At 55.0% G+C, this 57,671-nt stretch carries 45 protein-coding genes, 1 tRNA gene and 7 pseudogenes (2 of these 53 only partly in view); 44 read left to right on the forward strand and 9 right to left on the reverse strand.

Annotated elements, in window-relative coordinates:
* From HA45_RS24415 to HA45_RS24435, 5 genes and pseudogenes are all read left to right on the forward strand, one after another.
* Nucleotides 1–663, forward strand: partial view of an ABC transporter substrate-binding protein gene (locus HA45_RS24415; protein ID WP_100700940.1) — the end only. 954 nt of this gene lie to the left of the window's left edge; only the last 663 of its 1,617 coding nucleotides appear in the window; its start codon lies beyond the left edge, outside the window; its stop codon occupies nt 661–663.
* Nucleotides 664–676: 13 nt separating this feature from the next.
* The gene (locus HA45_RS24420) at nt 677–1,669 is read left to right on the forward strand and encodes an ABC transporter permease (RefSeq protein ID WP_100700939.1); all 993 of its coding nucleotides are present in this window, start codon (nt 677–679) and stop codon (nt 1,667–1,669) included.
* The gene (locus tag HA45_RS24425; protein ID WP_100700938.1) at nt 1,666–2,499 is read left to right on the forward strand and encodes an ABC transporter permease; all 834 of its coding nucleotides are present in this window, start codon (nt 1,666–1,668) and stop codon (nt 2,497–2,499) included. The genes HA45_RS24420 and HA45_RS24425 overlap by 4 nt, the downstream gene beginning before the upstream one ends.
* A pseudogene (locus tag HA45_RS24430) lies at nt 2,496–4,098 on the forward strand (dipeptide ABC transporter ATP-binding protein). The gene HA45_RS24425 and the pseudogene HA45_RS24430 overlap by 4 nt, the downstream one beginning before the upstream one ends.
* Before the next feature lie 12 nt (nt 4,099–4,110).
* Nucleotides 4,111–5,451, forward strand: coding sequence for an LLM class flavin-dependent oxidoreductase (locus HA45_RS24435; protein ID WP_100700936.1), 1,341 nt, complete (start codon nt 4,111–4,113; stop codon nt 5,449–5,451).
* A 120-nt stretch (nt 5,452–5,571) separates the two neighbouring features.
* Here the strand turns inward: HA45_RS24435 and HA45_RS24440 are convergent, their stop codons facing one another.
* Together HA45_RS24440 and HA45_RS24445 are read right to left on the reverse strand one after the other, a co-directional pair.
* Entirely contained in the window at nt 5,572–6,357 is a 786-nt protein-coding gene (locus HA45_RS24440) for a phosphate/phosphite/phosphonate ABC transporter substrate-binding protein (protein ID WP_100700935.1), read from the reverse strand.
* Nucleotides 6,254–7,303 (reverse strand): fatty acid desaturase, encoded by a 1,050-nt coding sequence (locus tag HA45_RS24445; protein ID WP_100700934.1) that lies wholly within the window; start codon nt 7,301–7,303, stop codon nt 6,254–6,256. Before HA45_RS24445 ends, HA45_RS24440 begins: the two co-directional genes overlap by 104 nt.
* Nucleotides 7,304–7,521: 218 nt before the next feature.
* Between HA45_RS24445 and HA45_RS24450 the strand changes: the two genes are divergently transcribed.
* Nucleotides 7,522–8,544: an LLM class flavin-dependent oxidoreductase gene (locus HA45_RS24450; RefSeq protein ID WP_100700933.1), complete on the forward strand. Its 1,023-nt coding sequence runs from the start codon at nt 7,522–7,524 to the stop codon at nt 8,542–8,544.
* A 97-nt stretch (nt 8,545–8,641) separates the two neighbouring features.
* Here HA45_RS24450 and HA45_RS24455 read toward each other — a convergent pair whose 3' ends face one another.
* On the reverse strand, nt 8,642–9,241 hold the full coding sequence (locus HA45_RS24455) for a glutathione S-transferase (RefSeq protein WP_100700932.1): 600 nt from the start codon (nt 9,239–9,241) through the stop codon (nt 8,642–8,644).
* A gap of 151 nt (nt 9,242–9,392) precedes the next feature.
* Here HA45_RS24455 and gcvA point away from each other — a divergent pair, with 151 nt between their 5' ends.
* From gcvA to HA45_RS24470, 3 genes are read left to right on the forward strand one after another with little or no spacing between them, the layout of a single operon-like run.
* On the forward strand, nt 9,393–10,307 hold the full coding sequence (gcvA, locus tag HA45_RS24460) for a transcriptional regulator GcvA (RefSeq protein ID WP_100700931.1): 915 nt from the start codon (nt 9,393–9,395) through the stop codon (nt 10,305–10,307).
* A 55-nt stretch (nt 10,308–10,362) separates the two neighbouring features.
* Nucleotides 10,363–10,551 (forward strand): type II toxin-antitoxin system HicA family toxin, encoded by a 189-nt coding sequence (locus HA45_RS24465; RefSeq protein ID WP_034824653.1) that lies wholly within the window; start codon nt 10,363–10,365, stop codon nt 10,549–10,551.
* A gap of 19 nt (nt 10,552–10,570) precedes the next feature.
* A complete protein-coding gene (locus tag HA45_RS24470) occupies nt 10,571–10,981 on the forward strand; it encodes a type II toxin-antitoxin system HicB family antitoxin (protein WP_100700930.1) in 411 nt (136 codons plus the stop codon).
* A 95-nt stretch (nt 10,982–11,076) separates the two neighbouring features.
* On the opposite strand, the gene HA45_RS24475 is transcribed toward HA45_RS24470, so the two are convergent.
* The 3 genes and pseudogenes from HA45_RS24475 to HA45_RS24485 all read right to left on the reverse strand — a co-directional run bounded on the left by HA45_RS24475 (nt 11,077) and on the right by HA45_RS24485 (nt 14,018).
* Nucleotides 11,077–11,904, reverse strand: a complete 828-nt coding sequence (locus HA45_RS24475) for a glycosyltransferase family 8 protein (protein ID WP_100700929.1) — start codon at nt 11,902–11,904, stop codon at nt 11,077–11,079.
* A 17-nt stretch (nt 11,905–11,921) separates the two neighbouring features.
* Nucleotides 11,922–13,303: pseudogene (locus tag HA45_RS24480) on the reverse strand (D-arabinono-1,4-lactone oxidase).
* Nucleotides 13,304–13,376: 73 nt separating this feature from the next.
* The gene (locus HA45_RS24485; protein WP_100700927.1) at nt 13,377–14,018 is read right to left on the reverse strand and encodes a TetR/AcrR family transcriptional regulator; all 642 of its coding nucleotides are present in this window, start codon (nt 14,016–14,018) and stop codon (nt 13,377–13,379) included.
* A 213-nt stretch (nt 14,019–14,231) separates the two neighbouring features.
* Between HA45_RS24485 and HA45_RS24490 the strand changes: the two genes are divergently transcribed.
* The 8 genes from HA45_RS24490 (at nt 14,232) to HA45_RS24525 (ending at nt 22,280) form a co-directional block, all read left to right on the forward strand.
* Nucleotides 14,232–15,059 carry a MetQ/NlpA family ABC transporter substrate-binding protein gene (locus tag HA45_RS24490; protein WP_100700926.1) on the forward strand — a complete coding sequence of 276 codons (828 nt, stop codon included), beginning with the start codon at nt 14,232–14,234 and terminating at the stop codon, nt 15,057–15,059.
* Between the two features lie 9 nt (nt 15,060–15,068).
* A complete protein-coding gene (locus HA45_RS24495; RefSeq protein ID WP_100700925.1) occupies nt 15,069–16,196 on the forward strand; it encodes a methionine ABC transporter ATP-binding protein in 1,128 nt (375 codons plus the stop codon).
* Nucleotides 16,177–16,833, forward strand: coding sequence for a methionine ABC transporter permease (locus HA45_RS24500; protein ID WP_100700924.1), 657 nt, complete (start codon nt 16,177–16,179; stop codon nt 16,831–16,833). Before HA45_RS24495 ends, HA45_RS24500 begins: the two co-directional genes overlap by 20 nt.
* A gap of 144 nt (nt 16,834–16,977) precedes the next feature.
* Nucleotides 16,978–18,177 (forward strand): M20 family metallopeptidase, encoded by a 1,200-nt coding sequence (locus HA45_RS24505; protein WP_100700923.1) that lies wholly within the window; start codon nt 16,978–16,980, stop codon nt 18,175–18,177.
* An 11-nt stretch (nt 18,178–18,188) separates the two neighbouring features.
* Nucleotides 18,189–19,493, forward strand: coding sequence for an NtaA/DmoA family FMN-dependent monooxygenase (locus HA45_RS24510; protein WP_100700922.1), 1,305 nt, complete (start codon nt 18,189–18,191; stop codon nt 19,491–19,493).
* A 167-nt stretch (nt 19,494–19,660) separates the two neighbouring features.
* Entirely contained in the window at nt 19,661–20,014 is a 354-nt protein-coding gene (locus HA45_RS24515) for a type II toxin-antitoxin system RelE/ParE family toxin (protein WP_100700921.1), read from the forward strand.
* Between the two features lie 4 nt (nt 20,015–20,018).
* Entirely contained in the window at nt 20,019–20,321 is a 303-nt protein-coding gene (proR, locus tag HA45_RS24520) for a transcriptional regulator ProR (RefSeq protein ID WP_100700920.1), read from the forward strand.
* A 627-nt stretch (nt 20,322–20,948) separates the two neighbouring features.
* Nucleotides 20,949–22,280, forward strand: coding sequence for an MFS transporter (locus HA45_RS24525; RefSeq protein WP_100700919.1), 1,332 nt, complete (start codon nt 20,949–20,951; stop codon nt 22,278–22,280).
* A 421-nt stretch (nt 22,281–22,701) separates the two neighbouring features.
* Here HA45_RS24525 and HA45_RS24530 read toward each other — a convergent pair whose 3' ends face one another.
* Nucleotides 22,702–23,679, reverse strand: coding sequence for a hypothetical protein (locus tag HA45_RS24530; RefSeq protein ID WP_128599109.1), 978 nt, complete (start codon nt 23,677–23,679; stop codon nt 22,702–22,704).
* A 519-nt stretch (nt 23,680–24,198) separates the two neighbouring features.
* Between HA45_RS24530 and HA45_RS24535 the strand changes: the two genes are divergently transcribed.
* The 3 genes from HA45_RS24535 to HA45_RS24545 all read left to right on the forward strand — a co-directional run bounded on the left by HA45_RS24535 (nt 24,199) and on the right by HA45_RS24545 (nt 26,408).
* Nucleotides 24,199–25,251 (forward strand): PDDEXK nuclease domain-containing protein, encoded by a 1,053-nt coding sequence (locus HA45_RS24535; RefSeq protein ID WP_100700916.1) that lies wholly within the window; start codon nt 24,199–24,201, stop codon nt 25,249–25,251.
* Between the two features lie 566 nt (nt 25,252–25,817).
* Nucleotides 25,818–26,075 carry an AbrB/MazE/SpoVT family DNA-binding domain-containing protein gene (locus HA45_RS24540; protein WP_100700914.1) on the forward strand — a complete coding sequence of 86 codons (258 nt, stop codon included), beginning with the start codon at nt 25,818–25,820 and terminating at the stop codon, nt 26,073–26,075.
* Entirely contained in the window at nt 26,076–26,408 is a 333-nt protein-coding gene (locus HA45_RS24545; RefSeq protein ID WP_100700913.1) for a type II toxin-antitoxin system PemK/MazF family toxin, read from the forward strand. It begins immediately after the preceding gene.
* 65 nt (nt 26,409–26,473) lie between these two features.
* Here the strand turns inward: HA45_RS24545 and HA45_RS24550 are convergent.
* Nucleotides 26,474–26,549: transfer RNA gene (locus HA45_RS24550), tRNA-Asn, on the reverse strand.
* Between the two features lie 507 nt (nt 26,550–27,056).
* On the opposite strand from HA45_RS24550, the gene HA45_RS24555 reads away from it, so the two are divergent.
* From HA45_RS24555 to HA45_RS24660, 21 genes and pseudogenes are all read left to right on the forward strand, one after another.
* Nucleotides 27,057–27,980, forward strand: a complete 924-nt coding sequence (locus HA45_RS24555) for a sugar ABC transporter substrate-binding protein (RefSeq protein WP_100700912.1) — start codon at nt 27,057–27,059, stop codon at nt 27,978–27,980.
* A gap of 32 nt (nt 27,981–28,012) precedes the next feature.
* A complete protein-coding gene (locus tag HA45_RS24560) occupies nt 28,013–29,497 on the forward strand; it encodes a sugar ABC transporter ATP-binding protein (protein ID WP_100700911.1) in 1,485 nt (494 codons plus the stop codon).
* Nucleotides 29,498–29,511: 14 nt separating this feature from the next.
* Entirely contained in the window at nt 29,512–30,543 is a 1,032-nt protein-coding gene (locus HA45_RS24565; RefSeq protein ID WP_100700910.1) for an ABC transporter permease, read from the forward strand.
* A gap of 613 nt (nt 30,544–31,156) precedes the next feature.
* Nucleotides 31,157–32,073 (forward strand): annotated as a pseudogene (nac, locus tag HA45_RS24575) (nitrogen assimilation transcriptional regulator NAC).
* A gap of 187 nt (nt 32,074–32,260) precedes the next feature.
* Nucleotides 32,261–33,220, forward strand: a complete 960-nt coding sequence (cbl, locus tag HA45_RS24580) for an HTH-type transcriptional regulator Cbl (RefSeq protein ID WP_100700908.1) — start codon at nt 32,261–32,263, stop codon at nt 33,218–33,220.
* Nucleotides 33,221–33,446: 226 nt separating this feature from the next.
* Entirely contained in the window at nt 33,447–34,904 is a 1,458-nt protein-coding gene (locus HA45_RS24585; RefSeq protein ID WP_100701358.1) for an NAD-dependent succinate-semialdehyde dehydrogenase, read from the forward strand.
* Nucleotides 34,905–35,303: 399 nt separating this feature from the next.
* Nucleotides 35,304–36,773, forward strand: a complete 1,470-nt coding sequence (locus HA45_RS24590) for an aldehyde dehydrogenase family protein (protein ID WP_100700907.1) — start codon at nt 35,304–35,306, stop codon at nt 36,771–36,773.
* A 32-nt stretch (nt 36,774–36,805) separates the two neighbouring features.
* Nucleotides 36,806–37,473 (forward strand): annotated as a pseudogene (locus tag HA45_RS24595) (haloacid dehalogenase type II).
* A gap of 14 nt (nt 37,474–37,487) precedes the next feature.
* Nucleotides 37,488–38,765: an NAD(P)/FAD-dependent oxidoreductase gene (locus HA45_RS24600; RefSeq protein ID WP_100700905.1), complete on the forward strand. Its 1,278-nt coding sequence runs from the start codon at nt 37,488–37,490 to the stop codon at nt 38,763–38,765.
* Between the two features lie 177 nt (nt 38,766–38,942).
* A pseudogene (locus HA45_RS24605) lies at nt 38,943–40,546 on the forward strand (ABC transporter substrate-binding protein).
* A 23-nt stretch (nt 40,547–40,569) separates the two neighbouring features.
* Nucleotides 40,570–41,523, forward strand: a complete 954-nt coding sequence (locus tag HA45_RS24610) for an ABC transporter permease (RefSeq protein ID WP_100700903.1) — start codon at nt 40,570–40,572, stop codon at nt 41,521–41,523.
* A complete protein-coding gene (locus HA45_RS24615; RefSeq protein ID WP_100700902.1) occupies nt 41,523–42,374 on the forward strand; it encodes an ABC transporter permease in 852 nt (283 codons plus the stop codon). Before HA45_RS24610 ends, HA45_RS24615 begins: the two co-directional genes overlap by 1 nt.
* Complete coding sequence (locus tag HA45_RS24620; protein WP_100700901.1) at nt 42,371–44,035, forward strand: ABC transporter ATP-binding protein; 1,665 nt, start codon at nt 42,371–42,373, stop codon at nt 44,033–44,035. Before HA45_RS24615 ends, HA45_RS24620 begins: the two co-directional genes overlap by 4 nt.
* Before the next feature lie 113 nt (nt 44,036–44,148).
* The gene (locus HA45_RS24625; RefSeq protein WP_100700900.1) at nt 44,149–44,994 is read left to right on the forward strand and encodes a GNAT family N-acetyltransferase; all 846 of its coding nucleotides are present in this window, start codon (nt 44,149–44,151) and stop codon (nt 44,992–44,994) included.
* On the forward strand, nt 44,994–45,920 hold the full coding sequence (locus HA45_RS24630; RefSeq protein ID WP_100700899.1) for a 2-hydroxyacid dehydrogenase: 927 nt from the start codon (nt 44,994–44,996) through the stop codon (nt 45,918–45,920). Before HA45_RS24625 ends, HA45_RS24630 begins: the two co-directional genes overlap by 1 nt.
* Before the next feature lie 198 nt (nt 45,921–46,118).
* Nucleotides 46,119–47,435 carry a 4-aminobutyrate--2-oxoglutarate transaminase gene (gene gabT, locus HA45_RS24635; RefSeq protein ID WP_100700898.1) on the forward strand — a complete coding sequence of 439 codons (1,317 nt, stop codon included), beginning with the start codon at nt 46,119–46,121 and terminating at the stop codon, nt 47,433–47,435.
* A 142-nt stretch (nt 47,436–47,577) separates the two neighbouring features.
* Nucleotides 47,578–48,090, forward strand: a complete 513-nt coding sequence (locus HA45_RS24640) for an Lrp/AsnC family transcriptional regulator (RefSeq protein WP_034824599.1) — start codon at nt 47,578–47,580, stop codon at nt 48,088–48,090.
* Between the two features lie 239 nt (nt 48,091–48,329).
* Nucleotides 48,330–48,775: pseudogene (locus HA45_RS24645) on the forward strand (GNAT family N-acetyltransferase).
* An 18-nt stretch (nt 48,776–48,793) separates the two neighbouring features.
* The gene (locus HA45_RS24650) at nt 48,794–50,842 is read left to right on the forward strand and encodes a hydantoinase/oxoprolinase family protein (RefSeq protein WP_100700896.1); all 2,049 of its coding nucleotides are present in this window, start codon (nt 48,794–48,796) and stop codon (nt 50,840–50,842) included.
* A 1-nt stretch (nt 50,843) separates the two neighbouring features.
* On the forward strand, nt 50,844–52,895 hold the full coding sequence (locus HA45_RS24655) for a hydantoinase B/oxoprolinase family protein (protein WP_100700895.1): 2,052 nt from the start codon (nt 50,844–50,846) through the stop codon (nt 52,893–52,895).
* An 83-nt stretch (nt 52,896–52,978) separates the two neighbouring features.
* Nucleotides 52,979–53,821, forward strand: a complete 843-nt coding sequence (locus HA45_RS24660) for an oxidoreductase (protein WP_100700894.1) — start codon at nt 52,979–52,981, stop codon at nt 53,819–53,821.
* A 112-nt stretch (nt 53,822–53,933) separates the two neighbouring features.
* Here the strand turns inward: HA45_RS24660 and HA45_RS24665 are convergent, their stop codons facing one another.
* Nucleotides 53,934–56,099 carry a putative bifunctional diguanylate cyclase/phosphodiesterase gene (locus HA45_RS24665; RefSeq protein ID WP_100700893.1) on the reverse strand — a complete coding sequence of 722 codons (2,166 nt, stop codon included), beginning with the start codon at nt 56,097–56,099 and terminating at the stop codon, nt 53,934–53,936.
* Between the two features lie 311 nt (nt 56,100–56,410).
* Here HA45_RS24665 and phnF point away from each other — a divergent pair, with 311 nt between their 5' ends.
* The 3 genes and pseudogenes from phnF to phnH all read left to right on the forward strand — a co-directional run.
* A complete protein-coding gene (gene phnF, locus HA45_RS24670) occupies nt 56,411–57,127 on the forward strand; it encodes a phosphonate metabolism transcriptional regulator PhnF (RefSeq protein ID WP_100700892.1) in 717 nt (238 codons plus the stop codon).
* Complete coding sequence (gene phnG, locus HA45_RS24675; protein ID WP_100700891.1) at nt 57,124–57,570, forward strand: phosphonate C-P lyase system protein PhnG; 447 nt, start codon at nt 57,124–57,126, stop codon at nt 57,568–57,570. The genes phnF and phnG overlap by 4 nt, the downstream gene beginning before the upstream one ends.
* Nucleotides 57,571–57,641: 71 nt before the next feature.
* A pseudogene (gene phnH, locus HA45_RS24680) lies at nt 57,642–57,671 on the forward strand (phosphonate C-P lyase system protein PhnH); it runs 473 nt beyond the window's last position.

Here is a 57,671-nt window from a genome sequence, read left to right on the forward strand (position 1 = left end):
GAACGCACCCGAGCATGGGGCATTACCTCGCCGGTGGACCCGCTGTACAACAACGATCTTGAAGGCCAGTACGGCAATAACCCCACAGCGGCAAATAAGCTGCTGGATGAAGCCGGATGGCAAACGCGTGACAGCGACGGTTTCCGCAGTAAAGACGGCCAGCGCCTGCGCATTGAAGTGATTCAGGCCCAGGCCACGGTGCGCGACCAGCGCGATGTGCTGTTGCAGGCCATTCAGGCTCAGGCGCGCCAGCGGCTCGGCGTGGAGATCGCATTGCGCTACGTCGATTCCGGCACTTATGCCGAGGTGCGCAACAGCGGTCACTTTGGTTCGATAGCGAACTCGAACACCGAAACGGATGGCATCGATATCGAAAACCACTACCGTCCGGTCAACGCCGGCGGGCCGATCAACTACAGCCGCGTCAACAGCCCTGAAATCAATGGCTGGCTCGATCAGGCAGCGGCCACCCTGGATATCAATCATCGTCGTAAGTTCTACAGCCAGCTACAGCAGTACGCACTGCCGCAACAGGCGCTGGCTATCCCGTTGTATGAACCCGAAGACCAGATTGCTACCGCGCGCTATGTGCACGGAGCCGGCTTCCGCAGCTACAAGCAGATGCCGGAGAACGCATACGACATCTGGCTCAGCGACCATTAATCAGGAGGCGAAGATGAGTCTGGAAAGCATCGTTACCCGCACACCGCAACCGCGTCGGCCTTCGATCTGGCGCAGCGAGCTGTCGCGTCGTATTGTCGGCCGCCTGCTCGGTGGCGTGCTGGTGCTGTGGGCTGCCGTGACGCTGGCGTTTCTCGGCGTGCATCTGGCACCCGGCGATATCGTCAGTTTGCTGATTGGCGAACAGCTGCGCACGCCGGCGATTGAAGCCGCGATCCGTGCCGAGTGGGGACTGAATGAACCGCTGTGGTGGCAATATCTGCACTACCTGTGGCGCGTGCTGCACGGCGATTTTGGCCGATCCTACATTCTCAATACCGACGTCAGTTATCTGCTGTCGACCCAGCTGTGGCCCACCATCAAGCTGACGCTGGCAGCGTTGGGGGTGAGCATTCTGTTTGCGGTGGTGATCGCCGTGGCGACCGCGCACCGACGCATTGGCCGTCGTATCGCCAACGGGCTGGAACTGCTGCTGGCGTCAACGCCTTCGTTCTGGATGGGCATCGTGCTGCTGTTTATTTTCAGCTTCACGCTGCGCTGGTTCCCGGTGGCAGGTGACCGTTCGTTGTCATCGCTGGTATTACCGGCGCTGGCGTTGGGCCTGGCGCAAGGCGCGGTGGTGGCGCAGTTACTGCGCCGCGAGTTGGAACGCGCTTTGGATGCGCCTTTTACCTTAACGCTACGCGCCTGGGGTGTGAGTGAAACCACCATTCGCCTGCGCCACGCGCTGAGGCATGCGGCTTTACCGGCCGTGACCTTAACCGGCTGGCTGGTGGGCGGTTTACTCAGCGGCGCGGTGATCACTGAACAGGTGTTTGGTCGTCCCGGCCTCGGCAAACTCACCGTTGATGCGGTGCTGGCGAAGGATCTGCCGGTGGTTTTGGCCGTTGCGATCCTTTCGGCGCTGATCTACGTAGTGATGAGCACCCTGGTTGACATCCTGTCGCTGTGGATCGATCCGCGTCTGCGTGAGGAGAACAAATCATGATTGCAGCACTACAACGTTTACCCGCTGCGCTGCCCGGTGCGGTGTGGCTGGCGATGCTTTATCTGCTGCTGTTGGCGATTGCGGTGATTGCCCCCGGCGTGCTGGCTCACAGCGATCCACTGTTGGCCGATCCGGTTAACGCGCAGCTGCCGCCCTCGGCCGCACACTGGCTCGGTACCGATCAGTTGGGACGCGATCTGCTGACGCGCGTGATTTACGGTAGCCGCTATTCAATGCTGATCAGCGTGGCTGCCATGGCGTTAGCGGTGTTGTTCGGCACCCTGCTGGGCCTGGCCGCCGCGCTGTCACGTGGTGTGATAGATGAGCTGCTCAGCCGTGCGGTGGATGTGATCTCTGCGTTTCCCGATCTGCTGCTGGCGCTGATGCTGATTGCCTTCACCGGGCCCGGCACCAACAACCTGATTATTGCGCTGGGCGTGGCCTCGGTGCCGCGATTCGCCCGCGTGGTGCGAGCACAAACCTACAGCGTGATGACCTCCGGCTATGTCGAGCAGGCGCGCACTTTTGGCCTGTCGCGCTTTACCTTGATCACCCGGCATATCTTGCCGCATGCCATTGCGCAAGTGCCGGCGCTGGCCACGCTGGGCCTCGGCACGGCGATTATTGGCACCGCCGGTTTGAGCTTCCTCGGTATGGGGCCGCAGCCACCCACCGCAGAATGGGGTTTGATGCTGGCAGAAGGGCGCAACTATCTGCGTAACGCCTGGTGGATCGCCGTGTGGCCTGGCGTGTTTATCACCCTGACGGTGATTGCCGTTAATACGCTCGGTCGCCACTGGCAGGCCCGTTTTGAAGGAAGAAACGCATGAGTCAGCCGTTTATTGATATCCAAAATCTCACCATCCGTTTTGGTCCTCAGCAAGTGGTGAAAAACCTCACTCTGCAAGTGTGGCCGGGCGAATCGGTGGCGCTGGTGGGGGAGTCCGGATCGGGCAAAACCCTGACGGCACGCAGCCTGTTAGGGTTACTGCCCGACGGCGCAACGCTGACCGCCGACCGTTTTGTGATTGATGGGCGTGACATGCGTGACGCGCGCCGCAGTGACTGGCAGGCGCTGCGCGGACGCCGTATTGGCTATGTCTTGCAGGATGCGCTGGTATCGCTCGATCCGCTGCGCCGCATTGGTCAACAGTTAACCGACGCGTTAAGCGCGGCAGGGCACCGCGAAGGATTGCAGGATAAAAGCCTGGCGCTGCTGAAAGCGGCAGGCATTGCCGATGCGGAAAGTCGCCTCGCGCGTTATCCGCATCAGCTCTCTGGCGGCCAGCGACAACGTGCGCTGATCGCTACCGCCCTGGCGGGCAGTCCAACCCTGTTGATCGCCGATGAACCCACCACCGCACTGGACATGACCGTGCAGCGCCAGATCCTGCAACTGCTGGCCCAGCGCCGACAAGACGGCCATGGCTTGCTGCTGATCAGTCACGATCTGGCGGTAGTGGCAGAACTCGCGGATCGCGTATTGGTGATGCGTGATGGCGAGGTGGTCGAGCAGGGGCACAGCGCGCCGCTGCTTAACCGTCCGCAGCATGCCTGGACCCAACGTCTGCTGCGAGCCGTGCCCACGCCCGCTACCCGTGGATTGCGTTTAAGTGCAGCGGAACCCACACCGTTACCGCCGCGTCCGAAGCCGGGCAAACAACCGTTGCTGGAAGGGATCAACCTTAACAAAGCCTATGGCGATCGCCAGGTGTTGAACAACATCAACTTCACCCTGCACGCCGGTGAAACCCTGGGCGTGGTCGGCGAATCCGGCTCAGGTAAAACCTCGCTGGTGAAAGTGGTGATGGGCTTAACCGAACCCGACAGCGGCACGCTGCAGTTGGAAGGTGAACGCTGGGATCGCCTGCCGGAAAAGCGCGTCGCGCCCGGCGTGCCCGGTTGCAATTGATTGCGCAGGACCCGTTCAGCTCCTTCGATCCGCGTTACACGGTAGAAAAATCATCGGCGAAAGCCTCGACAGCGTGGGCATTTACGGCGATGCGCGGCGTCAGCGCGTGCGGCAACTGCTGGATGAAGTGCAGCTCGGCGATCGTTTCCTGCAGCGCTATCCGCAACAGCTTTCTGGCGGTCAGCGCCAGCGCGTCGCCATCGCCCGCGCGTTTGCCCCCAACCCGGCGCTGCTGGTGGCCGACGAGCCCGTTAGTGCACTTGATGTGTCTGTGCAGGCGCAGGTGCTGGATTTACTGGCGGATATGCAGGCCGAACACGGCACCGCTCTGCTGTTTATCTCGCACGATCTCGGTGTGATCCAGCATCTGGCGGATCGCGTGCTGGTGATGCAAAACGGACTCATCGTGGAGAGCGGTGAGCTGACGCAAGTGTTCGCCGCCCCTCAGCATCCGTGGACACAAAAACTACTTCAGGCGCTGCCGGTGATACCCGACTGGCAGCCCGCACACGCATAAAAGGAGCATTGCATGAGTCAGACACAACGTCAGCTGCGGCTGGGCGCGATTATTCAGGGCGTATCCGGCAACATGTCGGCATGGCGCCATCCTGATGCGGTGGCGGATGCCAGCATCAACGTCGATTATGTGCTGGATCTGGCGCGTAAAGCCGAGCAGGCAAAAATCGATTTTCTGTTCGTTGCCGATGGGCTGTACATCACACCGCAATCCATTCCGTATTTCCTGAACCGCTTTGAGCCAATTACCTTGTTGTCGGCACTGGCGCTGGTGACGCAGAAAATCGGTCTGGTGGCGACACTTTCTACCTCCTACAGCGAGCCATTCACCGTGGCGCGCCAGTTTGCCAGCCTTGATCATCTCAGCCATGGCCGCACCGGCTGGAACGTGGTGACGTCGCCGCTGGAAGGATCGGCGAAAAACTTCTCACGCGCTACCCATCCCGAGCACGATGAGCGCTATCGCGTTGCCAGTGAGTATCTGCAGGTGGTGAAAGGGCTGTGGGATTCGTGGGAGCAGGATGCCTTTGTGCGGGATAAAGCCAGCGGTCAGTTCTTTGATGCCGACAAGCTGCACACCCTGAACCATAAAGGAAAATACTTTGCCGTGCAGGGCCCGCTGAATGTGGGCCGCTCACCGCAGGGACGACCGATTGTATTCCAGGCGGGCGCTTCTGAAGCAGGCAAAGCGTTTGCGGCTGAAGCGGCCGATGCCATTTACACCCGACAGGAAACCATTGAAGAAGCGCGTGCGTTTCGTGAGGACGTGCGCCGCCGGTTAGTGGCGCGCGGGCGTGAGGCGGATGATATCCGGGTATTCCAGGGGATCAGCGTGATCATCGGCGACAGTGAGGAGGAGGCGGAACAACGCTATCAGCAGACCGCCGAGTTGGTCACCATCGACAAAGCGCTGGAGTATCTTGGTCGCTACTTCGAGCATCACGATTTCAGCCAGTACGCGCTGGATGAACCTTTCCCGGAAATTGGCGGTCTGGGCGAGAACAGCTTCCGCAGCACCACCGATAAGATCAAGCATAACGCGCGTGAACGAGGATTAACCCTGCGCCAGGCGGCGCTGGAAGAAGCCACACCGCGTCCGAGCTTCCTGGGGAGCGCACAGCAGGTGGCCGACGGTTTAGCCGAATGGTTCCTCGCGGGTGCCACCGATGGCTTTATCGTGCGTGGCGGCACGCCGAATGCGTTTGATGATTTTGTCGAGCAGGTGATCCCGCTGTTGCAGGCGCGCGGCATTTATCGCACCGAATATGAAGGTGATACCCTGCGGGAAAACCTCGGCTTACCGGAGCCGGAAAACCAGTTTGCTGCACAGCGCGGCCAGCAAATCGTGGCGTAACAGGTGAATCCGCAGCTCAGGTGAACAAAGGAGCACCCACGTTCTGTCCACAGCATCTTTTCATCAACAAAGGTGCTGTGGATTGCAGGCTTGCATCGTCAAAAAAAACGGCAGAGGCCATTAAAGCGCCGTCACACCATATTCCGCCGCCTGATCTTCCCACGCTTGCACCTCACCGTAAAACGCGCGTTCGGGTACCGCAAAACCGCTGATCAGGCTCGCTGACAGTAACTGCTGATAGTGTTTGTCGGTAGTGAGTTCGGTCAGGGCGCTGCGCAAATGCTCAAGCGTTTTGGCGTCGGTTTTCGCGGAGGTGATTAACGGCAATGCGGCACACAGCGGTGTTTCGCCGATAATCTCTAACCCGGCCAGTTCTTCAGGGTGGTAAGCACGCAAAAGCGCCCAGGTAATGCAATCGATCGCCGCAATATCCGCACGCTTTTCACGTAACGCCTTCAAAGATTGACGGTGACTGCCGCTGAGCAGCGTTTCACTAAAAAAGGTGCCATCGCGCGCCAGTGGAGCGGTGACATAGCGCAGTGAGTTATAACCCGAGTGCGAATCGTCACTGTTACACACCGCGCGGCGGCCACGAAAATCGCTCAGGCTGAGGTGTTCATCCTCTTTGCGCGCCACCAGCCAACTGCGATAGCGCAGACCTTCACAGCCTTGCGCACTTGACTGAAACGCGCCCACCAGCTGTACGTCGGGCAGCAGTTGCACCAGCGGATAGCCGCAGGTCTGGCTCAGCAGCAAATCCTCATCGCGCCAGTGCGGCAACAGTTCGCTGTGCCACTCAACCTCAGCCTGCACGCCGCGTTGCGCCAGCAGCGTCGTTAGCGCTGCGGTCAAGGCCAGCGTCGTGGGGTGATGGATGTCGTACATCGGTAATGAAAGGATCGGCATTCTGTGCATCCTTGTGCGTTCCCGGATGGGCATTAACGTTGACCGGTTTGCGCCAGAAGCGCGTGAACCATTCGCCATAACCGGCGACCCGAAATCCCTGGTTACGCTGATAATAGCCCTCGCGCCAGCTCAGATAGACTTTGCGTAAGCCGTACCACGGCAAACCAGGCAGATCGTGATGTACAGAATGATAGTTGAGATTCAGGAACAGCAAACGCCACGGCCAAGCGGCTTCATTGTTGACCGAGCGTGCCAGCGGCTCCTCTTCTGCGCGATGTTCATAGAATGATCGCACCTTGGTAAGCGCCAACGCCGGATAACTCACCGCCGCAACAAACCACAGCGGGGATAACCCTTGCTGGTGCATCCAATAAAATAGCCCGGCCAGCAGCGTCAGATGAATTAACCACATCGCGATTGAGGCGCGATCCCGTGCCTGCACCATCAGCTTTAACGTGGCCAGAATATCCAGCAGCGGCCCCAGCAGTAAGCGGCCGGGAAAGGTGTTGCGCAGATGAATCAGCTGTTGCTGCCACGGCTTGAGTTGCGCCCAGCGCGCTGGCGACAGGTAATAGGTTTCCGGGTCTTCATCAGGATCGGTCAAAGTATGATTGCGATGATGCGCCAGATGCGAATCGCGATACAAACCATAGGGATACCACACCGCTAACGGCAGGGTGCCGAACAGTTGGTTCAGGCGCGGAAAACGCGTCGGGTGGCCGTGGATCAGCTCATGCTGTAACGACATATACCAGGTGGTGAACACGATCAGCAGCAGCGTGGTAGCTAACAATCCCAGCGTTTGCCAGTAGATCACGCAGGCAAACCAGCCGCTGTACACGGCCACCATTAATATCCAGGTCGGCAGCTCACTGCGCCACAGCCAGCTTCGGGCGAGCTGCTGGAGCACTGCGCGCTGCTGCGCATCGATGTAGCCATTTGCCATGGTGACGTGAATACCCTGCGAATCGGGAGGAATGCTCCGCAAGATGAGGGATCGCCGTGCTAAACACAAAGACCGTGTTTTTATGACTTATACAAAAATGTTGATGAAGCGCGCGAAAACTATTGGCTATCAGTCACCTCTCTCCTGGCGTAACCTTTCTCTATCGAAACTTACATCATCACGTGCGGGCCAGTGCGGTCCACGAGGAGAATTTCACCATGAAAAAGATTGGCTTTTTATCTTTCGGTCACTGGACCCCGTCATCACAGTCAGCCACCCGTTCCGCGCAGGATGTGTTATTGCAATCCATCGACTTAGCGGTCGCGGCTGAAGAACTGGGTGCTGATGGTGCTTACTTCCGCGTGCATCACTTTGCCCGTCAGCTCAGCTCGCCGTTCCCGCTGCTGGCGGCGGTCGGGGCGAAAACTAACCGCATCGAAATCGGTACCGGCGTGATCGACATGCGCTATGAGAACCCGCTGTACATGGCGGAGGATGCCGGTGCAGCCGATCTGATTTCCAATGGACGCTTGCAGCTTGGTTTGAGCCGGGGTTCCCCGGAGCAGGTAATTGAAGGCTATCGCTACTTTGGTTTTAACCCGAAAGAGGGCGAAACCGATGCCGATATGGGCCGCCGTCATACCGAAGAACTGCTGGAAGTCTTGCGGGGTGAAGGTTTTGCGAAACCGAATCCGCAGCCGATGTTCCCCAATCCGCCAGGCCTGCTGCGTCTGGAGCCGTTTTCGGAAGGTCTGCGTGAGCGCATCTGGTGGGGTTCCGGTTCCAACGCAACGTCAGTGTGGGCGGCACAGCAGGGCATGAATCTGCAGAGTTCAACCCTGAAAGATGATGAAACCGGCGAGCCGTTCCACGTTCAGCAGGCGAAGCAGATTCGTGCCTATCGTCAGGCATGGGAAGCAGCGGGTCATCAGCGCACACCGCGCGTGTCAGTCAGCCGCAGTATCTTCGCGCTGACCAACGATATTGACCGCGCTTACTTTGGCCGCAGCGGACAGGATCAGGACTCCGTGGGCTTCCTCGATGAGAAAACCCGCGCCATCTTTGGCCGCAGCTATGCCGCAGAGCCAGAGCAGCTGATCAAACAGTTGGCGCAGGATGAGGGCATTGCCGAAGCCGATACGCTGCTGCTCACCATCCCGAACCAGCTGGGCGTGGATTACTGTGCGCACGTGATGGAAAGCATCCTGACTCACGTGGCACCGGAATTGGGCTGGCGTTAATGTACTAACGGCATTTAACCGTAGCGGCACGATTTATTGCGTTGTTCTCAGCTCGGGCTGACCAAAAAGCAATGAATTGTGCTGCTACCACTCCTTTCTATTGCATCGGATAATCAATAAATTCAGGTAGCGCCTCCATCCGCTGCGTATGTGCCTGCAGATGTGGGTAGTCATTAGCTTGCACCACGTGCGGCACCATCAACTGAATAAAACTCCACACCACGGCGCTGGTTATCGCCACTTGATCCCGCTTCGCCTCTCTTCCCTCAAGCGCCGCATTCCAGCAGTCGCAATCTGCTAACAATTGCTGCGTAACGCGATCAACCCATGGCTGGTGCCATTTTTCTTCCGGGCGCAAATGATGTTCATAGACGTGTTGAACGGCTTTCTCGCTGGCAGCGAGTACCAGACCCAGCAAACGGGTGTCTAACGCCAGCGCCGCTGCATCTGAAGGGAGGAGCTTATTGCCACTCTGAACATTGGCTTCCAGATAGTGCAAAATCAGGCTGGAATCCATCAACACCGTGCCGTCATCCAGCACCAGTGTGGGAGCTTTAACCGCCGGATTGATATCGGCGAAGCGTGCGTAATCACCAAATACAGAAAGCGGTTGATGTTCAAATGTTTTGCCGTACATGGCCAGCGAGATGGCCACGCGTCTGACATAGGGCGAATCCAGCATACCGATCAGTTTCATCACAACTCCTTGTTCATTTCACTCTCTGAGCGAATGACATTAACCCGTTGTAAACCAGCGAACCAGCAACGGCTTGTAAGCTATTTTGTTAGTAAAACTTATACCTGTTATGGCAGGCTGAGGCTTCTTGCCTGTGAACTGGAAACTTATCATGTCAGATTATCCACCGGTTGCGATGCTGCGCGCCTTTGAATCCGTGGCGAGGTTAGGCAGTCTGACACTGGCAGCCACTGAACTGCATGTTACCCACTCGGCGATCAGCCAGCAGATAAAGGCGTTAGAAGAACTATTGGGTGTGCGTCTCTTTACCCGCCAGGTGCGTGGCGTACAAATCAACGAAGAAGGGCGGCTCTATGCGCTACAAATCCGCGAAGCCTTGTTCTGTATTGCAGATGCCACCCGACAGGTTCAGGTCAGGCCAAGGCGAACTGAGCTATCGCTTTCTATGGTGCCCTCATTTGCCAGCCACTGGTTGATGCCGCGGCTGGCCCGTTTTCGCGCCCATTACCCTCATATCTATATACGCATTCAAGCCAGTCTCAGCGTCAACGATTTACAACAGGAAGGCGCTGACATCGCTATTCGTATGGGCAAAGGTGAATGGACGGGTCTGCACAGCGAGCATCTGTTTACAGATCGCTTGCTGGTCGTGGCGGCTCCGCACTTCAATGGTGGCGACTTGCCTCGTACCCCACAGCAAATTGCCGCCAGCGAAATCATGTTTACCCTCGAGTCCTGGAGTGACTGGTGTGAAGCCGCAGGTTTGTCGCAACCCATCACAGCCAGAGGAATCGTGATTAATGATTCTAACCTGGTTTTGCAGGCAGTCCTGCTCGGCCAGGGCATCGCACTGGAACGTCTTTCATTGGTCCATGACGCTATCCAGCGGGGAGATCTGGTGCAACTCACGTCTATCAGCTCTGACTATCCATGGCCTTACTGGTTAGTCACACGTCAGGATCGGCAGGCCGCGCCAGAAGAAAAGGTGTTCATCAAATGGCTGAGAGAAGAAGTGGCCAAATATCAGTTAGGACTAAATGGGAACCCCAATAACTCCATTTCTTGATTTTTAGGGTTGCTGGGGTTATCTTTCTGCTTTCAGGACGAAACAGAGCATGGACATGGATAGCAGGTCATTAATGGCTGAGATCAAGGCCGATGGTTGGGAGCTGATACGGATTAACGGCAGCCATCATCATTTTGTGCATCCCACTAAGAAAGGTTTAGTGACGATTCCGCACCCTAAAAAAGATCTGCCGATAAAAACGGTAAAAAGCATCCGCAAACAGGCCGGGCTTGCAGTCCATTAAATTGAGAGAGGTATTAACAATGTTCTATCCGATTGCGATTGAAGCGGGTGATGAAAGCACGGCGTTCGGTGTCACGGTCCCTGATTTACCCGGCTGTTTTTCTGCTGGAGATACGCTGGAAGACGCGGTGAAAAACGCGAAAGAGGCCATCATCGGGCATCTGGAGTTAATGGTTGAGTTGGAGCAGGATATTCCGGCAGTTTCAGAACTTAAAAGCGTGATGAAAGATCCCGCCTATACAGGTTATGTTTGGGTGCTGGTGGAAGTGGATGTGACGCGTATTTTAGGTGGTTCAGAGAAGATTAATGTCACTCTACCGAAGCTGTTGATTGACCGTATTGACCGTTGTGTCGCTACCCATCCTGAATTTAAAACTCGTTCGGGTTTTCTGGCTCAGGTGGCACTGGAGCGTATTGCCAAAACGCGTTGATAACGTGTTGGCAGATTAATAGCCTCAGCGTTTTGCAGAGGTTCACGTCAATGAGTAGCTGCCTCAAGCGTTGTGAGGCAGCGACTCAGTTAACGTTAATTAACCCCTAACTCCCACCACAGCTTATCCAGCGCGTAATAGCGGTCTCGCTCATTTTCCGGTTGATTAAGGTCACGCTTCCACGGCTTGGCCAGAATGAAATGCAGATTCTTCACCTCTTCTTCCCGCCACATCGCACTGTGCTGGAACGGCAGCGTTTTCAGTGCGTTGTAGATGTACGACAGCGGCAGCCAGCGATTCTCAAACACCTCATTCAGCAAGTCTTGTTCAGAGAAGGGGTAGCGGCGTAAATCCGTGATGGCGGCGACTTTCTGTTGCAGCCAGTTGAATACCTCTTGATCCGGTTCCAGCACCAGAAAACCGCCGTTGAGATAACGATCCAGCGTGGTCGGTGCCGCTTCGCCACGATCCTGCCAGGTATAATGGCAGTTCTCCGGCTGCCAGCTGGCAGGATAGCTGGCGATTTTATTGGGGTTGCAGCGGCAGGCGTGACAGGCGGCCAGCGCGTTATCGCCCAACTCCAGCGTGAACAGCTCGTCCATATTACGCAGCACCAGCATATCGGCATCCAGAAACACCACGCGCTGACAGCCTGTGAGTTCCCACGCGCGCAGCTTGCTCCACACCTCACCAAACTGCGCTGAAGCATAATGCTGCTCCAGCTCCGCATTTGGCTTCAGCGGCTCAACCGGATGAATAACACAGCCCAGCGCCTGCAGCGCTTCGCGGGTTTCAATATCGATAGCATCGGTGACCATGACGATCAGCGGCCACTTGGTTTCGCTGCGTTTCAGCGAGCGATGTAGCGTTTTGACGCCAATAAAATAGTCAGGCTGCGTGAGCAGCGTTACCCAGGCAAACATGGCTTCTCCCCGTAAAATTAATCAAACAAAGCGGTGACATAGTCATTGCTAAAACGGCGCTGCGGATCGAGCTGTTGCCGAACCGCGCGGAACGCATCCCACTGCGGATAAATCTCGCGCCAGCTATAACGCTGAGGGTCGTAATATTTGCCCCAGTGCGGCCGTCCGCCTTCCGCCGCCAACAGTTTTTCCACTTCGGTAAGGAAGTGCAGACCATCCTGTGACAGCGAACCGTCATCCGCGTAATACACCACAAAACCAAAAAGCAGGTCGGCTGTTGATGCGCTGGGCTGAGCCAGGCGTCTGACGCGCCGGTGCAACGCAGGATGATCGGATAATGCATATGCGGATGATTTTCCGCGTACCAGGCTTTTATTTTGCTGATGATGTGCGGCGTTTTATCTAACGGGACACCAATCTCGACGTTGATCTGCGGGACCGCGATACCACGGCAAAACAGCTGATAGATGTCGCCGCTGATATCGGTGAAGTCGCGGAAACGCGAGACGGTGCGGAATTGTTTGCCGCCTTTGCCGTGGATTTGGGTATCGCGATGCATCTGCGCCAGCGTTTGATCGATGGTGTCGTTCAGGCTGCTGTCGGTGTCGTCGCCATGCTCAATCACGTCGCGCTGATTCGCGTACCACGCCTGCACATCGCTCTCATCAGCTGGATTGGCATTCCATACGTGCATCAGATTGTCATCGACAAACCACCAGGCTTTACTCAATTCAAATTGCTGGTTCCACGCTGGCAAATCCTGCTCCAGCGAATCCGCCGAGACGGCAAATTTGTGGCAGGTAAAGAGCCGGAAGGGCTGCGTGCGCAGCGTGATGGCGGTGACAATGCCCAGCGCACCTAACGATGTCTGTGCCGCCGGAAAATCCGCTTCGCCGCGAAGAAATTCTCGCACGCTGCCGTCGGCCAGCACCATGCGGATACGTAATGCCTCATCGGCCAGCGAGCTTTGTGCCAACCCCTGGCCGTGCGTGCCGGTGGCCATGGCGCCCGCCAGCGTCTGCACGGCGATCACCCCTGGCGAACAGGCCAGCATTCGATCCTGCTCAGTGAGCGTGTCAAACACCTGTTGCAGGGGGGTTCCCGCTGCAAACGTGATGCTCTCGGCATCCTGCGCCACTATGCCGTTGAAGGCACTGAGGTCAAGCAGCAGGTCTTCGGCATTCACGCACAGCATACGCCCGGGTGATAAACGGCTACCGATAACGCGCACTTTGCCCTGAGAATCGCGCAATAGTTGCTGTAGCTCGGCTTCGTTCTGCGGTTGCTTAAGTTGATTGCGCTCTCCGACCACGCTGTTCTGCGCCCAGTTCCACACGGCGCTATCGCGCTCGGTGTTGTGCGTGTTGCGTAACGGATAGAGAAGGGAGTCTTTGTTCACTACGGCGTTCCTTAATCTGAGGTCTGTGACGGTCCCGTTTGGTAAGCGTAGACCATCACAACGCCGCCGCAGATTAAGGCGCTTTGCGGATATAGCGAAGCGTAGCGGTAACCGCCAGCTGACGGTTACGGCGAATGCTGTCTTCTTCACTGTCTTCCGGCGTAAACAGGAAATGGAAGGTGTAGCGATTGGCGACGTGATGCACGCAGATGCTGCTCAGCAAACGGTGCACATCAACGGTGTTCAGGCCATCGATAAAGATGCCCTGTTGTTGGCCACGCGTCAGGATGTCATCCAGCAGATCGAGTGTACTTTTGTTCAACGCCTTGATGCGTTCTGACTGCACAATGTAGCGGCCGCGCAACAGGTTTTCGGTACACACCAGGCGCATAAAATCCTGATGCGTCGCGTGATAATCGAAGCTGGCTTCGACCAGTTTAATCATCGCCTGCTCGGGTTCCATCTCAGCCAGATTCAGTCCGGTTTCGTGTTCACGAATGGCCTGATACACCTGCTCTAACACCTCGATATACAGTTTCTCTTTATTAATGAAGTGATAGACCACCATGCGTTTGGTGGTTTGCGCGTGCTCGGCGATCTGTTCCAGGCGCGCACCCTGCATACCGAATTCGGCGAAGGTTTTCAGGGCACCGGCAAGGATGCGTTTTTTTAGCCCTTCCGGGTCATTTTTACGTTTCGTTGTAGTGTCCGACATAGCGCTCAATAACAGGTCATTCAAAACGGCATGGTATCACAGCCGCCTTCTCACTTGTGGCGATGCGAGCGGCTGTGCGTCTTTATTCTTTTCAGGAATAGCATTCCCGGATAAATCATAATGCAGGAATAAGCATCTGCGTATACTGCGGCTAACAGTTCATCACGACTGTGGATTTTCACCACCACAATGATAACGATTAGGAAATAATTTATGCACACACGCCTGGCATCTGCCAAAAATAAATTCTTGTTAACCGCTGGCGCTTTGCTGCTGGCCAGCACCACTCTGGCGCCGCTTTCACTGGCACACGCCGCGGATAAAACCTCGGTTAAAGTTGGCATCATCAGTGGGGAAGATGAAGACGTTTGGCGCGAAGTGATTAAGCAGGCCGCCGCCAAAGGATTAACGGTGAAGACCGTGATTTTCAACGACTACAACCAGCCGAATGAAGCGCTGCAAAATGGTGAAGTCGATGCCAATGCCTTCCAGCATCAGCCGTTCCTTAATAACCAAATCAAGGTCAACCATTACGATATCGTGCGCGTTGGTGACACGGCGGTATGGCCGATTGGTCTTTACTCGAAGAAAGTGAAGAAGGCGGCTGAGCTGAAAGACGGAGCGGTGATCGGCGTGCCGAACGATCCTTCCAACGAAGCGCGTGGACTGGTTCTGCTGGAACAGCAGGGCCTGATCAAATTGAAACCGGGTGTGGGCATTGCCGCAACCACTGCTGATATCACTGCTAACCCGCATCACCTGCAAATCAAAGAGCTGGATTCCGGCATCATCGGCCGTTCAGTCCCCGACCTGGACGCGGCGGTGGTGAATACCGATTGGGCACTGAAAAGTGGCCTGACGGCGTCTGATCGCATTGCGCAGGAGCCGGTCAAAGGCAACCCGTACAACAACTTCATCGCCGTGAAGAAAGAGAACGTGGATGCACCTTGGGTCAAAACGTTGGTGGCCTCCTACCAGAACGATGCCGTGAAAACCGTGTTTGATAAGGTCTACAAGGGCACCGGCGAAACTGCCTGGTAAGGAATCAACATGACGATATTCTCAGGAGCCGAAGCGCCTTATCACGCGGTAACGCGAGGCGTGGTGGAAAATGCGCAGGATCGTGAACGCTTCGCACGTGAAAGCGACAGCGTGGTGCGCTTGCAGGGTGTTTCTCGCCGTTTTGGTAAAACGCAGGCGCTGCGCGATATTTCACTGACGGTGCAGAAGGGCGAAATCCTTGGCCTGATTGGCCGCAGCGGCGCGGGGAAATCGACGCTCATCCGCTGTTTGAATGGGCTGGAGCAACCTGACGAAGGCGTCATTGAAATCGAAGGCCGGAACATCACCGGCCTGTCGGAAAAACAGCTGCAAACGGTGCGTAGCCGCGTCGGCATGGTGTTTCAACACTTCAACCTGCTGTCGGCGAAAACCGTGGCGCAGAATGTGGCGTTACCGCTGAAAATAGCCGGCATGGATAAGGCGCAGCGCGATCTACGCGTCAGCGAACTGCTGGAGCTGGTGGGATTGGCCGATAAGGCGCAGCAGTATCCGGCGGCCTTGTCGGGCGGGCAGAAACAGCGCGTCGGTATCGCCCGTGCGCTGGCGGCAAGTCCGGCACTGTTGCTGTGTGATGAGGCAACCTCCGCGCTTGATCCGGAAACCACCCGATCCATTCTGGCGCTGCTGAAATCACTGAATCAAAAGCTTGGCATCACCATTCTGCTGATCACGCACGAAATGGAGGTGATCAAATCGGTGGCGCATCGCGTGGCGGTGATTGATGCCGGAGAGATTATCGAGCAAGGCCCGGTATGGCAGGTGTTTGCGCATCCGCAGTCGAATCTGACTCAGACCTTACTGCGCGGTTTGCTGCCACAGCTGCCGGATGCACTTGCCGCACGCATCAGCCAGCAGCCGCAGGGCGAGGTGATTTACAGCGTGCACTTTGCGGGCGAGGATGCGCAGGGCGATCTGTTGACCCGCTTTGCCGCGGCGCTACCGGGTAAATTTCGGTTGTTACAGGGCGGCATCGATCACATCCAGCACTACGCGGTGGTGCGTTTCTTTATCGCGCTTCCGGCCGCCAACGCTGCCGACGAGCAACAAATTCTAAACTGGCTGCGCGCGCAGCAAGCACAGGTGGAGCGAGTCGGTTATGTCGCCAGTGATGATTGATTTATTGCTCAACGCGTTGGGCGAAACGGTATTAATGACCGTGATTTCAGGGCTGTTTTCGCTGGTGGCCGGGTTACCACTCGGTCTGATTCTGGTGATGACCAGCGCCGGGGGAATTGCGGAACATCGTGGGATTAACCGGGTGTTGGGATTGGTGATCAACGGTTTTCGGTCGCTGCCGTTCATTATTTTGTTAGTGGCGCTGATTCCGTTTACCCGGTTTCTGGTCGGCACCTCATTGGGCACGTGGGCGGCGATTGTTCCGCTGTCGATCACCGCAACGCCGTATTTTGCCCGCGTGGCCGAAGTGTCGCTGCGCGATGTGGATCGTGGCCTGATTGATGCGGTACGCGCTATGGGTGCCAGCAAGTTACGCATCGTCTGGGATGTGCTGATCCCGGAAGCGCTGCCCGGCATTCTCTCCGGGTTTGTGGTGACCCTGGTGGCATTAATTGGCGCCTCGGCGATGGCTGGTGCAATCGGAGCCGGCGGGCTGGGGGATTTGGCGATCCGCTATGGCTACCAGCGTTTCGAAACCTCGGTGATGATCGCGGTGATTGCGGTGCTGATCGTGTTGGTGTGCGGTATCCAATGGGTGGGCGATCGTCTGGTGCAGCATATTGATAAACGGCATTAAAACAGGCGCGCGATTTATCGCGCTCTGACTGTCGTCAGAGTTGTGCTTTTTCCCGCAATCCTTATCACTATTTCTTTTTAAACATCAGCAGCTAACGCGCTTAGAGTGATGGCAATACCTTGCCTTGATTCAGGAGAATCCGTTATGCCGCTGAACACGCTTCAGCTCACGCTGGAAAACCATCTCGAAGAGCACAGCGCCCACTATATTGCGGTGGCGCAATCGATCTTTGCCAGGCCGGAAACCGGTAACAATGAATACTTTGCCAGTGAGCAGCTAACACAGTTGCTCACTGCGCAAGGCTTTGAGGTGACGCGCAACGTTGCCGGTCATGAAACCGCCTTTTACGCGGTCAAAGCCAGTACCAAACCGGGGCCGACCATCGCCTTTCTCGCCGAGTACGATGCGCTAATCAGTATTGGTCACGCTTGCGGTCACAACCTGATTGGCACCACCAGCGTGGCGGCAGCCATCAGCCTGTCGCAGGTGCTGGAGCAAACTGGCGGTCGCGTGGTGGTGCTGGGGACGCCCGCAGAAGAGGGCGGTTTAGCCGGTCCGGGTGGACCCAAAGGCAACGTGAAAAAACGCTTTGTCGAAGCCGGATTACTGGCCGATGTCGATGTGGCCCTGATGGTGCATCCGTCCGGCAAAACGCGGCTTACCGAAGCGACGCTGGCGAACAACCATCTCTACTTCCATTTCTATGGCAAACCTTCGCACGCCGCCAGTGCGCCCCATGAAGGCATCAATGCTTTGGATGCGCTGGTGCTGCTGTACAACGGCATCAGCGTGTTGCGCCAGCAGTTGCCTGATGGCGTGCGCGTGCACGGCATTATCACCAATGGCGGGCAGGCACCGAACGTGATCCCGGAATATGCCTCGGCGCATTACTACATTCGCGCTGACAGCCGCGAGGTCGTGGAGTCGCTGGAACCCCGCCTGCGCGCGATTGCAGAAGGTGTGGCGCTGGCCACTGGCACGCGTGTGGAGATCGACCATCAAATCGGTCCGCGTGATTTCAAACTCAATCCGGCACTGGACGCGGTGTTGCTGGAGGAGTTTCGTGCCGCGGGTGAGCAGGTTGATCTGTCGCCGCAGCGCAATAAAGTCTCAACCGATGCCGGTGACATCAGCCACGCGGTACCCACCGCGCACCCGTGGTTGAAAATCGGTCCGGATGATTTGATTTTCCACACGGTGCCATTCCGTGAAGCCGCCAATTCTGAGCGCGGTTATCAGGCGCTGTTGATTGGCGCACGCGTGCTGGCACGCACCGGGTTACGTCTGCTGATTGATGCGGACGCACTTCATGCTGTTAAAGCGGATTTCATACGCCAGGCCTAAAGGAGATTGTGGTGTCACAAACCTATCGTCGAAAACTGAAAACATTAGTGGGTGCCAGCAGCGTGATTTCCGCGGGCAACGATGACCAACCGGGCGTGGGCATTGCGCGCGCCATTGAGCTGGCAAAAATCGCGGAACGCGAGAAAATCACCGGGCTGTTCACGGCGGATTTGCTGCAGGCCGATCCCGCTGGCTTAGCAGGCACCACCGGCACGCAGGACCCGCTGATTGCGTTGGCGGCGTTGAGCCAGGTGACGTCGCGGATTGGCTTGATCGCCACTGTCAGCACCAGCTGGCTGCATCCTTATAATCTGGCGCGCCAGGTCGCCACGCTGGATCACATCAGCGGTGGCCGCGCAGGCTGGAATGCCGTGACCTCTTCTGTGGGTGAAGAGAACTTTGGTGAAAGCCAGTTGCCGCCGCCGCAGGAACGCTACGCGCGCGCCACGGAGTTTATCGAGGTGATGAATGCGCTGTATGACGCCAACGAGCGTGGGGCGGTGCAGCGCACGGCCAGTGGGGGTATTCGTCTCGACCATCAAAAACTGCATCCTATCGACTATCGCGGTGATTTCTTCCAGGTAGCCGGGCCGCTTAATGTACCGCCGCCGCCACAGCGCCGACCGGTGCAGTTCCAGGCCGGACAATCCGACGCGGGTGTCACGCTAGGCGCACGCTATGCCGAGGTGATTTACACCTCTCAGCCAACCTTTGAAGCGGCACAGACGTTTGTGGCGGATGTACAGCAGCGCGCGCGACGTTTTGGCCGTGAGCATAACCCGCCGCTGATCATGAATTCATTCCACGCCATCATCGGCGACAGTGATGCCGATGTCTCACGCCGCCTGCGCGATAAGCATGAGCGCATCAATGTTGAGCAGGGAAGGTTGCGCGTAGCGGATATGCTGGGCGGGGAAGTCGATCTGCGTGACGTGCCGCTCGACCAACCGTTGCCGGCTTCGTTGATTCCGCAGCTGGAACAGGTGCATCGCCGCCAGGGCCGTGCTGCCATTTTCCGTCAATACGCGCTGGAAGGCTTGACGCTGCGTGAGCTGATCATCAAAGCGGAAGAGACCGGACACTGGTTTGTCGCCGGCACGCCAGAACAACTCGCTGATGCCATTGAACAGCGCTATCAGGCGGGTGTTCTGGACGTGATCTCGTTACACGGTTTGGGAAATCCGGATCAGCAAGATCTGCTGCTCAACGGACTGTTGCCCGAACTGCGCCGCCGTAACCTGTTGGATAGCGACTATCAAGGCAGCGATTTCCGCAGTAGCCTGGAATTGGCACCTTTACCGCCTGCCGTGGATTAGCGTTACGTTTTGAAAGCTATGCCCGTTCAGGATGACTGAGCGGGCATTTTTTTGGAATCCCTATCGACACGTCATCACAGATTAAGTGCGTGATGAGCCATGCTTCGCCACACTGATTATCGGCTTTAACCTATATAGTATTTGACCTATATAACCAGGAGTGTATCATGTGGCAGATAATAACAACGGACACGTTTGATGATTGGCTTATGGCGCAAGACGACACTGATCGAGCATGCGTTTTGTCCGCAATGATCGTATTGCAGCAAGCAGGCCCGGCGTTATGCAGGCACTACGCCGATACTCTTAAAGGCTCTCGCTTCAGCAATATGAAAGAGCTTCGCATTCAGAGCAGAGGTGTCCCTATCAGGGCATTTTATGCATTTGATCCCTGGCGCAGCGGTGTGTTGCTTTGTGCGGGACACAAGAGTGGCAATGAAAAGCGTTTTTATGCCGAGCTGAGCCCGCTCGCAGATAAAGAATTCACTCATCATCTTCATCGCAAAGAGAGAAAGGAGTAACGGTATGGGCAGAACACTTGAACAGATTCTTGCGACTGAGAAGCCTGAAGTTGTCGGCAAAGCCAACACCATGGCTGAAGAGGTGCTGCTGAATATTCACCTTGCTGAATTACGCGAAAGAGTGAAAAAAACTCAGGTAGATATAGCGCAGGCATTAAATATAAAACAACCGACCGTTGCGGGAATGGAAAAACCAGGCCGTGATTTAAAACTCTCGACGCTAAAGCGCTATGTTGAAGCGGCGGGCGGAAAACTCCGTCTTAACATTGAACTTCCCGATGGCTCGCATTATGAGTTTGTCGTTTAATTCCCTTCTCTCATTTTCTGCCGATCAATAAACAGTGCGACCTCACGCACTGTTTCGTTCTCATGCACGCCTGCTGACTCGTCTCTTCTCACTTCCCACTCAACAAAAACGCATCCCAGATGTAACTTTTTGCATACATGAAAAATACAAAGGAAATACAATTAAGTAGTATGAATTTACCTGATTAAAAATTTAATTGGTTAAATTTCAATTATTTGTACGTATAACTTTTTCGAATTATTTTTCTGAATGATTTTTGGAGATGATCACAATCTCAAGTTTTGGGTGTGCTGGGCATGTTTACACCACCTGAAAATCAGCATAGTTTGAACATGGAGTTAACCTGTGATTAACAGACAAAAGCGAACAAATGCATTTTGGGTCAGCACACCGCTTATTTATAGTGAATGCAGACGACCTCCCAACAGGTCATCCTTTATTTCATTATTTATGTTCAGGGATTAAACGCAGGGTTTGTTAAGTTTTGAGGTCAATTTCCTGATTAAGGAAATACCTAAACCAGTCAGTGATGTTTTTTTCTGTTTCTTTACGTTCCGCCAAATGAACTTTGATTTGGACAGATCGCTGCGCCTGCAGAGAAATGAATAATTCAGGAGAGACCCTGTCATGAGCAACACCAATATATCCATTGAAGATGTCCCACTTAATAATTTTCACCAGTTAATGTCGCTGCGTGCAGGCGGCGGTTGGATCCTGGATGGCTACGTGCTGAGTATCATCGGTGTAGCGATCGTGCAATTTTCTCAGCACATGCAGCTTGATACATTCTGGCAGGGCATGGTGGCGGCTTCAGCGATGCTTGGTACTTTCTGCAGCGGCTTTCTCGGTGGATGGCTGACCGATATTGTCGGTCGCCGTCGTCTGTTCTTCGTCGGGCCCATTCTGTTTATTCTCGGTTCAGTCGGAACGTTCTGGGCGGAATCGGCGCTCACACTGTTCCTGCTGCGTTTCCTGGTGGGCGTCGGCGTTGGGTTGGAATATCCGGTAGCCGGTTCGTTACTCACCGAATTCTTACCGCAAAAGCATCGTGGCAAGCGTTTGGCCGGGTTGACGATTCTCTGGTTCGCCGGTGCGGCACTGGCTTATATCGTGGGTAATCTGATTCTGTCGATTGGCGGTGATGCGGCATGGCGCATCGTGTTAGCCAGTCCGGCCGTGTTGGGCGTATTACTGTTCGTTCTGCGCATCGGCACGCCAGAATCCCCGCGCTGGTTAATCAGCAAAGGCCGTCTTAGCGAAGCCGAGCAGATCATCAAGAAAGTGTACGGCCCGGAGTTTTCACTGAAGAACGTGCCGACCGAATCAGCTGAAGCCAAGGTGACGCTGAAAGACCTGCTTCGCTCCGGCTACGGCAAACGCATGCTGTTCGTCTCAGTGTTCTGGAGTGCGGCGGTTGTACCGATGTTTGCCGTGTATTCGTTCGCACCCGTGGTATTGAAGGCGCTCAATCTGGACGGTGAATGGGCATCATTGGGTTCAATAGCCATTACTTTGCTGTTTGTGGTGGGCTGTATTATTGCAACACGCTTGATTGATAGCATGGGCCGTCGCCGTCTGATCATCCACAGCTTCTTGTGGTCAAGCCTGGCACTGCTGGCGTTAGGGATGTTCTCGCACGGGTCAGAAATGTTGGTTCTGGTGATGTTTGGTGCTTACGCGGTGTTTATCGGTGGAGCACAGGTGCTGGAACTGGTGTATCCCAACGAGCTATTCCCAACGGAAGTTCGTGCATTCGCCGTCGGTATGGGTTCATCCATGTCACGTATCGGTTCTGCGGCCGGCACCTGGCTGGTACCGATTTCCCTGCAGAACCTCGGCATCGAATACACCATGTATGCCGCCGCGATTGTGTCCTTTATTGGCCTGCTGGTATCGGTGTGGCTGGCACCGGAGACGCGCAACATGACACTGAGTCAGGCGGCTTCACTGGCGCGGTAGTAGTAAGATTAAAGATTAGAAATATAAATGCCTGTTCAGGTAGATGGGCGGCACCTTACTCAGTTGGATATCCAGCTTTATAGGGTTAGTCGGGAAATCTGGACAGGCTGTTAAATGGTGATATTTGATTTTCTCACAACTAAATGTGCAGTCTACCCATTTTTTTAATAGCTTTCCTTAGCTTAATGACAAATGATTTATTTTTAGTTGCAATGGTTATAAGTTTAAAGAATTCATTCCATCCATAGCTCCATCCCATTTGGTAATGTCAGGTTTTTTTATTAATGCGCAGCTTTTAATGGCTTGTTTCAAATATTTATCCTGGAAGCCTGATTTATCAATAGTGAGCAAGTTATCGAGATTGTATTTTCTGTATTTATTTTGAGCCTTAATTACAAACTCAGGGCAAATCAACACCTCATTACCCAGAGAGAAAATAACAGTGCCTTTTTATAAATAAGTATTTTTCATTAGTCACGTTTACATGATTCCAAACTGAAGGTGGGAACATATCATTTGTATAACCTTGTCTTTTCAATGAATAAGTATGAGGTTCGCTTTCAATGATGCCGATGTTTTTTAAAGCACCTCTTACCACAATGCTTGAGAAGTTTGGAAGGGTTAGCATTATTATAAAGAAAAATAATATTGAAGCCGTTGAAGATATTAGGATGTTGTTTTTTATGTTAGTTTTTAGGTTTTTTTCGGTGAAAAATAATATGGCTGGCAAATGTGAAATAAAAATCAAAGTAATAGAGACGCCAATAAATACTAATACCCCGGCATTACTTTCTGCAGTGCTAAGGCGTAAAAAGAATGACATAGGAACTATTGCGGTTATCCCCGAAAGTAAGGAAATCGCAGAAATGATACATTTCTCTTTAATAAAGTTTTTACTTCTAATTTCCTTCCCTTTTTTGAAGTAAATGTGAAGTTTCTTTCTTTTTTTAGAAAGAATATGAACTATGAGAAAAGTAATAAATGAAAATATGGAAAATGTTATTATGAATATATGATCTTTGATGTATTGCGGCGTGCGGTTAATCAAAGAAATCATCATTATGCTTGCAATGTATAATATTGATACGCTGAAGGAAATTAAAGGGATTTTATTGGTTTTTATAACTCTAGAGAGTTCATTATTCCAATCTAATAAGAAAATCTGACATAAAATCATACTCGGTAAAGAAAAAGCAAAAATCAATCCTAATGATATAATAGTAAATGACAATATCAAGGCGAATGAGGGGCCCTTGTCATCTAAAATTGATGGAAGAAGCCCTAGTTGACCAATACTGTCTAAATAAAGCCATAAAATAAAGTAACCAAGTGCTAAGAGAAATGGAACGATGGTTAGTACTTCTTTTGTTAACTTTCTAATATCAAGGTTTGTCGCCACGGATTTTACTTCCCTGTTTATGATGTCTTGAAGGTTGCGCGCTTATATCAAGTTGCACTCTTTCATGTTGGGCTATTTTTAGTTTTTCACTAAAATAAATCAAACTTTATTTAATTTTTTTTGGTTGAAAATGATTTATTTTTTTGCATCATTTTGAATTCGTATTTTATTCATTTCTGGGATGTCGGCGTGACATTTCCAGGCTTCTCTATTAAGTATTATTATTTTTTTAAAATCAATGTTTGCGTCATTAACCAGTGGTAAGTCGTAGTTTACCCATGCTATGCATGGGTGAGTAATGTTCGCAATTTAGTCCAGCATATCAATGACTTTTCACTTATCAGTTCCAGACATTAACGAGCAAATATTCATTTATGCGCGATATATCAAAGTTTCGACGCTATTTCAGCTAGATAGTCCGTTACAGGAAAAGCTCAGAAAGCGAAAACGCGCCTGATTTAAATCTTCTCTCTGGCAAATTGCTGGTGTAAGTTGTGGAACTTAAAATGGAGATAGCGAATGACACCAGAGCGCCCGGCTTCACTGGCCCCAATGCCCAGCGACTACGCTCACTGGCTAAGTGACCTGAAAGGGCGCATTCATAGCGCCCAGCAGCGTGCTGCGTTGGCGGTTAACCAAGAACTGGTGGGGTTATATTGGCAGATAGGTCGGGACATCCTGACTCGTCAGGCTGATCAAGGCTGGGGGGCCAAAGTCATTGAACGTCTAGCGCATGATTTACGCACCGCCTTCCCCGAAATGAAGGGATTCTCACCACGTAACCTCAAGTATATGCGTGCTTTTGCCGAAGCCTGGCCGGATGCGGAATTTGTGCAAGCGGTGCTTGCACAATTACCCTGGTACCATCAGCTGGCCCTGCTGGATAAACTCAATAGCCAGGAAGAACGTCGCTGGTATGCTGCCAGAGCCATCGAGCATAACTGGTCGCGCAACATATTAGTGATGCAAATAGAAACCGGTTTACTGCAGCGTAGCGGTAGCGCTGTAACTAACTTCGATGTCAGCCTGCCTCATGAGCAGTCTGACCTGGCGCGTGAGTCACTTAAAGATCCATACCGTTTTGATTTCCTGGGACTAACTGAAGAAGCTCAGGAACGGGAAGTGGAAAACGCGCTGGTAAAGCATGTGACCGAGTTTTTGCTGGAACTGGGTGCAGGCTTTGCCTTTGTTGGGCGACAGGTACTGTTGGATGTAGGTGGTGACGAGTTCTTTATCGACCTCTTGTTCTACCATCTCAAATTACGCTGCTATGTGGTAATCGAACTTAAAGGAGGTAAGTTCAAACCAGAGCACCTTGGGCAATTGGGATTTTATCTGACGGCGGTGGATCGGCAGGTAAAAGATGAACGTGACAACCCGACCATAGGTCTTTTGCTTTGTAAGAGTAAAAACAAAGTGGTTGCCGAATATGCCTTAGGGGATAAATCCCAGCCGATGGGTATTGCTGAGTATAAATTAGTTGAATCCCTTCCGGTAGAACTGCAAACCAGTTTACCCAGCATCGAGCAGCTGGAGCAGGAATTGGCAGGTGGCGACTTCGCGGCTCATTAGACCTCCGCACTATTTCAACAGATAAAAGGTTTGCCTCGCGTCCTTAGCGGGGGGCCTTTTTTGTAAGCAAGAAGCCCGCTCAGGTTTCCCTGAGCGGGCTTCTTAAATTTGGCTCCTCTGACTGGGATCGCCTTAATACGCGTTAGCTGAACGCCTGAAATACCGAAAGTAGTGGTGATCGTCAGGCACTCCTTCGTGACATCATCCAAACAGGTCAGATGTCTCTACGATGCAGTCCCTATCCGGAATCTACGCCGCATTTCGGTTATCCGATCCGCCATAATCCTTTGAACCGAAAAAACAGTTTTCTATTATCGGCCTTCTTGCCATGAACTCAGTTCCTGCCTGCACGAAATGCATCATGACCTGAAAGAAGCGACTGATGTATCAGGATGGTCGCCGTGTTACCGGCAATGCCGCCTTTAAAAACGGCCGGATCCATCCTTCCATGGATTAAGGCCTTCTTCACATATTATTACGCTAAGGGAATCACAATGAATCTGATGAATAATTGTGCATCGCCTGCTACAGATGTTATATTAAAATATAATATTAGGAGGTGCGCTATGTATACAACTCGCCTGAAAAAGGTCGGCGGATCCATCATGCTGGCGGTTCCTCCCGCCGTGCTGAAAACGCTGGAGCTGTCGACGGACAGCGAAGTGGGTATGACCATTAATAATGGCTGCCTGATTATTGAACCCCAGAACCGGCCCCGTTATACGCTTGAAGAACTGCTGGCTCAATGCGATCCGCATGCCGAAATGAGCGAAGAAGATCGGGAATGGATTGATGCGCCTGCGACGGGCAAGGAGCTCCTGTAAATGGACAGAGGGGAAATCTGGCTCGTTTCACTGGATCCGATTGCCGGCCATGAGCAAAGCGGAAAACGCCCGGTGCTTATCGTATCGAAGGAATCATTTAACAAGCTGACCCGGCTACCCGTTGTTGTTCCCGTCACCAGCGGCGGAAACTTCGCCCGTACAGCCGGTTTTACCGTCTCACTGGACGGCGTGGGAACAAAAACCACGGGCGTCATTCGCTGCGACCAGCCCAGAACGATTGATATGGGCGCCCGGAACGGTAAGCGTCTGGAACGTATACCCGAAGCTGTTGTAAATGAAGTGCTGGCCCGACTAGAAGCCATTATTAACTGAAACTGCAGTGAATAGCATAAAAGCAAAAATCCCGCTCAGGTTTCCCTGAGCGGGATTTTTAAATTTGGCTCCTCTGACTGGACTCGAACCAGTGACATACGGATTAACAGTCCGCCGTTCTACCGACTGAACTACAGAGGAATCGTGTGAACGAGGCGCATATTAGCGATGCCGATCCCCAATGTCAAAGCCCGATCGCACACTTCTGGTTTAAGTGCGCGTAAAAGCAGCGGAATGCTGTTTTTCTGCCTTGAGTGTGCAGATTTCAAACTGCCAGCAAGATCTCACTTTAAGCGCAATTCCTTTGAGATGTTAGAGGCGTGTCAAAGTTTTGTTATTTGCCGATTTTAAAACAATCATTTCAGTGCTTTTATGATGAAAATTTCAAATGACGATCAGATGAAACAAATGAACTGCTTATCATCACGGGTGAAATCAGTTTTGGTGTCTGAAACGGTATTTTGAAAATAACATGTTGATAAGTAGATAGTTGCAGAAAAAAGTTGTACCGAAGCGATAGCGTTAGACCAGATGACTTACCTCTACAAACAGAAAAATAACGCCAGCGCCGTTGAGTGAATGTAAAAGATATTTTTCATTCGTCGTATCAGCCAACCTGTGCATGTTAACGAATAAAAAGGGTTACCTATGAAATTCAAAAAAGCGTTAGTGACTTCCCTGTTAGTTTGCATGTTACCTGCCGCAGCCATGGCAAAAGACCTTCAGGTGGGCGTTTCAATGGCGCTGTTTGACGATAACTTCCTCACTATTCTGCGCACCGCGATGCAGAAAGAAATGACGAAAGATGGCGTTAAAGGCCAGGTTGAAGATGCGAAAGGCGACGTTTCCCAGCAGCTGCAACAAATTCAGAACTTCATTGGTCAGGGCGTAGACGCAATTATCGTCAACCCGGTGGACACCAATGCCGTCAAACCGCTGATGGATGCCGCGAAAAAAGCCGGTGTACCGCTGATCTTCGTTAACCGTAAACCCGCGGGCGAACTGACTGACAAAATGGCGTACGTCGGTTCCGACTCTGAGTTGGCCGGTCGTCTGCAAATGGAAGCGCTGGCGAAAGCGATGGACGGCAAAGGTAACGTCGCGATTCTGATGGGCGATCTGGCCAATGAATCCACGCGTGACCGCACCAAAGGGGTTGAAGCCGTGGTCGCGAAATATCCAGGCATCAAAGTTGTGCAGAAGCAAACCGCGAAATTCACCCGTAATGATGCCGTCGATGTTGTGAGCAACTGGCTGACCGCAGGTGATGACATTCAGGCGATTGCCTCGAACAACGACGAAATGGCGATAGGCGCACTGCAGGCATTGGGTAAAAACCCCAACCACATCCTGATTGCCGGTGTGGATGGTACCCCGGATGCGTTACAGATGCTGAAAAACGGCAAGATGGTCGCCACCGTGTTCCAGGATGCAAAAGGTCAGGGTGAAGGCGCAGTTCAGGCTGCCGTCAAACTGGCAAATGGCGAGAAAGTTGAGAAGGTCATCAATATCCCTTACCAGCTGATCACCAAAGACAACATGGCACAATTCGAAGCTCGTAATCAGAAATAAACGTTCCCGACTTAGCCGTACGGAGGTGATGTATGACCGCATTTGCGCTTGAAGCCGAAGGCATCAGCAAGTTCTTCCCCGGAGTGAAGGCACTCGACAATGTCTCACTGCGTATCAAACCGGGGTCGGTACATGCCCTGATGGGTGAAAATGGCGCGGGCAAATCCACTTTAATGAAATGCCTTATCGGGATGTATCGTCCCGATAAGGGCACCATTCGCATTAAAGGGGAGCCAGTACAGTTTCAGGACACAATGGACGCGCTGCGTTCTGGGATCTCGATGATCCACCAGGAACTGAATCTGGTGCCTTATATGACCGTGGCCGAAAACATCTGGCTAGGTCGCGAACCGATGAAGTACGGCTTTGTTGACCACGCGTTGCTGAATAAGCAGACGCAGGAGTTACTCAACAAACTCAACATTCGTTTGAAAGCCGATCGCATGGTCGGCGAATTGAGTATCGCCGCCCAGCAGATGGTGGAGATTGCCAAAGCGGTGTCATGGAACTCCGACATCGTGATTATGGATGAACCGACTTCGGCCCTGACGGAAACCGAAGTGGCACATCTGTTCACCATCATCCGGGACCTGCGCGCGCAGGGTAAAGCCATCATCTATATCAGCCACAAGATGGATGAAATTTTCTCCATCACCGATGAAGTCAGCATTTTCCGTGACGGCACCTGGGTGGGCAGTAATAGCACCAGCGAATATACCCGTCAGTCGCTGATCACGCAGATGGTTGGGCGAGAACTGACTCAACTGTTCCCGAAATTCAACAGTGCCATTGGCGATGAAGTGCTGACGGTACGTAACCTGACCAGTAAAGACCGCTTTACCGACATCAGTTTTAGCGTGCGTAAAGGCGAAATCCTTGGCGTGGCAGGATTGGTGGGAGCGGGGCGCAGTGAGGTTATGGAAAGTTTATTCGGAATGGAAAGCTTCGACAGCGGTGAAGTGCTGATCGACGGTGTGCCAACCAAGATCGATTCGCCTTCCACGGCGATTGAAAAGGGCATGGCGTTCCTGACCGAGGACCGTAAAAAGTCCGGGTTATTCCTGGTGTTGTCGGTGATGGAGAACATGAGCATCGTCAACATGCCGGATTACATCGGTAAAAGCGGTTTCGTTAGCCACATGAAGATGGCGCAGGACTGCATGGAGCAGATCCGCAAACTCAACATTAAAACGCCGACCATGGATCAGATCATCAATAACCTCAGCGGCGGTAATCAACAAAAGGTGTTGATTGCACGCTGGCTGCTGGCACAACCGAAGATTCTGATCCTCGACGAACCAACGCGCGGTATCGACGTTGGGGCAAAAGCCGAGATTTATCGCCTAATCAGTGAACTGGCAAACCGTGGCGTCGCCATCATTATGGTGTCGTCTGAATTGCCAGAAATTCTCGGTATGAGCGACCGCGTGATGGTTATGCACGGCGGACGTATAACTGGCATCCTCGATAAAGAAGAGGCCAATCAGGAATCCATTTTGTCGTTGGCATCCGAGTGAGGCGCGAGACACCTATGAGTAACGTTAAAATTACGGCCCCCCAGGCCGCTGAATCAACCTCTTTCTTTAGTAACCTGCGTCACAAAATGCCGAAGGATACCGGCATCTTTGTGGTGATGTTGGGTATTGCATTGATTTTTGAGATAGCAGGTTGGTATGTACGTGACCAATCTTTCCTGATGAATACCAACCGTCTGGTGTTGATCGTGCTGCAGGTTGCCATTATCGGCATCATTGCGGTGGGGGTGACGCAGGTCATTATCACTACCGGTATCGATCTGTCATCCGGTTCGGTGATAGCACTGACGGCGGTGGTGGCGGCCAGTCTGGCACAAACCTCTGATAGCCTAACGCCGATGTATCCTTCTTTAGTGAACCTGCCTGCGGTCATCCCGATTGTGGCCGGTATTGGCGTCGGGCTGCTGTGCGGGGTGATGAACGGTTTCTTGATCACTAAAACCGGTATTCCCCCTTTTATTGCCACGTTGGGCATGATGGTATCGGCACGTGGTCTGGCCCAGTATTACACCCAGGGTAATCCAATCAGCTTCCTGTCAGATGGTTTTACCTCCATCGGACAGGGCGCGATGCCGGTGATTATCTTCCTGGTGGTGGCATTCCTGTTCCACATTGCTCTGAAGCACACGCGTTACGGTAAATATGTCTACGCGATTGGCGGCAACATGACGTCTGCCAAAGTGTCAGGTATCAACGTTAACAAGTATCTGATTATTGTTTACACCATCGCCGGTGCACTGTCTGGCCTGGCGGGTGTCGTGCTGGCGGCACGTGTTAGCAGCGGCCAGTCAAGCATGGGCATGGCCTACGAACTGGATGCCATTGCCGCAGCCGTTATCGGCGGCAGCAGCCTGATGGGCGGCGTGGGTCGCATCACTGGTACGCTGATTGGTGCGGTGATCCTCGGTCTGATTAAAAGCGGATTCACCTTCGTCGGTGTCGATGCTTACGTGCAAGACATTATTAAAGGCATCATCATAGTGGCAGCGGTGTCCATCGATATGCATAGAAACCGTAAAAAGCGCTGATACGCTTCATACTTCACACTGTAGCTGCGTTGCTGCGCCCGTTTACCCTGGTAATCTATGCTCCCAGGGCTAAACGGGCTTGCCGCCTTGCTACAGCGCGAATTATTTCGCGTATCTGCTTTGAGTTGGTTGTGAAATGATTCATTTTTACATTCACGTCCATCGGTTATCTACGCTCCCAAGGCTAAACAATCTTGCCGCCTTGTTACAGCGCGAATGACTTAGCGCTTAACGCCTCCCACAATAAGTTTTCCCACTGGTTGATCCTGTTCCTTTCCCCGCGTTTGCTTTCGTTATGAGCATTTATGTGCAATTTCTGTGGTTTCTGCACCAAGGCGACGCTTTGGGTCATCACTTTTTTGCACACCTGCCTCGCATTCTGTGCACTGTTGTGGTGCGTTTCGATTTGTTTTTAATCATCCTGCGTCATGCATTCCGCTTATTAACTCTTTTGAGGTAATCAGAAAGGCTTATTTTCCGTGCCGTTAGGAATATTCTGGCCCTGCTTTTTTACGCCACGAATAAACCTGGCCTGCATATTGCAACTTCATGAATACAAGCCAGCAGGCTGAGACACCCAGATACTGGGCATTCGGGGATTGACGGAGGCAATATGAATTTAAGACGACTGAAGTACTTTGTAAAAATCGTCGATATCGGCAGCCTGACTCAGGCAGCAGAAGTGCTGCATATCGCGCAGCCTGCGCTTAGCCAGCAAGTTGCGACGCTGGAAAATGAACTCGATCAGCAATTGCTGATCCGCACCAAACGTGGCGTCACGCCGACCGAAGCAGGCAAAATTCTGTATGCACATGCTCGGACCATTTGCGCCAGTGTGAGCAGGCGCAAACCGCAGTGATCAATGCAGGTCAGGCATTAAATGGCCAGGTGTCGATTGGTCTGGCACCGGGTACTGCGGCGTCTTCCCTGACCATGCCGCTGCTGCAAACCGTGCGTGAACAGTTCCCGGATGTATTGGTGTATCTGCATGAGAACAGCGGTACGTCATTAAATGAAAAAGTGATGAACGGCCAATTGGATATGGCGGTGTTGTACGACCGCGCTCCGACGGCAGGTATCAACAGTATCCCGCTGATGAAAGAAGAGTTATATCTGGTCGGTGCTACGGCATGTCCGGGCGCTACCATCGATTTGGCCGATGTGGCGCAGATGAACCTGTTCTTGCCTCGCGACTATAGCGCCGTGCGCAAACGCGTTGACGAAGCGTTTTCACTGCGTCGTCTGAGCGCGAAGATCATCGGCGAAATTGAATCGATTTCAACGCTGACCGCAGCAGTATCAAGCGGCATGGGTGTGACCGTGCTGCCGGAATCAGCGGCTCGCGCCCTGGTGAGTTCAACCCATGCGTGGATGGCACGTATCAATAGCCCATCGCTGAATCTGCCACTGTCACTGAACATCTCAGCACGTCTGCCGCTGTCGCCATCCGCGCAGGCTGTGAAAAACATTCTGCTGTCACTGCTGAATAAGCCGATGACGGAAGAGCGTGAGTTGATGCTGGTTGGTTAATCACTTCTTCTTTACCCCAGCTTTCAACGGCTGGGGTAAACTCATCAAGCTTTAATCCCCGCGCCCACGTCGAAATAGCAAACCCTCCTTATTACTATTCCGCATAACACACCGTTTTTTATTATTTCCTGCAATGACGCCAAGTTCATAACATGGACAAAACAGGGCAGGAAACAGGAGAAAGGGTGTGAATTTCCAGCAACTTAAAATTATACGCGAAGCGGCACGTTGCGAATTCAACCTGACAGAAGTGGCGAATACGTTGTTTACCTCACAATCTGGGGTTAGCCGCCATATTCGCGATCTGGAAGATGAACTCGGTGTTGAAATCTTTATTCGTCGTGGCAAGCGACTATTAGGCATGACCGAACCGGGCAAAGCGCTGTTGACCATTGCTGAACGCATCCTTGATGAAGCGGGCAAAGTACGTCGCCTGGCGGATGTGTTTACCAATGAAACCAGCGGTGTGCTGACCATCGCCACCACCCATACTCAGGCACGTTACAGCCTGCCACGCGTGATCAAAGCGTTTCGTCAGCTGTATCCGAACGTCCGTCTTGAGCTTAATCAGGGTTCGCCGCAGGAGATTGTTGCCATGCTGCTGGCCGGTGAAGCCGATATCGGTATCGCCTCTGAGCAGTTGGTGAACAACAGTAGTCTGGCCGCATTTCCCTGGTTCAGCTGGCATCACTCACTGCTGGTGCCGCATGACCATGAACTGCTGCAACATCAGCCGGTCACGCTGGCCAGTTTGAGCCGCTATCCGCTGATCACTTATCGTCAGGGGATCACTGGTCGCTCACGTGTTGATCGCGCGTTTCAGGCGGCAGGCATCAAGCCGGATATCGTTCTCAGCGCCCAGGACTCCGACGTGGTGAAAACCTACGTTGAGCTGGGGCTTGGCGTGGGTATCCTCGCCGATCAGGCATGCGATATCTATGAAGGTGAAGATTTGGTGAAAATCGACACCCATCATCTGTTTGATGCCAATACCGTATGGCTGGGATTGAAGCGCGGCCAGCTGCAGCGCAATTACGTTTGGCAGTTCCTGGAACTGTGTAATGCGAATCTGTCGCTGGAAGAGATTAAACGTCAGGCGCTCTCCTATGAAACGGAGTCTGAACCGGCTATCGATTTCCAGATTTGATACAGCGGTCGCCTAAAGGGCGACCCTACATTTCCCTGATGCGCATTCGTGCGCACCAGGATGCAACCTGCGTAATTAACGATGACATATTGCTGTGCACCCGGCACGGCATAAAATTTCTTTTCCCGTCGCAAAACACCTTCCGAATCGGCTTCCACCTCGTAGAAAAACATCCTGCACTGCTGCGCCACGTTACAGTGAAATGAACAGGACACAGGGGATGAAAATGTCGCGAATTCAATTAAACGATGCGGCGCTACTGCGCCAGCAGGCGCTGTTTGGCGGGCGCTGGCAAGATGCACACGCAGGTGCCACGCTGCCGGTCATCAATCCATCAACCCAGCAGCAAATTGCCACCATTCCGGCGCTGGGTGCCGCTGAAACCGAACAGGCGATAGATTATGCCGAGTCAGTGCGTGCCAGCTGGGGGAAAACCCCGAATGCCTCGCGCGCCGCACTGCTGGATAAGTGGTACCAGCTGATTGTCGATCACGCTGATGACCTGGCGATCATCATGACCGCAGAGCAGGGCAAACCGCTGGCAGAAGCCAAAGGGGAAGTGCTGTACGGCGCCAGCTTTGTGAAGTGGTTTGCCGAAGAAGCGCGCCGCATCTATGGCGACACTATTCCGGCACCAAGCGAAGACCGCCGCATTCTGGTGTTGAAACAACCGGTGGGCGTTGCCGCCGCCATCACACCGTGGAATTTCCCAATTGCGATGATCACCCGAAAAGTGGCACCAGCGCTGGCCGCCGGTTGCCCGATCATTGTGAAACCCTCAGAGCTGACGCCGCTTTCGGCTTTAGCATTGGCGGTGCTGGCCGAGCGCGCGGGCTTCCCATCGGGTGTATTGCAGGTGCTCACCGGCTTGCCCACCGAGATTGGCAGCACGCTAACCGCCAGCCGCACGGTGCGCAAAATATCCTTTACCGGCTCAACTCGTGTTGGTCAGTTGTTAATGCAGCAAAGCGCCGACAGCATCAAGCGCCTTAGCCTGGAGCTGGGCGGCAATGCACCGCTGATCGTGTTTGATGATGCCGATCTGGATATCACCATTCCTGGCGTGATGGCGAGTAAATTCCGTAATGCCGGACAGACCTGCGTCTGTGCGAACCGTATTTTGGTGCAGCGCGGCATCTACCAGCGCTTTAGCGAGAAACTGCTGGAAGCGGTAGCCACGCTCAAAGTGGGCGATGGATTTGCGCCCGGCAGCACCATCGGGCCGTTGATCAATGAGCGTGCGGTGGAAAAGGTGAACAGTCACATCGACGATGCGCTGAGCCAGGGCGCGACCTTGCTGCGTGGCGGCATCAGCCAGCCAAACGGCACTTTTGTCGAACCCACGGTGTTAGGCAACGTCACCAGCAGTATGCGTATTGCACATGAAGAAACCTTCGGACCTGTAGCACCGCTGTTCGTCTTCGACACGGAGGATGAAGCTATTCAAATGGCGAATGACACGCCTTACGGATTAGGGGCCTATTTCTTTACTGAGAATATTCGTCGGGCATGGCGGGTCGCGGAATCTCTGGAATTTGGCATGGTTGGTTTTAATACCGGCGCGATATCCTTAGACGCGGCTCCTTTCGGTGGAATTAAATTATCCGGATTAGGCCGTGAAGGATCGCGATATGGTATTGAAGAATACCTTGAGCAGAAAACGTTTCATATTGGCAGTTTATAAACATCGTCGCCATTAATGGCGACCCTACCGCAAAGCGCACATTAACGCGTGCAAGGTTTAAAAGCAGCGCCGCTGGCCTCAGGTCATCGGCGCTGTTTTATTTTGTGCGCTTGGTCATACTTTTCCCGCCTATCCCTGTTTTAGTGCAAGTTTCATGCGAGATGCACCGCTGCGATGCACAGATTTTGTGAAGTAAATCATCTGTTTATTCCTTCGGCAATTCCGCAAAATTTCGCCACGCAATACGGCAGAAAATTTTTTTGGGCTGTTTTTTACGCATTTTTAATTTTTTACTGGGCTGGCATACTTTCTGCATTAGCTTATTAACGTAACAGATAAATGTGGTGCAAATCGTTAATTAGCGCACATGTGATGGGTGTAACAAATAAGGAATTTTCCATGTTAAGTTTCGACCCTGAAAAAGTGTCTCTCCCCGCCGGTCATTATATTGGCGGTCAACATATCACCACACAAGGTGCGCGTTTCGCCGTGAAACGCCCGTCCGATGGCAAAGTCTATGCCGAGCTGAGCGAAGCGCAGGCGGCGGATGTCGATCATGCTGTCACGCTGGCGCATCAGGCGCTGAAAACCAGCGGCTGGCGCAGCTGCCCACCACGTCAACGTGGCAAGGTTTTACGTCGTTGGGCCGATCTGATTGAAAACGATCCCTTACTCGCTCAGCTGGAGGCGCTGGGTTCGACGCGCCCCATCAGCGATGTGGTGCAGCATGAAATTCCCTTTACCGCCGAAGCCATTCGTTTTTATGCCGAGTGCGCCGACAAATACAGTGGTGACCTGTTCCCGACGCAGGAGAGCAGCCTTGGGATGTTGATATCGGAGCCATATGGCGTGATTGGCGCGATTACGCCATGGAATTTCCCGCTGTCGATGGCGTCGTGGAAATGCGGTCCAGCGCTGGCAGCAGGAAATGCGGTCGTGCTGAAACCCTCCGAGCTGACGCCGTTCTCCACCGTGCGTATGGCGGAACTGGCGGTGCAGGCCGGCTTACCGGCGGGCATCCTGAATATTGTGCAGGGCAGTGGTGCCGTCACCGGCACGGCGCTGGTGACTCATCCATTGGTGCGTAAAGTCTCGTTCACCGGTTCAACCGCCACTGGCGCGCGCATCATGAGCGACGCCGCACAGCACGGTATGAAACCCGTCACGCTTGAGCTGGGCGGTAAGAGCCCGCAGCTGGTGTTTGATGATGCCGGAGATATTGACGTGCTGGCGCAACGTATTCTGCGCGGTTTTACCGCCAACGGCGGCCAGGCCTGCGTGGCAGGCACCCGTTTGATCGTGCAACGCGGCATTGCCCAACCGTTGCTGGATCGTCTGGTGGCGCTCTGTCAGCAACCGCGTCCTGGCGTGACCTGGCAGGACAGTAGCCGCTACGCACCATTGATTGATGAGCGTCAGGGTAACAAGGTCGCTTCAGTGATCGCCGAAGCCAAAGCGCAGGGCGCAGAAGTGTTAGTGGGCGGCGAACGCTTTGCCGACACCGCCGAAGGCTGGTTCTGGCAGCCGACGCTGCTGTGCGGTGTGGCAGCCGATAACCCGGCGGTTCAGCAGGAAATTTTCGGCCCGGTGCTTACCGTGCAAGAGTTTGACAGCGAAGAAGAGGGGCTGGTGCTGGCAGCGCATGACACCTACGGCTTGTGCGCCGGCGTACATACCTTGAGCCTGCCACGTGCCATGCGAGCGATGCGCGCCATAGAGTCCGGCACCGTGTGGATCAATCGCTACGGGCGCTCCGGTGATTTCATTATTCCCACCGGCGGCTTCCTCGGCTCCGGTATCGGCAAGGATCTGGGTCGTCAGGCATTTCAGGCCTGCCAACGCCAGAAGAGTGTATTAATCGATTTCTAAATTTACGTATCAGACAACGACGAGGTCGCGTCATGGCACTGTTTAAACCGAAATTCATCACCTTTGATTGCTACGGCACCCTGATCAACTTTGACATGGCAGGTGCAGCACAGCGCTGTTTCCACGATCGCGTGTCACCGCAGCAGATGCTGGCATTCACCACGGACTTTTCCCACTATCGCCGCGATGAAGTGTTGGGCGCATGGCAGCCTTATTACGAGGTGGTGAGCAACGCGATTCAACGCACCTGTAAAAAATGGGGCGTGCAGTGGAGCAAAGCCGATAGCGACTTTATCTACACCGATTGCGCCACCTGGGGACCGCACCCAGACGTGCCAGCGGGTCTCGCTAAAGTGGCGAAAGCGTTCCCACTGGTGCTGCTCACTAACTCGATGAACGATTTGATTCCCCATCACGTTCCGCGTCTTGGTGCGCCGATCCACATGACCATCACCGCAGAAGAAGTGGGCGCCTACAAGCCGCAGATGAAGGGCTTCGAATACATGCTGGACAAGCTCAACTGCGGCCCGGAAGAGATTCTGCATGTCTCCTCCAGCCTGCGTTATGACCTGATGACCTGCTACGACATGGGCATTAAAACAAAGTGTGGGTCAACCGTGGTCACGATCCGGCGAACCCGGCTTACGAATACACCGAGATTAAAGACATCGGCGGACTGCCCGCTGTGGTTGGACTCTGAGCCCGGAGGCAGCGATGAAACTCGAATCATTCTGGCAAGCCACGGCGCCTGCTTTCACCGGAGCGGCCAGTGGCGCATTGCCATCGACGGCAGATGTGGTGGTGATTGGCGGCGGCTTTACCGGTATCTCGACGGCGCTCAACCTGGCGCGCAGCGGCATCAATGTGGTGCTGCTGGAAAGCGGCGAGGTGATGAGCCAGGCGTCGGCGCGTAACGGCGGGCACTGCAACACCGGCGTGGCGCAGAACTTCGCCTCACTGGTGGAGAGCCAGGGAATCGAGCAGGCCAGCCGCTTCTATCGCGCCTATGACGATGCAGTGAGCTATGTCGAACAACTGGTGCGTGAAGAGCAGATCGATTGCGATTTTCGCCTGTGCGGCAAGCTGAAACTGGCCAGTAAAGCCTCACATTTTCCCGGCTTGCGCAGTGCCTGGCAGCTGATGCGTGACACCGTGGATCCGGAAATTGAGTTGATCGGCAAAGATGAGATTCGTCGCGAAGTGGGCAGCGATGCATTCCACGGCGGCCTGCTGCAAAAACGCGGTGGCCAGATGCACATGGGTAAATTCGGCATCGGCCTGGCGAACGCCGCCGCGCAGGCTGGCGTGAAGATTTACCCCCATCACGCGGTGACAGGGTTAACGCGTCTCGAAGGTTATCGCCATCGCGTGACCACCGCCAAAGGCGAGATCATCGCGGAGAAAGTGATGATGGCGACCGGTGTTTCAAATGAAGGGCCATTCCCGTGGTTCCAGCGCCGAATTGTGCCGGTGGGCAGCTTTATCGTGGTGACCGAACCTTTGGGTGAGGCGCTGGTTGAGCAGGTGTTGCCGCGCGATCGCACCTACGTGACCTCGCTGAATATCGGCAACTACTTCCGCACCACCGCCGATCGTCGGCTGGTGTTTGGTGGGCGTGCACGTTTCGCGGTGAGCAATCCGACCTCAGATTCGCGCAGCGGCGATGTACTGCGTGCCGCGATGACAGCGCTGTTCCCGCAACTGGGTAAATCGCGCATCGATTACTGCTGGGGCGGCATGGTGGATATGACGTCCGATCGCCTGCCGCATGCGGGTGAGCACGATGGGGTGTTCTATTCACTGGGTTACAGCGGCCACGGCACCCAGATGTCGGTGTGGATGGGCCGCGTGATGGCTGATTTGCTGGCAGAAAAGCGTAATGAAAACCCCTGGCAGCGCGATGGCTGGCCCGCGCTGCCCGGTTACCACGGTAAACCGTGGTTTTTGCCTCTGGCAGGGCTGTATTACAAGGCTAAGGATCGGCTCTCCTGATCATTGGCTGCGACCGAAAGCGCGATAAATCAAGCCGCTACGTAAGGGTGCGATTCTTCGGTAGAGGCGTGTCACGCGCATTACCGTAGCGGCGCAATTTATTGCGCATTGCCTCAGGCCGCACAGAGCCAATGATGATTTTCGAAATAAACAACTTTTCATATTGAGGGTGTGCAGATGAGTAAATTTAATAAAGAGTCTGACGCTGGGAATCCGGCCCTGACGCGCATGTTGACTGAAGGGTCAATGTCACGTCGCGGCTTGATGAAGTTGTTGTCTGCCGGTGCGGTGATGAGCAGCGGCCTTATTGGTTTTCCGCAGATGAGCTTTGCGGCAGAAACACCGGTGAAAGGCGGCAAGATGCGGGCTGCCATGTCCAACGCCTCCGCCACTGACACCCTCGACCCCGCTAAAGGCAACAACAGCGGCGACTACACCCGCCAGTTTATGGTTTACAGCGGCCTGACCGAACTGGATCAAAAGTTGGCTATCCAACCCGGTTTAGCCGAATCGGTAGAGTCCACTGACGGTGTCACTTGGCACATCAAGCTGCGCAAAGGCGTGACCTTCCACGATGGCAAACCGCTGACCGCCAAAGACGTCATTTACTCACTCAGCCGCCACAAAGACCCGGCCGTAGCCTCCAACGCCTTTAAGCTGGCCGATCAGTTCAAAACCTTTACCGCCGTGAATGACAATGAAGTCATGCTGGAGTTGAGCAGTGCTAACTTTGACGTGCCTTACATGCTGGCCAGTGCGCCGTTCCTGATTGTGCAGGATGGCACCAAAGACTTCAGCAAAGGCATCGGCACCGGGCCATTTAAGCTGAAAGAGTTCTCACCCGGTGTGCGCTCAGTTGGCGTGAAGAACCCTAACTACTTCAAGCCAGGCCTGCCGCATCTCGATGAAATCGAACTGCTGGGCGTCACCGATCAAGCCGCGCGCGTCAATGCGCTGATGTCCGGCGATCTGCATATTGTTTCGACCCTGAGCGCGGCCGATTGCAAGCGCATCAAAGCCACCTCGGATTTTGCAGTGCTGGAGAGTAAATCGGGCATGTACACCAACCTGATTATTCGCACCGACATGAAGCCCGGCAGCAACGAAGATTTCGTGCTGGCGATGAAATACCTGCAGCCGCGCGACATTCTGGTGAAAACCGTGTTGCAAGGTTATGGCGATGTCAGTAACGATACGCCGGTGCCACCGTGGCATCCGATGTACAACGCCGATCTTAAACCGCGTCCACTGGATGCCGAGAAAGCCAAATTCCATATCGAAAAAGCCGGCATGAAAGGCGCCACGGTGGAGATCATCACCACGCCGAACATTGAAGGTTCCGTGGAAGGTGGCCAGTTAATCCAGCAGGTATCGCGTAATACCGGCCTGAACATCAAAGTACGACGCGTGCCGTACGACGGTTACTGGTCAACGCACTGGACCAAAGATCCCGTGGGCTATGGCTCGATCAACCCGCGTCCGACGCTGGATATGCTGTTCTCTCAGTTCTACCTCTCCTCGGCTTCCAATAATGAATCTGGCTGGAAAAATCCTCAGTTTGACCAGTTGGTGGTGGCCGCGCGCGGCGAGCGCGATCAGGGCAAGCGCAAGCAGATGTACGGTGATATGCAGAAGCTGATTTACGATCACTGCGGCACGCTGATCCCGACCTTTATCAGCTCTACCGATGGCTACAGCAAAAAGTCGGCGGCGTTGAGGCCTGGCCAAGCGGCATGATGATGGGTTATCGCTTCCATGAGTTCGCCTGGCTGAAAGCCTGATTCACACCCTGAGGAGATCGCCGATGAACCGATACATGATGTTCCTGATCGCCCGACGCGCAGGCGCTGGCATCCTGACCTTGCTTATCGTTTCGGCGGTGGTGTTTTTTATCACCAGCCTGCTGCCCGGTGATGCCGCGCAGATGATTCTGGGGCAAAACGCCACGCCGGAAACGGTGGCGGCGTTACGTCAACAGCTGGGGCTCGATCAGCCCTTGTTAGTGCGTTACTTCAGCTGGCTGGCGGGGATGCTGCAGGGCGATTTTGGCACCTCGTTTGCCAGTCATCTGCCGGTGACGCAGTTGGTGGCACAGCGGATACCGGCCACACTGGAGCTGGCCGGTATCACCACGGTGATTTGTGTGCCGCTGGCGCTGGTGATCGGCATTGTTGCGGCCATGAAGCGTGGCTCGGCACTGGATCGTTTTCTGGTGATCAGCACCATGGCCACGGTGGCGGTACCGGAGTTTCTGGTGGCCACGGTAGCGGTGCTGATCTTCGCAGTGAAACTGCACTGGGTTTCAGCCATGTCGTTTGGCAGCCCGGATATGGGCCTGGTGAGCTACCTCAAAGCCTATGCGCTGCCGGTGATGACGCTGTGCTGCGTGCTGGTGGCTCAAATGGCGCGCATGACACGTTCCGCGATCATCAATCAGCTCGACAGCCCGTATCTGGAAATGGCGCTGCTGAAAGGCGTATCGCCACTGCGCGCGGTGTTGCGCCATGCGCTGCCCAATGCCGTCGGGCCAATTGCTAACGCCATCTCGCTCAGCCTGTCGTATCTGTTTGGTGGTGTGATCATTATTGAATCCATCTTCAGCTATCCCGGTCTCGCCAGTGCATTGGTGGATGCGGTGAGCAATCGCGATCTACCGGTGGTACAGCTGTGCGTGATGATGTTTGCCGCCTGCTATCTGGTGCTGTTGCTGATTGCCGATGTGCTGACGATCGCCTTTAACCCGAAATGGAGGAGCTGATGAATAGCTTGCTGCTTCCTGTACGAATTTTTCAGTCGCTGTCGATCTCGGGTCGCATTGGCCTGCTGATCTCCCTGTTCTGGGTGCTGATGGCGCTGTTCGGCAACCAGCTGGCCCCGCATAGCGTGGAGGATATCGGCGGTGGACCGATGCTTGGGGGGATCACGGCAGATAACCTGCTGGGCACCGATTATCTCGGCCGCGATATTCTCAGTCGTATTCTGTACGGCGCTAAATTCTCGATTGGACTGGCGCTGACCGCCGCGCTGGGTGCCAGCCTGATCGGCACCTTGCTGGCGTTGCTGGCCGCGGTGGCCGGGCGCTGGCTGGAAGAGCTGCTGGGGCGTATCAACGACGCGATGTTAGTGCTACCGGGTAAAGTGCTGTCGCTGATGATCGTGGCGGTGTTTGGTTCCTCCCTGCCGATGCTGATCCTGACCGCTATCTTCACCTATTGGCCCGGTGCGTTCCGTATCGCCTTCGCCATGGCCAGCAGTTTGCGCAATATGGATTACGTGCGAGCGTCGCGCTTGCGTGGCGAAAGCCGCTGGTACGTGGCGATTCACGACATCTTGCCGAATATGGTGCATCCAATGCTCACCGATTTCGGTCTGCGCTTTGTTTACATCGTGCTGCTGCTCAGCGGCTTGAGTTTCCTCGGTCTCGGTGTTCAACCGCCGTATGCCGACTGGGGAACGCTGGTGCGAGAAAACCTGCAGGGCCTGTTTAACGGCTCGCCAGCGGTACTGATGCCGGCCGTGGCGATTGCCAGCCTGACCATTGGCGCGAACCTGTTTATCGACAGCCTGCAACAAATGCGCCCGCTGACGCTGGTGAAGGAGGGAGCATGAACGTGACGCCACATACGGCAATGCCGGTTATCGCGGTAGAGAACCTGCGCGTCACTGCGCAGACCGATAAAGGCGAAGAGATCGATCTGGTTTCCGATATCCGTTTTACCGTGCAGAAAGGCGAAGTACTGGCGCTGATTGGTGAATCCGGCTCTGGTAAAACCACTATTGCCATGGCGCTGATGGGCTATGCGCGTCACGGCTGCCGCATCGCCGACGGTAATATTCATCTGGCAGGCACCGATGTACGCAGCTTGTCACCCGGCCAGCTGCGTGAGTTCCGTGGCAACAAAGTGGCTTATATCGCGCAAAGTGCGGCGGCATCGTTCAATCCCGGCATGCGTATTCTTGACCAGGTGATCGAACCGGTGGTGATCCACGGCACCATGAAACGCAAGGCGGCCAAAGAGAAGGCGATTGCGTTGTTTCGCGAGTTGGCCCTGCCCAATCCTGACACCATTGGCGATCGCTTTCCGCACCAGGTTTCCGGCGGCCAGCTGCAACGCTTAATGACCGCCATGGCACTGATTGGCGATCCAGATGTGGTGATCCTCGATGAGCCAACCACGGCATTGGATGTCACGACTCAGGTCGAAGTGCTGAAAGCGTTTCGTCGTGTTGTCGCACAGCGCGGGGTAACGGCGATCTACGTCAGCCACGATTTGGCGGTGGTGGCACAGATGGCAGACCGCATTCTGGTGCTGCTACGCGGCAAAATGGCTGAATATGGCACCACCGAACGGCTGATCGGCGCACCGCAAGCGGAGTACACTCAACTGCTGATGGACGCGGCCCGTCAGAAAGAGCGCGAAAGCAGCTGGCACTGTGCCGAGGCCAATGAGCAACCGTTGATGGAGGTGCGCGATCTCAGCGCCGGATACGGCCCGCGTGACAAACATGGCCAGCCAAAGACTCTCATCCTTGAGGATATCAATCTCAAGCTGTGGAAAGGCCAGGCGATTGGCATTATTGGCGAATCGGGTTCCGGTAAAACCACGCTGGCGCACGCCATTGCCGGACTCAATGCACCCAGCCAGGGTCATATTTTGTTTAACGGTCACTATATCAATGGCGACATGCACAAACGCCCGGATAACGAGCTGCGCCGCATCCAGTACGTGTTCCAGATGGCGGATACCGCGCTTAACCCGGCGCACAGCGTAGAGCGCATTCTTTCGCGTCCGCTGGCGCTGTTTCACGGGCTGAAAGGCGCCGAACGCGAGCGCCGTCTGCATCAGCTGCTGGATTTGGTCAAACTGCCGCGCTCGGTGTTGTGGCGGCGTCCATGGACGCTGTCCGGTGGACAAAAACAGCGCGTCAATCTGGCGCGCGCGCTGGCGGCAGAGCCCGATTTGATATTGTGTGATGAAGTGACCTCGGCGCTGGACACTGTGGTGGCTGCGGCGGTGCTGGATCTCATCAGTGAGCTGCGCCGTGAGCTGGGCCTGTCGGTGCTGTTTATCAGCCATGATATGCACGCGGTACGCGCGGTGTGCGACGATATTGTGGTGATGAAATCCGGTCGCATCGTGACGCAGATTTCCCGTGCTGATTATGATAAACCCACCAGTGAGCTGTACTTCGAGCGTCTTAAACGGGCGGTGCCGGAGCTGCGTCAAGGTTGGCTGGATGAGCATGAAGAAGTGCTTAGGGCAGAATAAAAATCACGGCATTCGTAGTGGCGCGATTCCTCGCGCATCTCAATGGCGAAACCGTTCGCGCCATAAATTGCGCCGCTACGTCGCTGGTGTGTTTTACAAGAAAGGAGCAGCAAATGATCACATTACGCGCCATGACGCAGGACGATATTGAACATGGCTACGCCATCACCCAGCAGCTGAAGTGGCCGCACCGTCGCGAAGACTGGCAGCAGGCGCTGGCGTTGGGCGAAGGGGTGGTGGCTGAAGAGCACGGACAATTTGTCGGTAGCGCCTTTGGCTGGCGTTGGGGCGAGCAGCGGGCCACCATCGGCCTGGTGGTGGTCAATCCGGCGTGCCAGGGGCGCGGCATCGGCAAACAACTGATGCTGGCGGTGTTGGAAACCTTCCCGGATTACCATATCCGCCTGCACGCCACGGAAATGGGGAAAGGGCTGTATGAAAAGCTCGGTTTTGTTGTCACGGGCACCATTCAACAGCATCAGACACGTGAACTGGCTGCCGTGCCGGCGGTGAACATTCCCACCGGTTTAACCCTGCGTAATGCGCAGCCTGCTGATGCCGAATTACTGATTGAACTGGATCATCAGGCGCACGGCATGTGGCGCGCGCAGCTGATGCAAACGCTGGTTGCCGATCATCAAACGGTGCTATTGCAGGATGCCCAACAGCGGGTGCACGGTTTTGCCAGCCTGCGGCGTTTTGGTCACGGCTGGGCGATTGGCCCGGTGATCGCGCTCAACCTTGATGTGGCGCAGGCGCTGATTGCGGCGCTGATGCAAGGACTCGGCGGTGAGTTCGTGCGTATCGATACCGATGGCGCGCTGCCGCTGGCGGCCTGGCTGGAAAGCTTAGGGCTGGCAAAAGTGGATGCGCCCACCACCATGTTCTGGGGAACGCCATGGTCACCACAAGAGGGTGAGATGCAGGCGTTTGGGTTGATGACCCAGGCGATGGCCTGATGCATATCGTCTATAAATCCGAAGCCACACGTGGCGCGCACTGGCAGCGCTGGCTGGCAGAGCATGCGCCGGATGTGCAGATGCATATCTGGCCAGACATCGGCGATGCCACGCAGGTCGAGTTATTGATCGCCTGGCAGCCGCCGGAAGATGTGATGGCCACTTTCCCGAATCTGAAGGCCCTGCTGTCGGTCGGTGCCGGTGCCGATCAGTTCGATCTCGGCCAGCTCCCGCCTGAATTGCCGGTGGTGCGTATGATCGAACCCGGTTTGACACAGGGCATGGTGGAGTACGTCACCTTTGCCGTGCTGGGGCTGCACCGGGATATGCCGCGCTACTTCCAGCAGCAGCGAGCCGCACAGTGGCAAACCCATCCCATTCGCACCGCCCATCAACGGCGCGTCGGCGTGATGGGATTGGGTGAACTGGGGCAGGCTTCGCTGAGACAGCTGGTGTCGCTGGGATTTGACTGCGCAGGCTGGAGCCGCACGCCGCGTGAACTCAACGGCGTGCGCTGCTGGCATGGCGCAGAACAGCTGGGCGATTTTCTGGCGCACAGTGAGATTCTGGTGTGCCTATTGCCGCTGACCGACAGCACACGCGGCATGCTCAACGCTGAACTGTTTGCACAACTGCCCACCGGCGCGGCGCTGGTGCAGGTTGGACGTGGCCCGCAGCTCAATGCGGACGATTTACTCACGGCCTTGAACGGCGGGCAGCTGAGTGCCGCGGTGATCGATGTGACCGATCCCGAACCCTTACCGGTTGAGCATCCCTTCTGGCAGCATCCTGCTATTTGGCTGACCCCACACATCGCCAGTCAGACGCAAACCGACAGCGCGGTGGCCGCGTTGCTCGATAACCTGCGCCGCTATCAACGTGGCGAACCGATGGTCGGTGTGATCGATCGCAACCGGGGATATTAACCGGCAACAGTAATAGTGAGCTGCTGCGCGGCGGGCTTTGCACGTCTTCTCCTCCCTGAAGTGTGCAAAATTTCCCCGCTGATTGGCAGACGATTTTGACAGGAAATGCCGCTGCTCAGCTGATTACAGCAGCGTGAGAAACCAACGGGTTGCGATACTTGAGCCAACCGAACGTTACGTGGATGAGGGTTTTTGAAAATGCAGAATGTCATGGCGGAGCAGCAAACGTATAGCGATAACGGCCTGTTACTGGACGCACGTGAGCAGCATGTGCCACGTGGTGTCGTCACCGCGCATCCGTTGGTGATTGAGCGGGCGAAAGGCAGTGAAGTGTGGGATGTGGAAGGCAATCGTTACCTTGATTTTGTTGGCGGTATTGGCGTGCTGAATGTCGGTCACAACCATCCGGCGGTGGTGAATGCGGTGACGAAGCAGCTCGGACTGGTATCACATGCCTGTTTCCAGGTCGTTGCTTATCCGGGCTATATCGAACTGGCAAAGCGCCTGAATGCGCTGGTGGGTAAGGGCGAAGATTTCAAAAGCGTGTTCTTCACCAGCGGCGCAGAAGCGGTAGAAAATGCCGTCAAAATTGCACGCGCACATACCAATCGCAGCGGCATCATCGCTTTCGACGGCGCGTTCCACGGCCGTACGCTGCTGGGATGCACGCTAACCGGCATGAGCCAGCCTTATAAGCAGAACTTCGGACCCTTCGCGTCAGAAGTCTACCGTTTACCGTACCCGAACGCTTACCACGGTGTAAGCGATGATGATTGTCTGCAAGCGCTGGAGCAGCTGTTTGCCGTGCAGATCCTGCCAGACCGCGTGGCCGCAATCATCATTGAACCGGTGCAGGGCGATGGCGGCTTCCTGCCTGCAGGGGCGAACTTTATGCAGGCGCTGCGTCGTATCACGGAAAAACACGGCATCGTGCTGATTCTCGATGAAGTGCAAACCGGTTTTGGTCGCACCGGCACCTTATTCGCCTTTGAGCAGTTGGGCATTACGCCGGATCTGGTCACGGTGGCGAAGAGCCTGGGCGGCGGGTTGCCGATTTCCGGTGTAGTAGGCAAAGCAGCCATCATGGATGCGCCGTTGCCTGGCGGTCTCGGTGGCACCTATGGCGGTAATGCGCTGGGTTGCGCAGCGGCGCTGGCGGTGCTGGATCTGCTGGAAAACGATAATCTGCTGGCACGCAGCAATCAGCTCGGCGAGCAGCTTAATGCACGCCTGCAACAGCTGGCGGAGAAATACGCCTGTATCGGTGAAGTGCGCGGCGTGGGTTTCATGCAGGCGGTGGAGATCATCGACTTCGAAACCAAACGGCCTGACGCGGCGATGACGCAGAAAATTCTCGACTGCGCCTGTCAGGAAGGCCTGCTGCTGATCAAGTGCGGCCTGCATCGCAACGTGGTGCGCTTCCTCGCACCTTTGGTGACCACCGATTCTCAGCTCGAAGAAGCGCTACATATCTTTGATATTGCGCTGGCTCGCGCCAGCGGTCGGCTGGGATAAATCCGGCTTCCTCATTGATATCTTTGGAATTATTGACTCGACCAATGAAAGACGTGGCGCGCGGAAGTCACTGGCGCCGCCACGTCAAAGCGTGATATACCATCGTAACAACCTGCGCGATTGGTCAACAATGAGGGGTGCTATGAACGGCTTAATGAAACTCGACCGCATCGACATCAACATCCTGGTGCAACTACAAAAAGATGGCCGTATCAGCAACGTCAATCTCGCCGACGCCGTAGGACTGTCACCCAGCCCATGTCTGCAACGGGTGAAACGCCTGGAGCAGGCGGGTTTTATCACCGGCTATGAAGCCCATATTAATCTCACCAAAATTACCGATTCCGTTACCGTATTTACTGAGGTCACGCTCTCCGGCCATCGCCGCGAAGACTTTATGAAATTCGAAAATTCGGTTCGTGATGTGGATGAGCTGATGGAGTGCCACCTGATCACCGGCGGCTACGACTATTTGCTGCGCTTTATTACCCGCAGCATTGAGCATTATCAGGAAGTGATTGAGAAAATGCTCGATGCACAGATCGGTATCGATAAGTACTTTAGTTATATCGTGATTAAATCCCCGATCATGAAAAGCACCGTGCCGTTGCGCTCGCTGATTGCGAAGCATAATTCGGTAGATTTTAGTGTGTAACTGACCTGCACCTTTAGCTGTAGCGGCGCGATTTATCGCGCGGGTTTCATTCAGCAACTTTAACGCTGGAAAGCACCCAGTAATTTGCGCCGCTACCGTTTTCGTCCGCAAAACCTCACAGCATAAAATTTCTTCCTCGCCCTAAATTCCCTTTATCTTTACTGTTCCGGCCGTGGCTTCACGCGCGCCGTGTGCCTACTCATCCGTACACTCAATTTATCGCTTTACAAGGAGTTGCCATGACCGCCTTAACCCTTGCCGATCACCTGTGGCAGCGCGATGACTTCACTATCTCCACTGAACGTCAGCGCCTTGATATGGATTACATTCACCAACAGCTGACAGAGAAGTCTTACTGGGCCACCGCACAGCCTCGCGCGAAAACCGAGCGCGCGTTTGCCGGCTCGTTGCCGTTTGGTGTTTATCACCAGCAACAGCAGATTGGCTTCGCGCGGCTGGTGACGGATTACACCCGATTCGGCTGGCTGTGCGATGTGATGATCGATGAACACTGGCGCGGTCATGGTCTGGGTAGCTGGCTGGCGACCTGTGTGCGTGCGCACCCGGAGCTGGCCACGGTGCACCGCTGGATGCTCTCCACCAATGATGCCCATCAGCTGTATCAGCGCCTTGGCTGGCGCGTGGTGCAGGATCCGCAAAACTGATGGAATTTCCTCTCTCCTGATATTGGAGTTTTCTCACCATGGGTTACCGCGTTGGCGTGGATATTGGCGGATCGTTTACCGATTTTGCCGTGCTGAATGAACAGACTAATCAGATTCATACGTTAAAAGTGCTGTCGCGTCCGGATCAGCCGGGCAGCGAAATTCTCACCGGTCTGGCGCAATTACAGCAGCGCGACGGTATTGATCCGCAGCACATCAACTACTTCACCCACGGCACCACCGTGGGCATCAACGCGGTGATCCAACGGCGTGGCGTGCAGCTGGCGCTGTTTGCCACAGAAGGTTTTTGTGATGTGCTGGAGCTGGCGCGTCTCAAGATTCCGCATATTCACGATCTGTTCTCACGGCGGCCAGCGCCGCTGATCACGCGCGACCGGGTGTTTGCCATCAAAGAGCGAACTGACCGCCACGGCAACGTATTGCTGCCAGTCGATCGGCAAAGTGTGGTGGCGGCCATCGAACAGGCGCGGGCCGCAGGTTGCCAGGGCATTGTGTTATCGCTGCTGCACAGCTATCGCAATCGCCACAACGAAGCGGCCGTCAAAGCCATCATTGATGAGGTGGCTCCAGAGCTGCTCACCTCTTGTTCCGCCGATATCTGGCCAATCATTCGCGAATATGAGCGCACCATCACCGCCACCATCAATGCCTATGTGCAGCCGATGGTGATCCACTATCTGGAATCCTTTGAGCGCGCGCTGCACACCATGGGCGTGGTGTCACCGCCGCGTATCACCAAATCCAACGGTGGCGTGATGGGCGTGGAGCAGGCGAAAAGTGAATGCGTGCAGATGGTGTTATCGGGCACCGCTTCGGGGGTAATCGGCGCCAGCTTCCTCGCCAGCGCCTGTGGCTTTGACAAAATTCTGAGTCTCGATATCGGTGGCACCAGCGCAGATGTCGCTGTGATCGTCGAGGGGCAAGTGGCGCAGGGCAACGGGGAAATCATCGGTGATTTCCCAATTTATATTCCGTCGGTAGCCGTGACATCGGTCGGGCAGGGCGGCGGATCGCTGGCATGGATCGATAATCAGGGCGTGTTGCAGATGGGGCCTGACAGCGCCGGATCGCTGCCGGGTCCGGTGTGCTTCCAGCGCGGCGGTACGCAACCGACCGCTACGGATGCTTTCGCTGCCTGCGGCATGATCGGCCACGGCGATCTCGGCTACAACGCGGTGAAAGTGGATGTGGCGGCGGCTCGCGCCGCCTGGCAGCCGCTGGCAGACCGCTTGGGTATCTCGGTAGAACAGACGGCCGAAACCGCCATCGAACTGGCGATCTCCAGCATGTACGGGGATACCAGCGGATTACTGTCGCGCTTTGGCCTCGATCCCCGTGAATTTTGGTTCCTCGCCTTTGGCGGTGCCGGACCGATGATGGGCTGCTTCCTGGCGCGTGAACTCAATATGAAAGGGGTGATCGTGCCGCCAACGCCGGGCGTGCTATCCGCGCTGGGAGGTCTGGTGGCGGATATTCGCAATGACTTTATCCGCACGCTGTACAGCGATCTGGATATGAGCCTGGCCGACAGTCTGGCGACAGAAGCGGAGGTGCTGAGCCAACGTGCGCGAGCCTGGCTGACTGAACAACACGGTGCGCAGATGCCGTATACGCTGCACTACAGTGCAGATATGCGTTATCGCGGCCAGTCGTTTGAGATTGAAGTGGCGCTGGAACCTGCATGGCTGGCGCAGGCCAATGTCGCTGCATTGCACGATGCCTTTGATCGCCAGCATCAACAGCTGTTTGGCCATTTTGATGCCAGTGCGCCGGTGCAGATCATTAATCTGCGGTTGGTTATCGCTTCACCGACGCCTAAACCCACGTTGAATCGGTTGCCTGCCGCCACACTACCGGCTGAGGTCGCCAGCCAGGTTAGCGCCTGGATTGACGGCGCATCACATCAGGTGGATGTGGTGGTGCGCGCCAGCCTGCGTGCCGGCCATCATTTAACCGGGCCGGTGATCATCGCTCAGGATGACTGCACCACCTGTGTTCCACCGCATATGCAGGTGGATGTGGATACCTTTGGCAACCTGCTGATCACCCCAGTTGAGGCGCACTAAGATGGCAATTGACGGACGTAACCTGCAGATTCTGGCCAACTATTGCGCCGCCGCGGCAGACGCTATGGCGTTTACCTTGATGCGCACCGCGCACTCGACTTTTGTTAAAGAGACCGAAGATTTTTCCTGCCAGATCGTCAGCCGTGACGGCCTGGCGTTCGCCTCACCGCGCAGCTTTGGCGCGCCCTGGTACAGCGGCATTGATTACGGCCCGGTGTTGGCGCTGATCGACAGCTATCAAGAGGGCGATATCTGCATCACCAATGATTCGTATGCGGGCAATGTGGCAACCCACTCGCCGGATATCCATATCTGGAAACCGGTGTTCCATAACGGTGAGATAGTCTGCTTTGTGGTAGGGCATATCCATAACACCGACGTGGGCGGCGCAGTGCCGGCCTCGCTTTCACGCTCGCTCACTGACATCGTGCAGGAAGGCATCCGTATTCCGCCGCTGAAGATTGTGCGCAACGGTGAATTAAATGAGGAAGTGGCACGCATCATGCGCCTCAACGTGCGCGTGCCGGATCAAAACTGGGGTGATTTTAAAGCGCAAATTGCGTCGGTAAATGTCGGGGAGCGTAAAATTCACGACATCATCGCGCGTTTTGGCATTGACGATTTTCTGCAGGGTATTGAAGGCATCCTTGATTATGCTGAAGCACAGGCGCGCAGCGTGATCGCCACTATTCCCGATGGGGAATACTTTTATGCCGATTTTGCTGATGAGGACGGCGAGGGCGGTTTTCCGTGCCGCGTGGCGATCACGCTGCGTATCACCGGCGACACGCTGGAACTGGATTATACCGGCAGCGATCCACAGCTGGCCTCATCGCTGAATATGCCGACTGGCGGGCGCGAACGTCATCCGCTGGCGCTGGTCGGCGTCACCTATGTGCTGGCGACGCTGGATCGCAATCTGCTGCTCAATGCCGGTACTTTGCGCCCCACGCGTGCCATTCTGCCACCGGGCACGGTGATGAACTGTGAAGCACCCGCGGCGGTGGGCATGCGTTCGCTGACCTGTGCGCTGTCGCAGATTGCCACCCTCGGCGTGTTCTCACAGGCGCTGCCGGATCGCTTACCGGCTAACTCGCCGGGCGGCAACTCGATCATGAATATCCGCACCAGCGACAGCCAGAATCGTAATGTGGTGGCTTCGTTGGGGCCGGTGGGGGGTGGGGCAGGCGGTACGCCACGTCACGATGGCCCGGATGGATCGGGCGGCTTGTCGGCGTTTCTGAAAAACACGCCGATTGAGATTAACGAGGCGGAAGTGCCGATTCATTTCCATCGCTACGGCTTAGCCGCAGACAGCGCTGGAGCGGGACGCTATCGCGGCGGCCTGGCCACCGAAATGGCGTTTGAGATCTTTGCGCCCAACACCACCGTAACGGCGCGCAACCGTAACCGTTCAGTGTTCGCTTCGTCAGGCGTGCTGGGCGGTGAATCCGGTGCGCTGTCGCACTTCCGCACGCTGCGCCAGGGTCAAGCCATCGAGCACGGTAATACCGATGTGATCCACTGCCAGCCGGGCGATATCGTTGAGGTGCGCGGTCCGGGCGCGGGGGGTTATGGCTTGCCGGTGGAGCGTGATTCCGCTGCCGTACTGCAAGATGTACGCTGCGGGTTCGTCACCGCGCAGGTGGCGCGAGACCGCTATGGTGTCGCGATTGTCGCTGGCGAAGTCGATCAGGCTGCTACCGCCCGTTTACGCGCTGAGATGTGCACCGAGGCGCGACAGCATTTTGATCACGGCGCGGCCCGCACGGCGTTTGAACAACAGTGGACACCGGCACGCTATGTGTTACTGACGGCATTTCTGGCAGCCGCACCGGTCAGCTGGCGACACTTCCTCAAGCAACAGGTGTTTGACGCCGTGGCGGCAGATGCACAATCGGCGGCTCTTGAGGCCGTCACAGCGAATGCACAATCGTCAGCACTTGAGGCCGTCACAGCGGATGCACAATCGGCCGCACTTGAGGTGCAGATGCAGGCTATCTTCCACCATCTGCAACAACGCTATCCGGCGATGATGAACCGGTCGCACTAAGCGCTAATATTCAGCTTCAGGCTTTGCCATAGTCTTTTGTTGCCCGATGACGTTTCATCGGGCGCACTTAAGAGGATGTCACTATGGCTTCAGCAAACACGCCCGTTTGGTTTATTTCTGGTTGTTCAACCGGCTTTGGCCGTGAGCTGGCGCAGCAGACCATTGCGCGCGGCTTTCATACCGTGGTGACTGCGCGTGACCCGGCGAAAGTGCAGGATTTGGTGGCGGGGCACGACAATGCCCTTGCGGTGGCATTGGATGTGACCGATGCGCAGAGTATCGAGCGAGCCGTTCAAGCCGCGCTGGATAAATTCGGCACCGTGGATGTGCTGGTGAACAATGCCGGCTATGGCTATCAAAGTTCAGTCGAAGAGGGGGATGATCGCGAGATCCGCGCTCAATTCGATGCTAACGTCTTTGGCCTGTTTGCCTTAACGCGCGCGGTCTTACCGGCGATGCGTAAACAGCGTCGTGGACACGTGATCAATATCACCTCGGTGGCCGGATTCATTGGCTTCGCCAGCTCGGGCTATTATTCGGCCAGCAAACACGCGGTGGAAGGCTGGTCTGATTCACTGGCGGTGGAAGCTGCACCTTTAGGCATTCATGTCACCTGTGTCGAACCGGGGCCATTCCGCACCGACTGGGCGGGGCGTTCATTGCACCAGACGCCGAGCACCTTACCGGAGTATGCCGACACGGCGGCGGCACGCATGAAAGCCACTTCCGAATACAGCGGCACCCAGGCAGGCGATCCGGCACGCGCGGCAGCGGCGATGATAGCCATCACAGAACACGATAATCCACCGCGCCATTTGGTGATGGGCGCATGGGGTTATGATGCGGTGACCAACAAGTTGAAAGAGCGCCTGGCGCAGATCGAGGCCTGGAAGCAGACGTCGATTGATACGGATTTTCCTTCTTAACCTGTTTCAGAGGCCCATAAATAGCGTCCCTGCGCATTAGGTATTTTTCGTAGAGGCCGTTTATGCACCTCTGGCATTGGAGGGCGCCATAAACGGCACCCTACGAAGGTATTCACATCATCTTTTCAATCTCTTCGAACGGCACGGCCTGGCTGAAAAGATATCCTTGCAGCTGATTACAGCCTGCATCGGCCAGCGCCATTTTCTGGCCTTCGGTTTCGACACCTTCGGCGGTCACCGTTAAACCCATGGCGTGACCCAAACGTACCACCGATTCCACAATCGCAGTGGAGTTTTGCGCCACGCCAAGCGATTGAGTGAAAGAACGGTCAATTTTGATTTTGTCGACCGGGAAGGTGCTGAGATAGTTCAGGCTGGAGTAACCGGTGCCGAAATCATCCAGCGCGATGCGGAAACCGGCTTCACGTAGCGCGATAATGTTATTGCGCGCCTCGTGTTCATCCTCAATCAGCACTCCTTCGGTGATCTCCAACTCCATGTGCAGCGGATCGGCACCTTCTTCACGCACAATCTCAATAATGCGTTCAACAAAGCCGCTGGCACGGAACTGCACCGGAGACACATTCACCGCGACGATCACCTGCGGCAGTTTGATGGAGGTTTTACAGGCCTCACGCAATACCCATTCGCCAAGTGGAATGATCATGCCGGTCTCTTCGGCGATGGCAATAAAATCACCGGGCGAGACGTCACCGCGTATTGGATGCTGCCAGCGCAGCAGGGCTTCCAGGCCCACCACGCGCTGCCCACTGATCTCCATCAGCGGTTGATACCACACGCGCAGGCCATCGAAATTCACCAGCGCCTGGCGTAAATCCGTCGCCATCTGCTGACGCGTGCGCAGGGATTCATCCATCACGCGTTCAAACTGACGATATTGTCCACGCCCGCCATTTTTGGCTTCATACAGCGCAATATCCGCTTTGCGCATCAACTCCAGACGGTCAATGCCGTCTTTCGGTGCCAGCGCCAGCCCGATACTCACGCCGACCCATACTTCGCTGCCTTGCAGCTCATAAGGTTCGCTCAGTTCACTGATAATGCGTTTCGCCAGCGCCTGAACCTGACCAATGTTATCGACATCCGGCATCACCACGATAAATTCGTCGCCACCGATGCGGCCCACCGTATCACTGGCGCGCAGGATGTGATTGAGACGTCGCGCAACCTCGATGATCAGCTCATCACCCGCGTGGTGGCCATAGGTATCATTGATATTTTTGAAGCGATCGAGATCCAGCAACAGCAGCGCCACACGCTGATCGTGGCGTGCCGAGACGGCCAGTGCCTGAGAGAGACGGTCCTCAACCAGCGCACGATTGGGTAGCCCCGTGAGGACATCATGAAACGCCAGATGCTGCGCCTGGGCTTCACTGGCGCCAAGCTTCAACAGTGACTGCGATAAATTCAGTGAAGAGGTCCAGATGCGGCGCACCATAAACAAGCACAGCAAGGTGATCAACACCACGGAAAGCAGCGTCGATGGACCCAGCATGCGCAGCATCTGTGCGCCGGGTTTATCGGGCTGCCAGCTCAGGTAGCCCACGGCATCACCCTGTTGTGAATTGAGTTGATACAGCGCGTCTTTTCCCGGCTGTGGCGCACCATCGCTGAAGTGCAACTGACGCAGCTGGCTGCGATCCGCCAGATTACGCAAATAGCCGTCATCAAGGAATTTAATGCTCACTAACCGATAACGTCCCGCCTCACGCGTGCTGCTGATATCCCCGACTGCCAGAGCGGCTGCCCGCTGGCCAATACGCACAAAATCAGCGCGATCGCTGGGGCCCGCCACCACATCGCTATTCACCACTAAAGGGCTGTTCAGCATGTCCTGTAAGTAATGACCGATGCTCTCACTTGAGACGCGTTGCCCGTTACGCCAGACCGCCAGCGGCAGATTGTTACGATCAACCAGCAGAATCAACTGATGATCAAACATATCAAACAGCCAGCCCCCGATATTTTGATCCAGCCAGTTTTGATCCGGTGAGCCTGAGGCCAGCTGATTGGCGAGCGGAGACCAGCGCGTCAGGCTGCGTAGCTGACGTAAATGTTCACCAAGGCTCTGCGCAAAGGAGGCTTCAATCATGCGCTGCTGCTGATCGCGCGCCTGTTCATTAGACAGGGACGTACCCCAAAACAGACCTGCGCCTGCTCCGGCAAAGGTGAGAAGCAAAATGGCCAGCAGCGGTAAAATCACTTCCCGCACAAAATTGCGGCGAAAACCGTCGGACAGTTTTATTGTGTTAATCATTTCAGGGTTCGCGTAACAAGAAGGGCTCATTAATTAAGTTAGCAGACTTTGCGCAAGCTGCACTCCGTAAGGCTAGCGATAAATGAGTGAAAATAAGCGATAATTTTTTGAACACTGTCACAAAGGCAACAGTTAAAAATATTTTATTAAAACCACAGCCGTTTCGCTTCGATCCTGCTGCCCTAAAGCAAATTCATCCTCACGTCATTGAGCCGTCACGGCACTGTCATCTGGCTCGCGCACTGTAGTCGCCATCTCGCAGCACTTGTCGCTGCGCTCCTCAACCTGTAGCGAATGAGGTATTGAACGTGATGGAGATATCCAGACATCCGACCACTGTTTATCAGGCGGTCGCCGCCCAACTGGAGCAGGCACTGCAAGAGCGCTATCGCTGTGGTGACTATCTGCCTTCCGAACAACAGTTAGCCGATCACTACGAAGTGAATCGCCACACGCTGCGCCGTGCGGTGGATGAACTGGTGAATAAAGGGCTGCTGCAACGCCGCCACGGCGTCGGCATTCTGGTGCTGATGCGGCCTTATGATTACCCACTGCATGCTCAGGCACGCTTTAGCCAAAACCTGCTGGAGCAGGGCAGTCATCCCACCAGCGAGCGTTTGCTGGCGGTGCTGCGTCCGGCCAGCAGCGATGTGGCCAGCGCTCTTGCCATCAATGAAGGCGATAACGTGATTCATCTGCGCACCTTGCGCCGGGTGAATGGTGTGCCGGTGTGCGTCATCAACCACTTCCTGCCGGAACTGAGCTGGTGGCCGACAATGCAGCAGTTCCAGAACGGCTCACTGCACGATTTTATGCAGCAGCACCTCGGTCTGGATTTAACCCGTTCGCAAACCCGTATCAGCACCCGCCGCGCGCAGGCCAAAGAGTGTAAACAGCTGGAGATTGCACTGCAGTCGCCGCTGCTGTGCGTGCGCACCCTGAATAAACACCGCGACGGTCAGGTAGCGGAATACTCCGTCAGCCTGACGCGTGGCGACATGATTGAACTGACTCTGGAGCATGAATGAAACAGCAAACCGCGCGCCAGCATTGGCTGTCGGTCCTCGCGCACAGCGAAGCCAGCCAGCTCGATGCGCATTGGCAGCCGCTGCACCTGAATACGCAATTTGAATCTGTCCGTCCAGCCGAAACCGGTTTAACCCGCCTGCAAGCGCGCATGGGCGGCAGCGGTAAACGCTTCGTGATGGGCGATGCCACGGTGACGCGTGCGGTAGTGAAACTGCACGACGGCACCCTCGGCTTTAGCTATGTGTTAGGGCGCGATAAAGCCCACGCCGAACGCTGTGCGGTGATTGACGCACTGTTGCAACAGCCAGAGACCCAGGCGCTGTTGCAGGAAAAATTGATTGCCCCGCTGGCGGCCCTGCGTGAAGAGCAGCGTCAGCTGCGTGCACGTGAAATCGCCAGCTCTAAAGTGGATTTCTTTACGCTGGTTCGCGGAGATAACTAATGACATTACTCGCCAGTTTTAACCATCCGGTTGCCGATTCACAGCGTGCTTTTCGTCGCATCCTGAAAGCCATGAGCGAGCCGGGCGTGATGGTCTCACTG

Source organism: Pantoea rodasii, assembly GCF_002095465.1.
GTDB classification, from domain to species: Bacteria; Pseudomonadota; Gammaproteobacteria; order Enterobacterales; family Enterobacteriaceae; genus Pantoea; species Pantoea rodasii.

Coding starts and splice junctions, on each gene's coding strand:
- HA45_RS24420 (WP_100700939.1), top strand. CDS start 677: ATGAGTCTGGAAAGCATCGTTACCCGCACACCGCAACCGCGTCGGCCT.
- HA45_RS24425 (WP_100700938.1), top strand. CDS start 1,666: ATGATTGCAGCACTACAACGTTTACCCGCTGCGCTGCCCGGTGCGGTG.
- HA45_RS24435 (WP_100700936.1), top strand. CDS start 4,111: ATGAGTCAGACACAACGTCAGCTGCGGCTGGGCGCGATTATTCAGGGC.
- HA45_RS24440 (WP_100700935.1), bottom strand. CDS start 6,357: ATGCCGATCCTTTCATTACCGATGTACGACATCCATCACCCCACGACG.
- HA45_RS24445 (WP_100700934.1), bottom strand. CDS start 7,303: ATGGCAAATGGCTACATCGATGCGCAGCAGCGCGCAGTGCTCCAGCAG.
- HA45_RS24450 (WP_100700933.1), top strand. CDS start 7,522: ATGAAAAAGATTGGCTTTTTATCTTTCGGTCACTGGACCCCGTCATCA.
- HA45_RS24455 (WP_100700932.1), bottom strand. CDS start 9,241: ATGAAACTGATCGGTATGCTGGATTCGCCCTATGTCAGACGCGTGGCC.
- gcvA (WP_100700931.1), top strand. CDS start 9,393: ATGTCAGATTATCCACCGGTTGCGATGCTGCGCGCCTTTGAATCCGTG.
- HA45_RS24465 (WP_034824653.1), top strand. CDS start 10,363: ATGGATAGCAGGTCATTAATGGCTGAGATCAAGGCCGATGGTTGGGAG.
- HA45_RS24470 (WP_100700930.1), top strand. CDS start 10,571: ATGTTCTATCCGATTGCGATTGAAGCGGGTGATGAAAGCACGGCGTTC.
- HA45_RS24475 (WP_100700929.1), bottom strand. CDS start 11,904: ATGTTTGCCTGGGTAACGCTGCTCACGCAGCCTGACTATTTTATTGGC.
- HA45_RS24485 (WP_100700927.1), bottom strand. CDS start 14,018: ATGTCGGACACTACAACGAAACGTAAAAATGACCCGGAAGGGCTAAAA.
- HA45_RS24490 (WP_100700926.1), top strand. CDS start 14,232: ATGCACACACGCCTGGCATCTGCCAAAAATAAATTCTTGTTAACCGCT.
- HA45_RS24495 (WP_100700925.1), top strand. CDS start 15,069: ATGACGATATTCTCAGGAGCCGAAGCGCCTTATCACGCGGTAACGCGA.
- HA45_RS24500 (WP_100700924.1), top strand. CDS start 16,177: ATGTCGCCAGTGATGATTGATTTATTGCTCAACGCGTTGGGCGAAACG.
- HA45_RS24505 (WP_100700923.1), top strand. CDS start 16,978: ATGCCGCTGAACACGCTTCAGCTCACGCTGGAAAACCATCTCGAAGAG.
- HA45_RS24515 (WP_100700921.1), top strand. CDS start 19,661: ATGTGGCAGATAATAACAACGGACACGTTTGATGATTGGCTTATGGCG.
- proR (WP_100700920.1), top strand. CDS start 20,019: ATGGGCAGAACACTTGAACAGATTCTTGCGACTGAGAAGCCTGAAGTT.
- HA45_RS24525 (WP_100700919.1), top strand. CDS start 20,949: ATGAGCAACACCAATATATCCATTGAAGATGTCCCACTTAATAATTTT.
- HA45_RS24535 (WP_100700916.1), top strand. CDS start 24,199: ATGACACCAGAGCGCCCGGCTTCACTGGCCCCAATGCCCAGCGACTAC.
- HA45_RS24540 (WP_100700914.1), top strand. CDS start 25,818: ATGTATACAACTCGCCTGAAAAAGGTCGGCGGATCCATCATGCTGGCG.
- HA45_RS24545 (WP_100700913.1), top strand. CDS start 26,076: ATGGACAGAGGGGAAATCTGGCTCGTTTCACTGGATCCGATTGCCGGC.
- HA45_RS24555 (WP_100700912.1), top strand. CDS start 27,057: ATGAAATTCAAAAAAGCGTTAGTGACTTCCCTGTTAGTTTGCATGTTA.
- HA45_RS24560 (WP_100700911.1), top strand. CDS start 28,013: ATGACCGCATTTGCGCTTGAAGCCGAAGGCATCAGCAAGTTCTTCCCC.
- HA45_RS24565 (WP_100700910.1), top strand. CDS start 29,512: ATGAGTAACGTTAAAATTACGGCCCCCCAGGCCGCTGAATCAACCTCT.
- HA45_RS24585 (WP_100701358.1), top strand. CDS start 33,447: ATGTCGCGAATTCAATTAAACGATGCGGCGCTACTGCGCCAGCAGGCG.
- HA45_RS24590 (WP_100700907.1), top strand. CDS start 35,304: ATGTTAAGTTTCGACCCTGAAAAAGTGTCTCTCCCCGCCGGTCATTAT.
- HA45_RS24600 (WP_100700905.1), top strand. CDS start 37,488: ATGAAACTCGAATCATTCTGGCAAGCCACGGCGCCTGCTTTCACCGGA.
- HA45_RS24610 (WP_100700903.1), top strand. CDS start 40,570: ATGAACCGATACATGATGTTCCTGATCGCCCGACGCGCAGGCGCTGGC.
- HA45_RS24615 (WP_100700902.1), top strand. CDS start 41,523: ATGAATAGCTTGCTGCTTCCTGTACGAATTTTTCAGTCGCTGTCGATC.
- HA45_RS24620 (WP_100700901.1), top strand. CDS start 42,371: ATGAACGTGACGCCACATACGGCAATGCCGGTTATCGCGGTAGAGAAC.
- HA45_RS24625 (WP_100700900.1), top strand. CDS start 44,149: ATGATCACATTACGCGCCATGACGCAGGACGATATTGAACATGGCTAC.
- HA45_RS24630 (WP_100700899.1), top strand. CDS start 44,994: ATGCATATCGTCTATAAATCCGAAGCCACACGTGGCGCGCACTGGCAG.
- gabT (WP_100700898.1), top strand. CDS start 46,119: ATGCAGAATGTCATGGCGGAGCAGCAAACGTATAGCGATAACGGCCTG.
- HA45_RS24640 (WP_034824599.1), top strand. CDS start 47,578: ATGAACGGCTTAATGAAACTCGACCGCATCGACATCAACATCCTGGTG.
- HA45_RS24650 (WP_100700896.1), top strand. CDS start 48,794: ATGGGTTACCGCGTTGGCGTGGATATTGGCGGATCGTTTACCGATTTT.
- HA45_RS24655 (WP_100700895.1), top strand. CDS start 50,844: ATGGCAATTGACGGACGTAACCTGCAGATTCTGGCCAACTATTGCGCC.
- HA45_RS24660 (WP_100700894.1), top strand. CDS start 52,979: ATGGCTTCAGCAAACACGCCCGTTTGGTTTATTTCTGGTTGTTCAACC.
- HA45_RS24665 (WP_100700893.1), bottom strand. CDS start 56,099: ATGATTAACACAATAAAACTGTCCGACGGTTTTCGCCGCAATTTTGTG.
- phnF (WP_100700892.1), top strand. CDS start 56,411: ATGGAGATATCCAGACATCCGACCACTGTTTATCAGGCGGTCGCCGCC.
- phnG (WP_100700891.1), top strand. CDS start 57,124: ATGAAACAGCAAACCGCGCGCCAGCATTGGCTGTCGGTCCTCGCGCAC.